Origin of the sequence: Scytonema sp. PRP1, assembly GCF_036697665.2 — a bacterium.
GTDB lineage: Bacteria > Cyanobacteriota > Cyanobacteriia > Cyanobacteriales > Nostocaceae > Kalymmatonema > Kalymmatonema gypsitolerans.
In genome coordinates this window covers 1-43,543 of sequence record NZ_JBAHYJ020000013.1, presented here as the reverse complement: position 1 = coordinate 43,543, position 43,543 = coordinate 1, and the positions used below count along the sequence as shown (strand labels likewise).

General features: G+C 43.2%; 32 protein-coding genes and 1 pseudogene. 12 read left to right on the top strand and 21 right to left on the bottom strand.

The annotated features are described in order from the left end of the window. From V5G28_RS01775 to V5G28_RS01760, 4 genes are all read left to right on the top strand, one after another. The coding region (locus V5G28_RS01775; RefSeq protein ID WP_336229464.1) for a leucine-rich repeat domain-containing protein at positions 1-1,033 on the top strand (1,033 nt) is incomplete at its 5' end. After that, a complete protein-coding gene (locus tag V5G28_RS01770) occupies positions 1,017-1,589 on the top strand; it encodes a hypothetical protein (protein WP_332990686.1) in 573 nt (190 codons plus the stop codon). The genes V5G28_RS01775 and V5G28_RS01770, both read left to right, overlap by 17 nt. Before the next feature lie 474 nt (positions 1,590-2,063). Beyond that, complete coding sequence (locus tag V5G28_RS01765; RefSeq protein WP_332990684.1) at positions 2,064-4,208, top strand: ATP-binding protein; 2,145 nt, start codon at positions 2,064-2,066, stop codon at positions 4,206-4,208. Between the two features lie 91 nt (positions 4,209-4,299). Then, positions 4,300-5,586 carry a serine hydrolase domain-containing protein gene (locus V5G28_RS01760; protein WP_332990682.1) on the top strand — a complete coding sequence of 429 codons (1,287 nt, stop codon included), beginning with the start codon at positions 4,300-4,302 and terminating at the stop codon, positions 5,584-5,586. A 437-nt stretch (positions 5,587-6,023) separates the two neighbouring features. Here V5G28_RS01760 and V5G28_RS01755 read toward each other — a convergent pair whose 3' ends face one another. Next, a complete protein-coding gene (locus V5G28_RS01755) occupies positions 6,024-6,293 on the bottom strand; it encodes a Precorrin-3B methylase (protein WP_096566550.1) in 270 nt (89 codons plus the stop codon). 199 nt (positions 6,294-6,492) lie between these two features. On the opposite strand from V5G28_RS01755, the gene V5G28_RS01750 reads away from it, so the two are divergent. Further along, on the top strand, positions 6,493-7,011 hold the full coding sequence (locus V5G28_RS01750) for a tetratricopeptide repeat protein (RefSeq protein ID WP_332990678.1): 519 nt from the start codon (positions 6,493-6,495) through the stop codon (positions 7,009-7,011). Positions 7,012-7,071: 60 nt separating this feature from the next. On the opposite strand, the gene V5G28_RS01745 is transcribed toward V5G28_RS01750, so the two are convergent. Further along, positions 7,072-7,887 carry a hypothetical protein gene (locus V5G28_RS01745; RefSeq protein WP_332990677.1) on the bottom strand — a complete coding sequence of 272 codons (816 nt, stop codon included), beginning with the start codon at positions 7,885-7,887 and terminating at the stop codon, positions 7,072-7,074. A gap of 382 nt (positions 7,888-8,269) precedes the next feature. Here V5G28_RS01745 and V5G28_RS01740 point away from each other — a divergent pair, with 382 nt between their 5' ends. Beyond that, on the top strand, positions 8,270-8,722 hold the full coding sequence (locus V5G28_RS01740; RefSeq protein WP_332990675.1) for a response regulator: 453 nt from the start codon (positions 8,270-8,272) through the stop codon (positions 8,720-8,722). A 34-nt stretch (positions 8,723-8,756) separates the two neighbouring features. On the opposite strand, the gene pcrA is transcribed toward V5G28_RS01740, so the two are convergent. Then, a complete protein-coding gene (pcrA, locus tag V5G28_RS01735; protein ID WP_336229463.1) occupies positions 8,757-11,096 on the bottom strand; it encodes a DNA helicase PcrA in 2,340 nt (779 codons plus the stop codon). A gap of 903 nt (positions 11,097-11,999) precedes the next feature. Between pcrA and V5G28_RS01730 the strand changes: the two genes are divergently transcribed. Further along, positions 12,000-12,734, top strand: a complete 735-nt coding sequence (locus V5G28_RS01730; protein ID WP_332990673.1) for a carbonic anhydrase — start codon at positions 12,000-12,002, stop codon at positions 12,732-12,734. A gap of 110 nt (positions 12,735-12,844) precedes the next feature. Here the strand turns inward: V5G28_RS01730 and V5G28_RS01725 are convergent. The 9 genes and pseudogenes from V5G28_RS01725 to V5G28_RS01685 form a co-directional block, all read right to left on the bottom strand. Then, positions 12,845-12,991: pseudogene (locus tag V5G28_RS01725) on the bottom strand (reverse transcriptase N-terminal domain-containing protein); the annotation flags it as partial. A gap of 32 nt (positions 12,992-13,023) precedes the next feature. Continuing rightward, the gene (locus V5G28_RS01720) at positions 13,024-15,663 is read right to left on the bottom strand and encodes a CHAT domain-containing protein (RefSeq protein ID WP_332990694.1); all 2,640 of its coding nucleotides are present in this window, start codon (positions 15,661-15,663) and stop codon (positions 13,024-13,026) included. Beyond that, entirely contained in the window at positions 15,606-15,962 is a 357-nt protein-coding gene (locus V5G28_RS01715; protein WP_332990670.1) for a hypothetical protein, read from the bottom strand. The genes V5G28_RS01720 and V5G28_RS01715 overlap by 58 nt, the downstream gene beginning before the upstream one ends. A gap of 157 nt (positions 15,963-16,119) precedes the next feature. Beyond that, positions 16,120-16,437: a hypothetical protein gene (locus V5G28_RS01710; protein WP_332990668.1), complete on the bottom strand. Its 318-nt coding sequence runs from the start codon at positions 16,435-16,437 to the stop codon at positions 16,120-16,122. A gap of 212 nt (positions 16,438-16,649) precedes the next feature. Next, on the bottom strand, positions 16,650-17,594 hold the full coding sequence (locus tag V5G28_RS01705) for a tetratricopeptide repeat protein (protein ID WP_332990666.1): 945 nt from the start codon (positions 17,592-17,594) through the stop codon (positions 16,650-16,652). 299 nt (positions 17,595-17,893) lie between these two features. Then, positions 17,894-19,564, bottom strand: coding sequence for a serine/threonine-protein kinase (locus tag V5G28_RS01700; RefSeq protein WP_332990664.1), 1,671 nt, complete (start codon positions 19,562-19,564; stop codon positions 17,894-17,896). 64 nt (positions 19,565-19,628) lie between these two features. Beyond that, entirely contained in the window at positions 19,629-21,350 is a 1,722-nt protein-coding gene (locus tag V5G28_RS01695; RefSeq protein ID WP_332990662.1) for a sensor histidine kinase, read from the bottom strand. 981 nt (positions 21,351-22,331) lie between these two features. Further along, entirely contained in the window at positions 22,332-23,594 is a 1,263-nt protein-coding gene (gene metK / locus V5G28_RS01690; RefSeq protein ID WP_332990692.1) for a methionine adenosyltransferase, read from the bottom strand. A 306-nt stretch (positions 23,595-23,900) separates the two neighbouring features. Continuing rightward, positions 23,901-24,902 (bottom strand): phosphoribulokinase, encoded by a 1,002-nt coding sequence (locus V5G28_RS01685; RefSeq protein WP_332990659.1) that lies wholly within the window; start codon positions 24,900-24,902, stop codon positions 23,901-23,903. 1,131 nt (positions 24,903-26,033) lie between these two features. Between V5G28_RS01685 and petH the strand changes: the two genes are divergently transcribed. Beyond that, entirely contained in the window at positions 26,034-27,317 is a 1,284-nt protein-coding gene (gene petH, locus V5G28_RS01680; RefSeq protein ID WP_332990690.1) for a ferredoxin--NADP reductase, read from the top strand. Between the two features lie 158 nt (positions 27,318-27,475). Here petH and V5G28_RS01675 read toward each other — a convergent pair whose 3' ends face one another. Next, complete coding sequence (locus V5G28_RS01675; protein ID WP_332990657.1) at positions 27,476-27,610, bottom strand: hypothetical protein; 135 nt, start codon at positions 27,608-27,610, stop codon at positions 27,476-27,478. 531 nt (positions 27,611-28,141) lie between these two features. Here V5G28_RS01675 and V5G28_RS01670 point away from each other — a divergent pair. Together V5G28_RS01670 and V5G28_RS01665 are read left to right on the top strand one after the other, a co-directional pair. Then, complete coding sequence (locus V5G28_RS01670) at positions 28,142-29,461, top strand: homoserine dehydrogenase (RefSeq protein WP_332990653.1); 1,320 nt, start codon at positions 28,142-28,144, stop codon at positions 29,459-29,461. Between the two features lie 102 nt (positions 29,462-29,563). Further along, entirely contained in the window at positions 29,564-30,586 is a 1,023-nt protein-coding gene (locus tag V5G28_RS01665) for an S-layer homology domain-containing protein (RefSeq protein WP_332990652.1), read from the top strand. Positions 30,587-31,122: 536 nt separating this feature from the next. Here V5G28_RS01665 and V5G28_RS01660 read toward each other — a convergent pair. The 8 genes from V5G28_RS01660 to V5G28_RS01625 all read right to left on the bottom strand — a co-directional run bounded on the left by V5G28_RS01660 (position 31,123) and on the right by V5G28_RS01625 (position 40,839). Next, on the bottom strand, positions 31,123-31,560 hold the full coding sequence (locus V5G28_RS01660; protein ID WP_096566580.1) for a CAAD domain-containing protein: 438 nt from the start codon (positions 31,558-31,560) through the stop codon (positions 31,123-31,125). A gap of 875 nt (positions 31,561-32,435) precedes the next feature. Then, positions 32,436-32,891, bottom strand: a complete 456-nt coding sequence (locus V5G28_RS01655; protein ID WP_096566582.1) for a pentapeptide repeat-containing protein — start codon at positions 32,889-32,891, stop codon at positions 32,436-32,438. A gap of 410 nt (positions 32,892-33,301) precedes the next feature. Then, positions 33,302-34,174 carry an S-methyl-5'-thioadenosine phosphorylase gene (locus tag V5G28_RS01650; protein ID WP_332990649.1) on the bottom strand — a complete coding sequence of 291 codons (873 nt, stop codon included), beginning with the start codon at positions 34,172-34,174 and terminating at the stop codon, positions 33,302-33,304. A 92-nt stretch (positions 34,175-34,266) separates the two neighbouring features. Next, a complete protein-coding gene (locus tag V5G28_RS01645) occupies positions 34,267-35,739 on the bottom strand; it encodes a peptidoglycan-binding domain-containing protein (RefSeq protein WP_332990647.1) in 1,473 nt (490 codons plus the stop codon). Between the two features lie 438 nt (positions 35,740-36,177). Then, a complete protein-coding gene (locus tag V5G28_RS01640) occupies positions 36,178-36,906 on the bottom strand; it encodes a hypothetical protein (RefSeq protein WP_332990645.1) in 729 nt (242 codons plus the stop codon). 160 nt (positions 36,907-37,066) lie between these two features. Further along, on the bottom strand, positions 37,067-38,065 hold the full coding sequence (locus V5G28_RS01635; protein ID WP_332990643.1) for an FAD-dependent oxidoreductase: 999 nt from the start codon (positions 38,063-38,065) through the stop codon (positions 37,067-37,069). 539 nt (positions 38,066-38,604) lie between these two features. Continuing rightward, on the bottom strand, positions 38,605-39,108 hold the full coding sequence (locus V5G28_RS01630; protein WP_332990641.1) for an SH3 domain-containing protein: 504 nt from the start codon (positions 39,106-39,108) through the stop codon (positions 38,605-38,607). Between the two features lie 192 nt (positions 39,109-39,300). Next, entirely contained in the window at positions 39,301-40,839 is a 1,539-nt protein-coding gene (locus V5G28_RS01625) for an AAA family ATPase (protein ID WP_336229461.1), read from the bottom strand. A gap of 395 nt (positions 40,840-41,234) precedes the next feature. On the opposite strand from V5G28_RS01625, the gene V5G28_RS01620 reads away from it, so the two are divergent. Together V5G28_RS01620 and V5G28_RS01615 are read left to right on the top strand one after the other, a co-directional pair. Beyond that, complete coding sequence (locus V5G28_RS01620) at positions 41,235-42,527, top strand: ATP-binding protein (RefSeq protein ID WP_332990638.1); 1,293 nt, start codon at positions 41,235-41,237, stop codon at positions 42,525-42,527. Beyond that, positions 42,524-43,543: tetratricopeptide repeat protein (locus V5G28_RS01615; protein ID WP_332990635.1), on the top strand; the 1,020-nt coding region annotated here is incomplete at its 3' end. The genes V5G28_RS01620 and V5G28_RS01615, both read left to right, overlap by 4 nt.

The following is a 43,543-nucleotide window of genomic DNA, read 5'->3' as shown; positions in this document are numbered from 1 at the left end:
GGGCAATAAATTGACGCAACTGCCAGAGGCGATCGCATCGCTGAGCCAGTTACAACAGCTTAACCTCTCGGGCAACCAATTGACGGAACTGCCAGAAGCGATCGCATCGCTGAGCCAGTTACAACAGCTTAACCTCTCAAGCAACCAATTGACGGAACTGCCAGAAGCGATCGCATCGCTGAGCCAGTTACAACAGCTTTACCTCTCGGGCAACCAATTGACGGAACTGCCAGAAGCGATCGCATCGCTGAGCCAGTTACAACAGCTTAACCTCTCAAACAACCAATTGACGGAACTGCCAGAGGCGATCGCATCGCTGAGCCAGTTACAACAGCTTAACCTCTCAAACAACCAATTGACGGAACTGCCAGAAGCGATCGCATCGCTGAGCCAGTTACAACAGTTAGGTTTAGGTTTTAGCTCTGGAAGGAACCCGCTGTTAAAACTTCCAATATGTCTCAGGCAACTTAAGCAACTCCACAGATTATGGGCTTACCAATGTGAATTACAATTTTTGCCCAATTGGATTGGTGAATTGACAGAGCTTCAAGAACTCGAATTAAATGCCAATAATCTGACCGACTTGCCACCATCTTTAGGACAACTTTCTCACTTAAAGAATCTCGTACTCGAAGACAATCCCCTCAACCCTGACCTTGCTGCTGCTTACGAACAAGGCACGGAAGCAGTATTGCAATACTTACGGGCAAAAGCAGAAGACCAGGTGACGCTGAACGAAGCTAAGCTGATCCTGATTGGTGAAGGTGAGGTGGGTAAGAGTTGTCTATTAGGAGCATTGCGGGGTGATGAATGGGTAGATGGTCGCCCCACAACTCACGGAATTGAGATTAAGCCTGTAATTGTCACCAATCCGGACAGTGGCACAGAGATCGCACTCAATGGTTGGGATTTTGGCGGTCAAAGGGTTTATCGACCGACGCACCAGTTGTTTTTCAGCGCACCAGCCGTGTATTTGGTGGTGTGGAAGCCAGGTCGATCAGGAGTTTGCAGCACTGATGCAGATGCTCATTGATGAAGCAAAAGATGGTCCGCGCCTGTTCAGCTTTAAGCCCATTGAACCAGGGTTTTTAGATCGCCCGAAATGGATCAATGCCAAGTTTCAACTCACTCTCTGGTGCGAACACGCTCGTCAGCCACTTCCAGCGTTAAATCCCAAAGGCAGCAAGCAGGGGGTCTATGAATTGAACTTGCCGCGTGAGTGGTTTGCCAGGGCAGTCCCCTATCTTAGAATTTTGACAGGAACCCTGAGCCTGGTTTTACCTGTCGCAGCTTCAGCAACCAAGTTAATGCTAGATGACACTACCTACAAAGGCATTGAAGAAGAACTCGAACTGGGGCAAAAAAGCATCGAGTCTACCTTGAAGGGAACCGATATCGCTTTGGCTGGGCAGTCAAAGAGCGATACTTCCTGGTTGGAAAGCGAAGTGATCCGTGCCCAAGGCTCCATTTTACGAGAATTACACGCGCTTTTAAAAGAAAAAGATCCTGGTTTTGGTGGTCTAGTGCGAGTGCAGAACAAACGCCGCGAATTTCTGTGGGTTCATCCTCAGTTTGTCAATGAGTATTAACCTTCTTGAAACTATAAAAAAGCTTAGTTTTGTCGTCTCTACAGTAACGGGCACAACCAACAACTTGGGGGAGGAGTAGCGTAGATGTCAGTCAAACTCTGAACTTTTTAATTACCAAGATTGTGAATATACTTCAACCAACGACTGACTTCGGCAATTTCTCGAAGTGGCTCTTTGGCTATCTATCACAAGGCGCTCCTACCACAAAAAGATTGGTAAACCAGCAATCACAAAAGCAATACTTGTCCAGAAGGAATACGCTAAGACGATTTTAAAACGTGGAAAATCAGCTACTGAGTCTCTATCTGAACTACTAACTATTATCTATGCCTCTCGGGTCAAGTCAGAAGAATTGAAAGTTGAGTAGCTTTGTCCACACACTTGCAACCAGTGAGGTCTCGAAAGCTTGCTACGATCCCTAACATCATGAGAAATTGGCATATGGATTAAATAATCTAGTTTCAAAAATTACTCATGGCATCGCGGGTGTGGGATAGACTATGCGAGATACGTCGTCGTCGCTTTGTGGGACGCACCCAAGAGACTTTGCTGTTTGAGTCGGTGTTGGCTTCAAAACAGCTACCTTGGCAGGTGTTATATATCTTTGGTGTTGGTGGTGTGGGCAAAACAACTTTACTACGGGAGTTTGCTTACATTTGCCAGGAAGCTGGAACACCAGTTGTTCACGTTGATGCCCGTAATATTGAGCCATATCCTGAGTCGTTTTATAAGGCGTTAGAAGTTGCTGCGGGAGTGGAATTTCAGATTAATGAACCGCAGAGGCGCAGAGAACGCAGAGAAGAAAGAGGTTTTGCTCAAGATGGTTTGTGGGATGCGATCGCTTGCCATAGCGGTCATTATGTGGTTTTGATTGATACCTATGAGATCTTGATAAGCCTGGAAGATTGGCTGTTGCAGGTGTTTTTGCCTCAATTGCCAGAAAATGCTTTGGTGGTTCTGGCGGGACGTCAACCTCCCTCGAAAGCTTGGCGAAGTGATCCGGGATGGGAAGCTTTGACTTATACGTTGGAGTTATGCAACTTCAGTTTAGAAGAAAGCTGCGCCTATTTGAGTAAACGACAAATTCCTAAACAACAATATGAGTGTATCTTAAACTTTACTCACGGTCATCCTTTGGCGCTGTCGTTGGTTGCTGATGTCTTTGCCCAGCAAGGTGAGTTTAACTTTCGCCCAGAAGCTGCGCCTGATGTGGTTAAGACTTTATTAGAACAGTTTGTGCAAGAGGTTAAGAGTCCATTGCATCGTGCAGCGTTGGAGGTGTGTGCTTTGGTACGTCTAACAACGGAAGCACTGCTAGCTGACACTTTGGGCTTGGATGATGTTTATGATTTGTTCCAATGGTTGCGGGAGTTATCATTTATTGAATCTGGTTTGCATGGAGTTTTCCCTCATGATTTGGTGCGAGAAGCAATATCCACAGATTTGCGCTGGCGAAACCCAGAGCGATATGCTGAACTATTCAGCCGCGCCCGTACGTATTACATCAAACGTATTCAGCAGACTGAAGGTGCAGAATTAGAACGCGCCCTATTTGATTACGTTTTCAAAAGCCCTCAAGTACGACAATTTTTCGTCTGGCAAGACAACAGTAATCTACTGAGTGATACCCTACGCGAAACTGACATTTCAGCGTTGGTGGCGATGGTGGCAAAGCACGAAGGCGAAGTATCGGCAAAGCTAGCTGCACAGTGGTTGGCAAAGCAGCCACAGGGGGTGTTGGTGTTTCGTTCGTGTGAGGGAGGAACGCCTCTGGGGTTTATGATGATGCTGGCTTTACATGAGGTAAACACTGAAGATTTACAACTAGACCCGGCTACGCAAGCTGTGTGGAATTATATCCAGCAGCAGGGGTCATTGCAACCTGGTGAGAAGGCAAGTTTTTGCCGTTTTTGGATGGCTGCTGATACCTATCAAGCCGTTTCTCAGATTCAAAGCCTCATTAATATTAAAATCTTTCGCCACTGTGTCACCATTCCCAATTTAGCTTTCATGTTTACAGCTTTCGCTGAACCAGATTTTTGGGAATTTTTCTGTACGAGGGCGAATACGCCGTTACTGCCAGAAGCGTATTTTACAGTAGATGGACGGCAGTATGGTGTGTGCGGACACAATTATCGAGTTGAGCCGGTGATGGAATTCTTGCGATCGCTCCCAGATTGGGTGCTGGCTATGTCTCCTGGTTTAAGCAGCGTTAATCACAGTTTAGAACAGATTGAATCAGTGGAAGTCTTCAGGCAATCTGAGTTTACAACAGCCGTAAGGCAAGCTTTGCGTGATGTTCTACGTCCAGAGGCACTGCAGCAAAATCCGCTTTTAAATTCGCCAATTGTGACTAAATGCATAGGTAGCAATACTTCTACACCGGAACGTATCGCCACTTTACAACTCATATTAGAACAAGCAATTGAGTCTTTAAAGCGTTCTCCCCGCGAAACCAAATTTTACTGTGCTTTGTATCATACCTATTTGCAACCTGCGCGTTCCCAGGAACACGCCGCAGAGATTTTAGATATTTCTATCGGGAGTTTTCGCCGTCATTTGAAAGCTGGTATTGCAAGAGTCACAGAAATTTTATGGCATCAGCAAAGCGAAAATTGATCGCTTTTTGATCGGGTTTTGATCTGGAATTGGATAGCTGGTTTTCGTCAAAGTAAAGATGTTACGTCTCTACAATTCTTGACAAAACCTGATGAATATGTATTCGTTTTATAAGAAGACTGTATCAGTTGCTGTTGCGGCAACAGTCATTTTTGGTACGGCAGAAAGCACTCATGCTGCTTCCTTTTCTGGAAATACTGACACGACACTTGCGACAGTAAGTACCACATCTACAAACGCTATCCCAAAGGATTTAGCCCAGAAACTGCAATCGAGGCTGGATAAGACTATCAAGGATAAAGGCATCCCTGGTGCAGCTGTAGGTATAACCAGCCCTCAAGGGACATGGTTTGGTGCTAGCGGTGTGTCTAATTTGGCAACGGGAACTCTAGTGCGTCCAGAGGATAAATTCCCCATTGGCAGCACGACTAAACCATTTACAGCAGCAACGGTGTTATTGCTGGCAGAAGAAGGAAAGCTTTCTTTGGAAGATACTTTAGACAAATGGCTTCCAGCTTCGATTGTTAATAACATTACCGATGGAAAAAATATCACGATTCGCCAACTGTTGAATGGTACCAGCGGCATCTACGATTTTCTTAACCGGGACGAAGCTTTAATTCAGGCGGAGATTCTTAAAAATCCAACCAAACAGTGGAGTCCAGAGGAGCTTGTTGCCTATGCATACGGCAAGGAGCGTCAATCTTGGGAATACCCTTCCACAGGCATAATCTTAGCCGGGATGATTGTAGAAAAAGCAACAGGCTCTACCTTTGCTGAAGTCCTCCGCAGTCGAATTCTCGATCCCTTGGGGATGAATAATACCTTTTTTGCTCCTCAAGAGCAAATTCCCGGTGGATATGTCAACGGCTACTTGGATTATGACAACAATGGCACTCTTGATGATGTCACTGGTGTTAATCTGTCATTTGGGTGGACTGCTGGTGCTATTGTTTCCAACACGCAAGACTTAACAAAATTTGCTCAAGCCCTGTTCGGCGGCGAGTTGCTTTCACCCGATAGCCTGAATCAAATGCTCAACTTTGTTGATATAGGGGTTGGAGATAGCTTCAAATACGGGCTAGGCTTGACTAGCCGTGAATTTGAGGGCATTGGTAGGGCGTGGGGACACAGGGGCGATGCTATTGGGCATGGTTCCCAATGGTGGTACTTCCCCGAACTAGGTGTGACTTATGTGAATTTGCAAAATAGCCAGCCTCAAAGTGATGATATCCTCTCCTCGATGCTCAAAACTTTGTTAGCAAAAGAACCTAAGCGAGTACCAGAATCAAGTTTCAGTGGCGGATTGATCATGCTAGGTGCAGCAGGGTTCTTTTTCAAGCGCAAGCGTCCACTGCATAATATGAAAAGCTGTTGAATGCGTAATCCCTAGCTGGTTACAACCTTGTTTTTACCGAAAATTTAGGTTTAAAGCCCCGCACTTCACTTCGACAAGCTCAGTGACCACTAGAGCGGCTTTCTCAGGGTTGACAGCGCATCGCTCATCATAAGATGATACTATTGCTCATAGTCTAAAAGACTATAAACCCTCAACTCCGATTAGGCGGCATACAGATTCTACCCAGGATCGGGCGAAGGTGGAATGGGTTGTGCGCTCGCCTCAGGGTGGTACAGTTAAACTGTCAGCCCGTCATGAGCGTGCGGGAGTTGTACAGACTGAGGTGACTTTGCAGTGATGTCCATTTTTGAATATTGCCGCAAGTCATATCTTTTTAGTACAACATCGATGAACTGACGAGCAACAATACAGGCACCTTTTAGCATATAAAGGGCGAGGTATTGCCCTGGTAGGAGCTATTTTGATTTTCGTCGTGCCGACTTGGGCGGTGTTCGGTGTGCGCCAAAGTATTTCTCACTACGATAGCGCAACCACACCCGTAATACTTGCGGAATCTGCTGTTTTTGTTCCTTAGTCAGTGTGTTGTAAAGGGCTAAGGCGCGCTCACGCTCACCCCGACAAGCAGCGTTGTTGTGAGCATCCCAATAAGTACGGGCGACTCGAATCCGCCGACAAACTTCCTTAACCAGTTCTTCTCCAGCGAGTGGAGCATCTTGGTTTGCCATACTTAGATACTATAAATTCCTAATGCCATCGTAGCGAGTCAGACTTATCCTTACAATTGCAACTGAAACGCCACCAAAATTTTTCCATGAAATAATTTATCGCTCAACAGCAGTTGAGGCTAGTACTGCGTTATCGTGGGTGATAGCAGCTTTAAGCAGTTAGACCGAAGCAGAGCGTTAAAAGCAAACGCAAAAGCAAATGCAATTGTGTACTACAACTTTGACAAGAGTTGTTGCTCCCGTAGCGATTATAATTCTTAGTCTGTCTGCACTTAGTAGTGGACTAATACGATCTGTTCATGCACAAAGTACTCGTATTCATACCACAAGTAGTAATTTTAAAGGCTCGGTTAACTTGCTCAACCGAGGACGTGACAGATTTCAGCACGGAGATTATAGGGGAGCAATTTCGGACTTCAACCAGGCAATAATCCTCGATCCCAACAATGCTAACGCCTACTATAGTCGGGGTCTTTTTCTACATAAATTGGGAGACGCTTTGGGCGCGGTATCGGATTTTGATCGGGCATTACAACTCAATCCCCGCTTAGCTGAGGCTTACTTTCATAGAGCTGGTGCTCGCTATGGTATTGGAGACGAAACTGGAACAATGCTGGACTTACAGCTAGCAGCTAAGCTCTTTCTATCGCAAGGAAATACAAAAGGCTATCAACAAGCACAGAATCTAATTAAACAGCTTCAGCACTTGATACAATAACTTCTAACCCCTCTTTGCTTAAAAAGAGGGGTTCTACTTTTATCAATGCACCCGAAGAGTTCACTCCAAAGACTTGCCAACTTTACTGAGGACTTTGCCCAGTTTTTGAATTCGCCCTTTGAGTCCTCTTCCAGCAGAATTAGCAGCTTCTTGAGTCTGTTCGCCAAGTTGGGTGAGTACTTCACCTATGTCAGCACCTTTGGGGTTGCTGCGCTTGAGAAGTTGCTTGAGTTGCTTGAGTCCATTGGCGATCGCTTTGAGATTCTCGTCTTCAGACTTGTGTAGCAATGTGTACCACGTATCGATACCCTTAAGAGCTACCTCTGTATCAATTTTCGTCAGGTCTCCTTCAAGGTTCTCTACCAGGGAGTCAATTTGTTCAATATGCTCCTTGTCTTCTGCTTTACCTAGTGAAGTGCCTGCTTTAGTAAGTTGCTTACCTAATTTATGCAGTGGAGTTTTTAGCTCTTTGGAAGCATCAGAACCAAAGTTAGTTGTTTGTTCGCCAATTTCAATCAGGACTTCACCAATTTCATGACCTGTGGCTTTGCCACCCTTAACAAGTTGCTTTAGCTCCTTGATAGTATTTGCAATCTCTTTAAGTTCTGGTTCTTTAGCTTTATGCAGAGAACCATGCCACTGGTCAATTAAGCCCAAAGCAGCGTCTGCATCCAGGGCAGTGATATCTCCATCAAGCGCAGAAACAAGTGAATCTAGCTCCTCGTGATTATCAGCACTGTGCTTGTTAGCATCTGCTTCATTCTTAGTAGCACTGTGCTTATTAGCATCTGCTTCATTCTTATCAGCCGCTTTCTTGCCTGCAGTTTCGTCATGAGCAGCAGTGTGCTTACCTTTACTTTCTGCTTGACTAGCCATAGTGTCAACTCCGTTACTACATCAACATAGCGTATAGGTATCACTTTATAAAGCCACCACTGTAGTTTCCTCATTCTCAGGAGGCAATGTAGAGGGATTGCCTACATAGGTCGTATGGCAGAGGCTTCTTTTGGTTTTCCAAGCTAATAATTTTCTTAGAATGTTGCGGAGTTCGCTTGTCTTATAAATTACTTTCTAAATTTTGAAGAAGTCAATTGTTTCCTTTACAAAAGTAATACTTAATACCAGTAATCAAACAAAGCTAAAGATAAGTTTTGTACCAATATATACATAAAAATTTAATATTGATTAATTCCTTTAGCAGATGGTGAAGAGAAACAAAGGTAGCTAACTTGTTAAAAGACTAACCCGTAAGTAAGCTATGTCAACAAAGCGCATTTTGGTAATTGACGACGAGAAAAATTTGTGTACCATTATTAAAACTTGCTTGGAATACTTGGGGAGCTGGCAAGTGCTGACATCTACTGAAGCCAGCAATGGACTGTTATTGGCTTCTACTCAACTCCCGGATGCGATTTTACTGGATGTAATCATGCCGAATATGAACGGACTAACGGTGCTGACTGCGCTGCAAAGTGATCCGCGTACCCGCACAATTCCAGTTATTTTGCTGACTGCTAAGGTGCAGATGCAAGATTTAAAACAATATGCACAGTTAAGCATTGCGGGAGTCATTACCAAACCTTTTGACCCGTTAAAACTAGCGGTACAAATGGCAGAGGTATTGGAATGGGAGAGAATTGAAAAACCATCTGCCGCCCATTCTTCGTCCATGCTTTGCATGGCTGAAGAATGCGCGGCAGCCAAAGTCTAGGGAACTGACGGAGAATCTTGATTTTGGGTGCCTATCAATCTACCCGTTGCAACTGTGCAACCCTTGGATCAATAATTTTTTGTCCCATACTGTCAAATTTAATCGCTAGTGAAATTTTATTTCCTGATCCAAAAATGTGAGTAATTTCTCCAACGCCAAAGATTTTGTGCAGAACTTTTTCGCCGACTTGCCAACTCTGTGCCGTTCCTTGCTTTCTTTGAGTTGTACGCTGGGATGAACTCCCACCAGCACCTTTGGTATAAGCAACGCTTCTATGCCGAGTCATTAGTAATTCTTCGGGTAATTCGTCGAGAAACTGCGATCGCATGGCTGGTTCCCGAGAACCATAAAGGCGGCGTTCACGGGCATGGCTTATGTACAACCGTTCTTGGGCGCGAGTAATCCCCACGTAACACAGGCGGCGTTCTTCTTCCAAAGACGCTGGATCGTTCATCGAACGGTAGTTGGGAAACAATCCCTGTTCCATCCCCACCAAAAACACCACAGGAAACTCCAGCCCCTTGGAAGCGTGTAAGGTTAACAGTGAAACTGCTGTTTCTCCTTCTTTTAAATTATCCAAATCGGAACTGAGGGCGGTACTGCTAAGGAAGGCTTGCAGGGTGACATCGTCGCTTTCTTCTTCAAATTGCAGCACGGCGTTGAATAATTCTTGGACGTTTTGCACCCTGTCTTCTGCTTCTTCCGTTCCCTGTGTTTGCAAGTCTTTAAGGTATCCAGAGTCTTCCAGCACTCCTTGCACAAGTTCAGAAACTGGAACTGTCTCCATTTGTTCTTGCAAGTTACGAATCATCTGGGCAAAGTTATTGACAGCTTTCGCAGAACGCCCAGCTAATGTATTTACTGATGTCTCATCACTTATGATTTCCCACAGAGTTGTGCCTAATTCTCTAGCGGCGTTATTTAGTGCCTCGATGGTCGCTTTGCCAATACCGCGCCGGGGAGTATTAATCACTCGCGATAAACTGAGTGTATCAGCAGGGTTGGCGATCGCCCGCAAGTAAGCCAAGACATCTTTAATTTCTTTGCGATCGTAAAACTTTATTCCTCCCACAACTGTGTAGGGAATTCCCAATCGCACCAATAACTCCTCAAACGGTCGAGATTGGGCGTTGGTACGATAAAGTATGGCAAAACTCCCCCAATTCAACTCAGGATTTTGGTTTTCTAAAGAGCGAATTTGATTGATGACAAAATCTGCTTCCGCAATTTCATCATCTGCTTTATGACAAAAAATTTCCTCACCTGCGCCTCTTGTTGCTTTGAGGATTTTATCAATGCGTTGGGTGTTGTTTTCAATCAGATGGTTTGCTGCTTGCAAAATATTTTCGCAAGAGCGATAATTCTCCTCCAGCTTCACCATTGTGCGGGTGTCTTCGTCTGGTAAACCATCACCAAAATCTTGCTGAAAGTCCAACAAGATGGTGAAGTCAGCCATTCGAAACGAATAAATCGACTGATCTGCATCACCAACCACCAAAACAGAACGGTCTGTCCAATCCCATTCACTCTTTTTGGTTTCGCCATTTGTCGTCAACAGGCGGATGAGTTCGTATTGAGTGCGGTTAGTATCCTGATATTCATCTACCAGAATATGGCGAAACTTGTTGTGCCAATAACCCAAGACTTGTTCGTTTTGCTGAAACAATCTTACAGGAACGAGGATAAGGTCATCAAAGTCCAAGGCGTTGTTTTCTGCAAGTCGGCTTTGATAATGATTGTAAACTTCTGCAATCACCCTGCCGCGATAATTCGGCTGTTCTCTCTCAAATTCTTTAGGTGATAAGCCTTGGTTTTTGGCGTTACTAATGGCGTAGCGCACAGAACGGGGTTCAAACTTCTTGTCGTCTAAGTTGAGCTGTTTAGTAACAATTTCTTTAACAAGGCTTTGGGCGTCGGACTCGTCAAAGATAGAAAAATTCCGCGTCCACTGGCGTCCTTTTTCGTCTTGGTATTTATCGATATCAAAGCGGAGAACGCGAGAGAACAGACTGTGGAATGTACCGCACCACATATCTTTGATGAAGCTTTTCCAGACTTTCGACTTCAGCTTGGTTTGGTCGTATTCTGGTAACAAATCAAACCGCTCATTGTATTCTGTCATTGCCAGGCGATCGGCAAATAACTTCTGAATACGCTCTTTCATTTCGCGTGCGGCTTTGTTGGTGAACGTCACCGCCAAGATATTTTCTGGATCGACGCGGTGTTGCAAAATAAGGTTAGCAATGCGATAAATCAGCGCTCGTGTTTTGCCGGAACCCGCACCAGCAACAACTAGTAAGGGACCGCAGTGATGTTCAACAGCACGGCGTTGACTGGGGTTGAGGTGACTGAGGAAGTCTGTGGTTGTTGTCATGGGTGTGAGGAGTACGTAGAACTGAGCAGCAGGTATCGCTTAGGTTGAAATAGAGAGAAAAGGTAACTATTGCTAAGGCTACACCATCCTAGCGAAAGTGATGTACTCCCACACCGGATCAAAGATTACGGTGTGGGCTTTTCTTACGGGTCGCCCCACTTGAGCGTTTTTGATTGAGGAAGACGCGCAGCCCCACTTTCTTGATGTTATTTTGCATGTTAAAGGGTAAAGGTTTTTCCTTTTCCCCTTTCCCTTTACCCTTCTTAATATAGTTATGTTTATTTCCGCCGACCTACTTACTAATGGTCTTGATTTGAAAACCATCTGGAATAGGACGGTGAACAATTATTTTCACCTGATATTTTGCAGCAATAAAAATTAATATTATTTTAAAACTCAGTACGGAGCCTAAAGCCCTTATTTTACCTACAAAAGCTAAGAAATTGATGTAACTTTATTGCGCTGCTTTTGACAAAGCCCAAACTTATACGGATAGGTGCAAGATTTAAGATCATCCACTTAGGCAAACCGGACAGCTACAAAGTGCAAAACTGATTTACCACTCTGTTAAGCAAAAGTATGTCTTTTTTTGATTTATGCAACAAAGGCGTAATACGAAACGAAACACTCAGAGTTACAAAGTAAGAGTTGAGATCAATCATAGATAAAAAGCTTTTGTATACATAGTTTTATCAAATGATATATTGATTCAATTGTTATCCATGATTTTGGTATATTCCAAAGAATCACAAAGTTTAATATTTTTTGGGTTGCAATAATTCTTAAATAATTTATTGCTCTAAAGGTGTTATTTGCCTCAAGGTAATAACGCTTTAGAGTATAAAATTATGATTTTTTTAATAGCAACTTAATTAAATTTTCCTGTTTTGAATGAGGTGCATAATGAGCAAGATTAATGGATTTGTTGGGCGACGGAATTTTTTAAAATTAGCAGGTGTAGGTAGTGTTACTGTTGGTGCTAGTGCTGTTGGTAGTGTACTTTGGCAACGAGAACCAGCTATTGCCCAAAAACCTGCCACTACAGAAACAAAACCCCAACCAGTTAACCCTCAGGCGGCTTTAGCTAGGTTAATTGAAGGTAATAAAAGGTTTGTTGAAGGTAAGCGTCTTAATCCCAATCAATCAAGACTACGATTGCAAGAAACTGCTGTAGCTCAATATCCTTTTGTTGCAATACTTGGGTGTGCAGATTCCAGAGTACCTGCGGAAATTGTTTTTGATCAGGGATTAGGTGATTTATTTGTTGTACGGGTTGCTGGCAATGTTGCCAGTCAAACTGCAATAGGTAGTTTAGAATTTGCTACAGCCGTATTAGGCGCACAACTAATTATGGTTTTGGGTCATGCCAGATGTGGTGCGGTTGTAGCAGCTACCAAAGGTGAGCCACTACCTGGAAGAATTGGTGTTTTTGTGGAAGAAATCAAGCCGGCTGTAGAAAGAGTAAGGAATAAAACTGGCGATTTAGAAGAAAATTCTATTATTGCTAATGTCCAATATCAGGCGGAAAAATTGGGAGAAAGTTCCACAATTCTAAGGGGCTTAATTAAAGAAGGTAAACTAAAAATCGCTGGAGGTCGTTATGATTTAGCTAGTGGTAAAGTTAGTTTTTTGACCTAATTTTTAATTTAGGGACTTCCAAAAAATAAAATATCCACAGTCGATAATGAGAGTCACTATAAGAGGAGTGGAAAAAGAGCAGCCGTCCGCAACCCCTTTTTCACTCTTCCTTCCTTGGAGATCAGGCTGGCTTTAGAGTCAATCCCTACCGTCTTTTTGCCTGCATTGAGCTGGGTTACTTGACGGATGGCGAGGAACCTTGCATTTTGGGATTTTAGAATTAGCTTTTGGAGATTACGAGCTTTTCTCATATCTCCTTTCGCGTTGACAGAGTACTAACCGTGAACACTTACAAACCATTACCAATTAAAATAAAAGGTGCCCAATAAAAGGGATGACTCAGACGATTAGAAACTTTTGCTGGTAACTTCTGGCGTGTAGATTTGAGAATTCCTCTGTCTTGATCTTGACTTATCCCTGAATAGTCGCCTGTAATCATTGCGGCTTGCGCCTGACGTAAAGCTTCAGCTTTGGTCATTTTGCCTTGACTTAAAAACGCGTAAAAAGCATTCATCAAAGCTTGTGTACCACCATCGTTTACAGACCATAAAGAAGCGATCGCGGCTCTTGCTCCTGTACGCTGTATTTGATAGCCAAAACCTAAAATTTCTTCTCCCTTGCCTATTTGGTCACCAACTGCTGTTTCGCAAGCACTCAACACAACCAAATCTACATTTGGCAAAGATAACTTTTGAATATCTGGTAGGGTAATGAAATTACCATCGCCCATTAAAATAAAAGAGTATTCCGGCTTACCGTTGACAAATTTAGCATGAGTCGCCATATGGATAATTGAGTAGACATTTAAATAAGAAATCATCGCTTCGCGGTTGAAATCATTATCTAAAAGTGTCTTGGTTCCTGGCATCATCGTAGCAAGGTTGTTAACTTCCGCCCCTGCATATTCCAACGCTTTAAATGGTAATGAGATAGACTCAAGTTTTACGATGTGACGCTGTGTCGTCGCCCCTGCTAAGACTTTTATCTGAGGTAAAGGTTGAGTATCGAGTTCGGTTAAGCTCAAAGCAGTAATATTGTTAGTACGGAAGCGCTGCGCTAACCATTTTTTACCGTCGTATAAAGCGGCTAGGGGAATGTAACGTAACGGTCCATCTGGCGCATAAATGATTGTTTTAGCATCTGCGTTTGCCAAGTCTTTTTCTATCGGCTTAATTAAATATTCATACAACTTTTGCGCGGGGACTGTAGCATCAGATTCGGGATTTTCTAATGCGCGACGAAAATCTACAATTGCCCGATTGAGTTCTTCTTTTTTGATAGAAACACTACGATGAATTGGTGGTGTATTTGGGCTTGTTAATACCAGTTCCAAACTGTTGTCTAAAATTAATGGATACAGCAAAACAGCGCTTTGGTTGAGACGCTTCAAGTTGTCTCGCAAGCTGTTCAGATTCTCCAGTGGTATAATCTGTTGTGCCGCTTTTGGGCTAAGCTGTTCTAACCAAGCATTCACTTCTGGACTGTCGATAAATTGGTTAAATTCTGTGATTAGATTTGCCTCTAATTCGACAATCTTTGCGATTTGGTCAGGTTTTCTGTTGGTTGATGGAATTTTTTGCAGTTCGCCGAGTTGTCTGCTGATTTTAATTTGTCTATCAGCTACGACTTTCAAGCCTTGATTGATTGACTGTTCTGGAGACAGTGACTCAACTCCTTTGGCGGTTCTTTCGTTACCCCGAACATCACCCAGGTAATCGTCTAGTTCTTGAATCTTGAGTAAATCTAAAACTTGCTGTGCTTCCAGGACTCTGTCTTGTTGCAGCAGTAAGTCAGCCAAGCGGCGATAGGTATCAGCAACGGTTGCAGTGTAAGATTGCTGTTGTTCCCGTGGAAGCGATCGCAATTCGGCGCGTATGCTTTCCGTTATGTTGACAGATTGCTTGTAGAAAATAATTGCTAATTGTCGCTTGTTTTGTCGCGCCAGTAAATCGCCGATGTTGCTGAGGGTTATTCTTTGGGTAGGGCGATCGCCAACTTCTCGACTCAAGAATAATGCTTGCTGATATGACGCCAATGCTTGAGAATACTTGCCTATACCTTTGTAAGCGCTTCCGATACTATCAAAGGTACGCCCAGCAACGGCGCGATCGCCTACTTGTTGAAGAATTCTTAACCCTTCTTGAAGAGACTCTAGTGCTTGCGAATACTCTCCCAATTGTTGGTAAGCAAATCCTATATTGTTGAGACTGCTACCCATCTTTGGCTGATTACCAATCTTTTTAAAAGCTGCTAGAGCTTGTTGATAATAATCAAGGGCTTGGGAATATTTTTTCATTTGGTTGTAGGTGAACCCAATATTATTAAGGATCGTGCCTTCGCCATCTTGATCACCGATTTTTTCCCGAATTGCTAAAGCTTGCTGATAAAATTTTAGTGCTTTGGAATATTCACCCAGATCGCTGTAAACAAGTCCGATATTATTAAGGATATTTGCTTTCTCTGTAGGTTCTTTGGCATTTTGGACATTTGCTAAAGCTTGTTGAAAAAACTTGAGTGCTTGGAAATACTGTCCTGTTTCGTAATAAACTCCCCCTATACTATTAAGAGAATGTCCAACGCCTAGTTTATCTTCTACTTTTTGCTTGACGGTAAGGCTTTGCTGATAGTATTCCAGTGCTTGAGAATACTGCCCCATAGACTGATAAACTAAACCAATATTATTAAGGATGAGTGCAGCCGTTTCCTGTGTCTCTTTACTAGGAATCCCAACATCTACTTTTCGACTTATCGCCAATGCTTGCTGATAAAAATTTAGTGCTTGTGGATACTGACCTAGATTTTTAGAAACCGCCCCTAAGCTATTAAACGTCTCACCAATACCTTCCTTGTCACCTATCTCTTGATAAATAACTAATGCTTGTTTGAGGACATCTCTTGCTTTATAATATTGAGATGTTTGATTGGAAATAACGCCAATTGCGTAGAAAGTTTTAGCAATATCATCTCTCCCCCAATTTGCTGATAAATTGCCAAAACTTTTTGGTACGTTTCTAAGGATTTTTGAAACTGACCACTTTCATATTGATCAACCCCCTGATCATACAATCGGTCTGCTTCTGTCTTCCGGCTTTCAGGTTTTTGTGCTTGTAATGTCCCAAAAAAATATCTCACGAAGTTAGAATGACTGCTTGCTCCGTAAGCTGGATTCAATAAACATAAAAGAGTGAGCGCGATTGCACCAAAGCGAGTCAGATGAGACAAGTGCATGAATGAAGTTTCAATATTATTAAATTAAAGAGTTGCTTATTTGTTCAAGAAGCAACTTAAACACTTAGTGAGAAAAAATTGTTTTTGAGTAATATTATATGTTGAGTAATATTGTGATGCACCTATACTAAACTTGATTTAAATCACCTTCAATCATTCAAATACTGACCTTCTTAGTTTTCTTTCTCTTAGGACCGTTTACCTGTGAAGAATTAGCTATTATACCACTAGCAGCAGTTAACTTGATTTTAGAATCACCAGACTCATCTATGCTGGTAACAGTCACAATTTTGCTCTGAGAGATAACATAAGAGATGAGAGTAGCAACAGTATCTTCGCCAATGTCCTCATAGACATCTAGCGCTTGTTGGTAAGCTTTTAAAGCTTCCCCTAACTGTTTATTAGCTTCTTCTAGTAACTTTTCGGCTTCGGCTTTACGGGGATTTTGATTTTGAGGTAAAGTTTGGTTAGTCATTTGATGCTCCTTTTTCAGGGTAATTTCCTAGATACATTGACTTTGACTAAAGACAAATATGTATACCCACTGAAATCACATCATTCCGGATATCCGTATCACAATTAACTAGCTGAATTTACTCATAGTTGTAGAACTCTCGGATGCAACGTCTTTACAGCGTAGTAGCCAATTGCCAATACCACAGCACCAGAGGAAGTTTTTAGGATTCCTTAAGATTCAAGAGCATCAGACGTAGATTTGAATTGTTTAAGCTCCGTATCCAGTTCCTCTACTCTTTGCTTGTTACCTAAAGTTTTGTAACTATTTCGTGCTTGAGTCAGCCAGTTTATGGCAGCTTTTTGGTCATCTAGCGCGACATACAAATCTCCCAAAGCTTCAGCAATTTGTGCTTGCTGTACCATATCCTTATTCGCGATCGCCTGTGTATGTGCATTTAAATAATGAGTTTCCGCTAGCACATCGACTCCTGCTTCCCAATAGAGATCGCCAAGCTTTCGAGAGACGGAAGCCTCTTTACTACCACCACTTATCAAAGCTTCTAGCGTTTCAATCGCCTCTGATTTTAGTTCAGAACCGATATAAAAAAAAGCACTTTGTAAAGTCTTGACTTTGTCGGGAACTTGTTGATTATTCAGTTGAGCGATCGCTGTTTTCACAACTTGCGCTTCTTGCTTTGACAATAGGCTAAAACCCCTTGCATTTGGTTTTTCATCTGTTGAAAACTTACCGTTGTCAGCTTTAACAATCAGCAAATATTCCCCGCCAGGTTCCAGTTCTGGTTTGCCAGGATATACAATTTCATTGGTATTCACCTTTGTTTGCCAAACAACTGAATCACCTTTTTGTAAACTGACATCATAGCTTTTGACACCCAAAACTTGGTTCCAGCGTAGCCTCGGCTTGTCAGTTAGTAGCAATGTGCGGCGGGGACTAATAACATAGGGAATATCCGGGTTGCTAGGGCTGCGAGGATCGCCACTTTCGGCGCGTCTGCACTGGGCAATCGGTATTTGACTAACTTGAGTGCTAAGTGCTGCTAGAATTTTTGGTGGAACTGCCAATATCAAAAGCAACAAGCAAACAGCAAAAAACCAAAGGAAAATTTTGGCTTTTTTACTCTTTGCTTTCCAGCTTTTTAGTAGTGCACTACACATATAGAATGATATTTATAACCACAGATGCACACAGATTAACATAGATAAATTATCTGTGTGTATCTGTGTGCATCTGTGGTTCAATTTCATTCTTCTTAACGTTTTGCAAGAAGTTACTGAATCTTCTAGATTTATTTATAGCAGTCCTATCTGCGAAGTGAAAATTACCTTTAAACAAACCGCCAAGACGCCAAGTACGCCAAGAAAAGAGACAACAGAGAGTTAAGTACAAGCGCTGCCACTTTCACACAAATAATTTAGGATTACTATATGCAGTCGTTCTGAATTCTGATTTTTCCTCAATTAATATTTCTCGCAGCCTCATTGATCCACTGTTTTTCCTCTGGAGTTCCAGAATTGCCATATTTCAGGCAATTTCTCCAAGCCAAAAAAGCCCCTTGCTTATTTTGTTGTTTTTCTAAAACTTTGGCTTGCAAGCAATATGCAGCAGCGCGATCGCTCTTAATATGAATTGCCTTTTCAAGAGAGTTTTTTGCTTCTGGGTAATTCCCGAGTTCTAAATACGCCCAACCCAAGTTTTTCAACATTGCATATTTAGCTTTGTCATCGTAAGCAAATGGTAGCCCCTCTCGCAGTAGCCCTACTGCTGTTGTATATTCTTTATCTAAAATCTGTAAACGCGCCAAGTTATTGTAAGCTCTATCATAACCCTTTTGCACAGCTATTTTGTAAGCAGCACGAGCTTGGTCAAACTTATTTTTGTCTTCATAAAGCAATCCCAAATTGTAATCAGGTTCTGGCATCTTTGGGTCAAAAAACCCAGCCAATTGATAATATATCTTGGCAACCTCAAAACTTTTCTGCTGATAGTTGGCAAATCCCCAATCGTTGAGGTTAAAAGCTATATGTGGTGAAGATTTCCACAAATTAATGCCGCCACCGCTTAAAACCAAGAAGCCAGCTAGCAAAAACTGAAAACTACGTTTTTTGGATAATTTATTCTGTGTTGTTTTCTGTTTATCAGCTAGTGATTTGTCAAGCTTAGATACAAGGGTAAATGTATTTTGTAGTAAGCGCTTCAGCGCTAAATGACTAACTAAAAACCCTGTCCCTGGTATAGTATCTCCTCTATCTTGCGATAGTTGAGAATTTTGTTGATTGCCTTTGAGGCGATTTAATATTTCCTGGCAATTTTGAGGTCGCTGTCCGGGGAAAGGCGCTATGAGGCGGTCAATTAAGTTTGCTAATTCCGGCGAAACATCAGTAAGATGGTCACGCCAAATTAATTCCCCAGTTTCTGAGTTTTTAGGAAAATCGAGAGGAGATTTTCCAGTCACCAAACAGACAAAAGTTCGTCCTAGAGCAAAAAAGTCTGATTGTGGAACAGCATAACCCTCAGCTTGCTCTGGAGGGGTGAAACCAGGAGAAACAAGTACAGTACCGGTTTGTTTACCTTGTTGTTTTTCCAGGTAAGTGGTTGTCACTTCCCTAACAGCACCAAAGTCAATCAGCACCAGCTGTCCATCAGGTTTCAGCATGATGTTAGAGAGTTTGATATCGCGGTGCAGATACTGGTGCTGATGCAGTTCGTTAAGTATCTCTACCAGTTGGATTAACCATTCGCGTGCTTGTTCTGTGGTGAGTGGTTGATTTCCTCTAGCTTGCAACCACTGTTGCAAGTTAGAACCTGGTATTTTCTCCATAACGATGCAGTGTAACGCTTCACCATTGCCATCACACCAAGTAAAAGAGCTATCTGGCTCTACACGTGGAATACCAGGGTGCTTTAGGCGAGCTAATAATTCGGCTTCTCGTTGAAATAGGGCGATCGCCTTGAGTTTGATTGTCGGGTTATGGAAACGCTCTAAACTGAGAACTTTTAATACTTTTATGGTGCCATTATCATCTACTTCAAACACTTTACCAAAACCACCGCCACCAATTTGACGGATAACTTTGTAGCGTCCTTGAAGTAACATTCCTGGACGAATCATGGCGACAACCATCATGGCGAGTGTGTTTGCTCCAGCAGGTTGATTCTTCTACAAAAGAAAATCGGCTGATTCCAGAAAACTAATCTTTAGCTATCAGTGGAAGGCGAACAGTGAAAATAGACCCAACTCCGGGTTCACTTCTGACAAAAATTTCACCACCCATCATATGGCAAAAGTGACGGCTAATTGCTAACCCCAATCCAGTACCACCATATTTTTTTGTTGTCGAAGCGTCCCCTTGGCTAAAAGGCTGAAACAGCTGTTGCTGTTGTTCTGAGGACATACCAATGCCTGTATCTTGAACAGTAAACGTGATCATTCCAGGAGCATCCCCGTGGAAGTCTAGCTGCTTGTTGACTATCAGTGTCACCTTACCGTTGGTGGTAAACTTGGCAGCATTGCTCAGGAGATTGTACAGAACCTGTCGTAGCTTAGTTTGGTCAGTGTACATAATGCCAAGTTCCCCATGAAAATTCACTTCTAAAACATTGGCATTTTTCTCCACCAAAGGCTTGACTGTTAGGACAACGTTATTGATGAGCGTGGCGAGTTCAAATGTCTCTGGGTAGAAAGTCATTTTCCCCGCTTCAATTCGTGATAAGTCGAGGATATCGTTGATTAATGTCAGTAAATGCCTACCCGCACCATTGATAGATTCAAGATCCTCAATAAAATCTTCTGTCATTTCATAATCAGCAGCATCATCTTTAAGCAGTTGGCTCAAGCCAATGATGGCATTCAACGGCGTGCGTAATTCATGGCTAATATTGGCGAGAAACTGGCTTTTTGCTTTGCTGGCTGCTTCTGCGAGTTCTTTTGCTTGTTGTAGTTCTTTTGTACGCTGTGATACCCGTTCAATCAAACGATTGAGAGATTTGGCGAGTAATCCAATTTCATCTTCAGTGCTGACAGGGGCGCGCAAATTAAAGTTAGATTTTTTCGCTACTTGTTCCGCGACTTGAGTGACTAGGATGACTGGTTCGGCGATCGCCCGAGAAGTACGCCATGCTACAATTGCGGCAATAGCTACCGACAGCAGCATACTCACTACAGCAATCATTTGCTCGATTCCTTTTGCTACGCCCACATTTGTTCCAATTGCCTTCTCTTGCTGTTGAGCAATTTGCAAAGTGTCAGTTAACCGTTGACGTATCTCATCTAGCCGCGTGGTTGTTCCACCGCTCATAATTTCCAGCAACTTGTTTCGTGCTGAGGAAATCTCCTGTTGATTTTGTGGCTGCTGCTCAAGCTGCTGCAACACTGACTCTATTTGAATAACGTAAAATTTTAGGTTAGTGGAGTAGTCATTCAATATAGTTCGTAGAGTGTCTTCTGTTGCTGCTAGCTTTCCTGGCTTGCTCTCTATAAAATTCGTAATGTCTTTCTCAATCTTCTTGGCTTTGTCAACACTGTTTAAAAATTCGGCTCTTTTGCTATAAAGGCGTTTCGGATCGTCCACAACAGCAACCAAGTTTGAGCTATGCAATTGTGCATCTACTAAAGCATCTTTGTAACTACCAAGCATTTTTGTTTGAAACTGGGCATGGCTTAATTGCCCCGTTTCTATACCTCGGTAGTAATTAGCGATGACAAACCCAGTCAGTGAACCCAAAAAGCCAATTCCGATTGCCAGAAAGTACCCATAGCCAATCTTCTGATGAATGCGCCAAGAACTTGCTTTGAGTTTCCCTCGGGAGGGAAATTCTATAGTTGGGAGTTCATCATCGGTAGAGGGCTGTTCGGCTGACACTTGTGTTATTTCCCAATTGCTGTCAACAGCGGTTGGCTTTTGAGTTTGCATTCCTCAAATCTCCTTGCCCTCCCGCAAAAATTACCGGATTTGTATCAAAGCTAAAATTTGAGCTAAAACTTGGTTCAATTTGTGATTACCACCTACTACATTATCATTATCTTCTTTTTTAACAGAAGCAAAGCGTTTCTTACTTAAGGATGAAGTTTAAACTATCAAAGAAAAGCTAATTTTTAAAGTAGAATTTATGAAATTTTTATAAAGCACCTTGATTCTAGCCTAGACAAAGCTGCCTAAAAGGCATCTACATCTTTCATCCTTTTTCAGGGCTTGTACTCGCTTGTTCCTTTGTGCTTATTTTCTGCTTTCAGCAACCCTTCCTGCCCTTCTGGGAAACTATACTTTCTCTTGACGATACACACATTTTATTTTTCTCGCTGTCTTCAGTTATTAGTATAGTTTGCACGATTTCTATTATATCTAAGCAATTTTTATAGGAACATTTAACGATATTTTTTCCTGCCAACAAAAGTCACCTTAATTAGGCTATTAACAGCGTCATGCAGCCAGAGTCCATATAGGGGTTTTTAATTCAACAGAATACTACAGTTGTAGATTCTTGTGGCATGAACCGGACAGCCCGTGCTAAATTCGGGCGACTAAGATGCTCATCCTACAATATTTGTATGATACAAAAGGTAGAACTGGTATTTTGTGGATAAGCTACAGCTAATCTACTATTTTGTCACAAATCTCTGGCGATTGGGGACCCTTGGATTGGGGATTGGGTAAGGGAGCCTCAAAATTATGTCTGGGGAAATATTGACCATTACCAAGTCTGGTGAATTTCCACTCTTGAGCCAGTCCCGGGGCGGCATTCCCTTTCAAGGGTAGGTTTTTTGGCAGTTTGTTAATGCGTGAATTTTGAATGAGCGAATTTTGAATTGGTATAACCCCCCAAGGAAAGGGGGGTTGCAGGAATTTGATGAGTTAGGAGTTAAACTGATTCAAGCTCCTAACTCCTTACTGTATCTATACAACTGCTGCCGACAGTAAATTGTTGACTGCTTCCTTCAACAATTCCGCCTTATCGGTACGCTCCCAAGGCAAATCTAAATCGCTCCGCCCCAAATGACCGTAAGCCGCGACGTCCTGATAAAAACGTCCGCCTCGTTCACTCGGCAGGTTGCGTAAATTGAAAGCATGGATAATGCCCGCAGGGCGCAGTTCAAAATGCTGTTGGATGACTTCCAGCAAGATTTGGTCATCGACTTTGCCTGTGCCAAAAGTCTCCACCAGAACGCTTACCGGTCGCGCTACACCAATGGCATAACTAAGCTGAACTTCACATTTTTCTGCCAACCCTGCGGCGACAATATTTTTCGCCACATAGCGAGAGGCATAAGCTGCAGAGCGGTCTACCTTTGTGGGGTCTTTGCCAGAAAAGGCTCCACCGCCGTGTCGCGAGTAGCCACCGTAGGTATCAACAATGATTTTACGCCCGGTCAGACCAGAATCTCCCTGAGGACCCCCGATGACAAACTTACCTGTGGGGTTAACCAAAAAGCGAGTTTGCTCATCTGGCTTAACATCAATGTCTCCAAAGACAGGTTCTACCACCGCTGACCAGAGGTCTTCTTTAATCTTGGCTTGCACTTCTGCTTCATCAGTGATGTCACCGATGGTAGCTGTATGCTGGGTGGAAACCAGGATCGTATCAATTCCTACAGGTCGTCCGTCTTCATATACTATGGTAACTTGCGTTTTCCCATCAGGACGCAGGTACGGCAAATCACCTGTTTTACGAACCGCAGCCAGTCGGCGAGCAATACGGTGAGCAAGACAGATAGGCAACGGCATCAGTTCTGGTGTTTCGTTGCAAGCGAAGCCAAACATGATACCTTGGTCGCCAGCACCAATTGTGTCAAATAGTTCGTCACTCTGCTCTTCGCGGGTTTCTTGAGCAGTGTTAACACCTTGGGCAATATCAGGCGATTGTTCGTCTAATGCGACAATCACTGAACAGCTGTTGGCACAGAACCCGTTATCAGCGTTGGTGTAACCAATCTCGGCAATTTTCTTGCGAGCTAGATTGACATAATTCACATTTGCTTTGGTGGTAATTTCACCAGTGATTAAGACCAAACCAGTGTTAACCACAACCTCAGCAGCAACACGACTACTGGGGTCTTGTGAAAGAAGGGTATCTAAAATTGTATCAGAAATCTGATCGCAGATTTTATCTGGATGCCCTTCAGTCACAGACTCGGACGTAAATAGATAACGACGAGACAAGTGGAGTTCCTCCATAGAAGGTTTTTCCAACTGGCTAAACCAAAGCATTTAGTTTACCCAGTTCAATCTGCAATCATAACAAGATTTTTACAATCACACCTCGTACTTATGCTACTTTCATAAAAATTATTACCTAAGACTGATTATTTTAAAGATAGATAAAAGTTACCCTACTCGTTTATAGTTGTTTAAAGTTAACTCAGTAATTTAAGCTCTGAAACCTCTGACTTGTTTCCTACACCATAAAAAAATCGGGGGTACCCGTAAGCACCCCCAAAAGCTTCCACACAAATACAGCGACTGTCACTAAACGTTAACAGCTAGCTTTGCTTCCTTGGATGTCAACCGTTCGTAAGCAGTACGCATTTTCAAACCTGTTAGAACTTGGAACAAACCAGTTCCATTATTGGAACCTGGATACTCGCGGTGCTGGAGTAACAACTGAGTCATCTCACCTTTGTACTTGGTGGATGTGTTGCTCAAATGGGTTTCGATGTAAATCACTTCTTCGAGATTGTCAAATTGACCATCTACCTCTAACACAGAGACATAGCGACCGTAATACACATCTGAGCCATAATACAGTTGCATACCAGGGTAAGAACAGCTCAGTTTACGTCCGCAGGGAGTCCACTGAATTGTTGACCCTTCATCAAAGAGGTAGACTGGGGCAAAGCCTTCTTTGCCTTCTCGCTGGAGCATACGTACCCGCAAAACTTTGCGCTCTTTGTCGTCTTTAATTAAGTTTGTGGGCAATACCTGGAGAACCACATCAGCAAACTCTCTTTGTGGTTCAATGTACTTTGTAAAATCAGGTTTACGGGAATTGATTTGAGCTAAGACATCTTCATAGCGGTGACCACGCTCTGCCATGTCTCGCTGAATTTTCCAGGCAATTTTGACTTCATCGCTGATGTCAAAATACACGCTGAAGTCGATCAGTTCGCGCACCCGCTCATCATATAAAGGATGTAACCCCTCAACCACTACAATGTGATTCGGCTCCACCCGCTCTGGTGGATCGATATTGCCGGTTTCGTGGTTGTAAATTGGCTTATCAATCGCTTGACCTTCCTTGAGCGCTTTTATTTGCTCATACATCAAGTCAAAATTGTTTGCCCTTGGATCAAGTGCAGTTATTCCTGTTTCTTTGCGCTGCTTGCGGTCTAATGAGTGATAGTCATCTAAGCAAATGACTGTCATTAACTCTTCACCGAATAAATCTATCAGGCGACGCAAAAAAGTAGATTTACCGCACCCGGAGTCTCCAGCGACTCCAATCAATACCACGCGTTCCGGCTTACTCATAAATCTCCTCTAGATACTAAAGATGAATCAATAATTTTTCTCACAACAATTTTCCAGCTAGGAGCATCCTTCAACGGTTTATCCTGCTTTGTCGCCTCCAGCAGCGCTATCACACATCAAACGGGTATACAACACAGTGGCAGCAGACACCCGTCTGAATTTGTCTGAGAACGTTACTGGTAAGTATTTAATCCTAGTGTTATATTGGATTGTAACAGAATGGAGTACTCTATACAAGGCTTGCTGTATTTCCTTTCAATCAGTTTTCCAGCAAGTAGGGACCGAACAAAATTTTTACAACCACCTATAACAGGCGTGGTCTTGTGAAGTCTTTGCTTGTGACTCCATATAGATAAGTTTATACGGTATCTTTTTTCTTTTCAATTTTTTTGTCAAAGAAAATTGACTCCTTTGAATTCTAATTTGTGAACAATGCTCGCTTAGATGAAATCAGGAATTTCAAGAGAGAATTGAGCAAGTGACGAAAAAAGTCATTTTTGCAGTAATTTTGCGTATATGCTCACATATGAAGTAGAAAAATCTAGCATGATCCGCTCATAGTGGTTGACAGATTTTTAACATCAAGTCAAACTTATTTTAGTTGCTTATGTAAGCTTTCTCTCTATCAGAATTTAGTAGCTGGAGTATGGCTCAATTGTGGAAATACCCATAATGGTGGATGAAAATTCAGCAAAGAATATTTTGTCTAAAATTCTCAGACTCATTTGCTGGGGAAAGAGGGAAAATTGCAAAATTGGAGAAGTAAAACAAATCGCAAACAACCGTGATTAGTATTCTCCAATTCTTACGCTGTTTCAGGTTATCTACCTAACAAGCGGTAAGAAGTTATCTCCCTCTTTAGAGGTAGTACTTCAGGAAAAAAAATTAAATTGACTCATTATTAACATTCTCCAAAAGACTTATCGTCTAATTTAGAAGGTGAACAGGTGTGTTTTTTTGCAATTCTTGCTTGTCTTTGGTGAGTAGATGTAGCAACGCATTGGCTAGAGATGCCGCTTTCGGTAAAAGCGCCAGTTTTGTCAAACCAAAATCAGGTAAACTAAAGCTGGCGCATTGTGCTGGAAAGGGTTTTCCACCAAAAGTTAAGTAGACATCGGAGTGGTAGAAGAAATGTACATTAAAGGTGCTGTTGAAGGTGCTGCCAACACAGAATCAGGTAGCCGCGTTTTCGTGTACGAAGTGGTGGGTCTACGTCAGAGCGAAGAAACTGATAAAACGAGCTACCAAATTCGTAACAGTGGCAGTGTATTCATCAGAGTGCCTTACAACCGTATGAATCAGGAGATGCGGCGTATCACTCGCCTAGGTGGCAAGATTGTTAGCATTCAGCCTTTGAGTGCTGTGGACCAACTTAACGGTAAAGCTTCCACGAGCAACGCCACATCTGGTGAGACTGCTAACATTGCAAATGGTAAAGCCACACCTGTAGCTGAGCAACAGGCCAACAAAAAGGATAAAGAAGGCAACACCATGACTCAAGCGAAAGCTAAAAAAGACGCCCACGCTGACGTTCCTGTCAATATTTACCGTCCAAACGCTCCATTTGTAGGAAAATGCATATCTAATGAAGCGTTAGTGCAAGAAGGCGGAATTGGTATTGTTCAGCACCTAAAATTCGACATTTCCGGCGGTGATTTGCGGTATATAGAAGGTCAAAGTATCGGCATTATCCCACCCGGTGTTGACAAGAACGGCAAGCCAGAAAAACTCAGACTGTACTCCATCGCCTCAACTCGTCATGGCGATGATGTGGATGACAAAACAGTATCTCTTTGCGTCCGTCAATTGGAGTACAAGCACCCAGAAACTGGCGAAACAGTGTACGGTGTTTGCTCGACTCACCTGTGTTTCCTCAAACCAGGAGACGACGTAAAAATCACAGGACCTGTGGGTAAAGAAATGTTGTTACCCGCTGATCCTGATGCTAAAGTGATCATGATGGCAACAGGAACAGGTATCGCGCCTATGCGGGCTTACCTGTGGCGGATGTTCAAAGACAACGAAAGAGCCGCTAACCCAGAATACCAGTTTAATGGATTTGCTTGGTTGATTTTTGGTATCCCCACAACTCCCAACATTATTTACAAGCAAGAACTAGAAGAAATCCAACAAAAGTATCCCGATAATTTCCGCCTAACTTATGCCATCAGCCGCGAACAGAAAAACGCACAAGGTGGCAGAATGTATATCCAAGACCGCGTAGCAGAACACGCAGATGAACTGTGGCAGTTGATTAAAGAAGAGAAAACCCACACCTATATCTGTGGTCTGCGGGGTATGGAAGATGGTATCGATGCAGCGCTGACAGCTGCTGCTGCAAAAGAAGGCGTAACTTGGAGTGATTACCAGAAAAACCTCAAGAAAGCTGGTCGTTGGCACGTAGAAACCTACTAATTTAGTCATGAGTCATGAGTCGTGAGTCATAAGACTTTTGACAAAAGGCTATAGACTAAATTAACTAATTCGGCGGAATTCCCCATCTGCGTGTGCGGTGGGGTGCATCACGCCGAACAATTACGAGGCGCACCCCTTGTGGGTGTCCGAGGAATTGTTTATCTCTGGGTTGGTAGTTGGTCAATCCAGTCTTCAATGAGTTGAGTCATGGATTTTTCTCGTTGTTCTGCTAATAACTTCAGCTTATTTAGACGACGCTCAGATATCCGAATATGCAATCCTTTAGCTTTCATAGTGTCTACACAAAATCTAGACATTATGCTAACATAAAGATGGTTGATGACCCGTCTGACTGTATGGAACATAAAGGCTAACTTCAAAGTAGCGGTACGACGCTTGCCGTTCGCGTTCGCGGAGCGTGGCGTCAGCCATAGCGTGGCGTAAGCCAAGAAACATCAGAGTTCAGAGAAAGAACACGACCGCTGGTTCGCACGATTACGCTCTGCGGTAAAAGATAAGCCAAGCCGTGTTGTACGTAAAGTTATACACCTGCGGGAGGCGGGTGTCTGCCTGTGGACGCGGAGTAAGACCAAATCATGCTTGCATGAAGAGGCATCGGCGGTTGAGACGGGAAACTCCGCGCGACGAATAAGACCGTCCTTGTACTAGCTGGATAAGGGATACGCCCCATCTTCAGCCGAAGGCAAGATGGGGTACTTCACATAAAGATAATCTGTAGGTAGGGCATATGCCCTACCTACAATTGTTGTTGTGTATTTGACAACATTATCTAAAATCCAAAATATAAAATTGGTATAAATCTTGTGGGTGTAAAGCTGGGAATACTGGGATTAGGCACCGTAGGAACGGGTACGGTGCAATTGTTACAAGATAAAAGTTTTCGTCACCCGTTGTTGCAGGAAGTAGAAATTTATCGCGTGGGAGTGCGATCGCTCGATAAACCCCGCGCAGTCACATTGCCAGAGTCCGTATTGACGACAGATTTAGAAGCAATTGTCATTGACCCTGCGGTAGATATTGTAGTTGAGGTCATGGGTGGACTCGAACCAGCGCGATCGCTCATCCTCAAGGCAATTCAAAATGGCAAACACGTGGTGACTGCCAACAAAGCAGTGATTTCCCGTTTTGGTGATGAAATCTTTACAGCAGCGAATCAAGCTGGGGTATACGTCATGCTGGAAGCCGCCGTTGGTGGTGGTATTCCAGTCATTCAACCTTTGAAGCAATCTTTAAGTGTCAACCACATTCACACCGTCACTGGCATCATTAACGGCACGACGAACTACATCCTGACGCGGATGCAAACAGAGGGCAGTAACTTTAGCGATGTTTTAGCGGATGCCCAACGCTTAGGTTATGCTGAAGCTGACCCCACTGCTGATGTCGATGGCTTAGACGCCGCAGATAAAATCGCCATCCTCGCATCATTAGCCTTTGGCGGACGCATCAAGTTAAAAGATGTCTACAGTGAGGGGATTCGGCAAGTCAGCAAAACAGATATTGCTTATGCCGAGAAATTAGGATTTGTGATCAAACTCCTGGCGATTGCGCAAAGCGCAGCGCCGCTTGCGGCGATCGCCAACAGAACGACCCCCTCATCTCCTCTCATCTCAGTCAGAGTCCATCCCACCTTAGTCCCTAAAGCACACCCCTTAGCCAGCATTAACGGCGTAAATAACGCCATTCTTGTTGAAGGCGAACCTATAGGACAGGTGATGTTTTTTGGTCCTGGTGCTGGTGCTGGGGCAACTGCTAGTGCTGTATCATCGGATATTTTGAACTTAGTAGCAGCCCTCAAAAAAAGCAAAACAGCACTAAATCAGCTGCTTGCTTGCGCACATCAAGACTACTGCCAAATTGTGCCAATGGCAGAACTCGTCACCCGATTTTATGCTCGTTTCCTGACTAAAGACCAACCCGGAGTGATTGGCAAATTGGGAACTTGCTTTGGCAATCATGGAGTCAGCTTGGAGTCAGTCGTTCAAACAGGCTTTCAGGGAGAACTAGCAGAAATTGTTGTTGTCACTCACGATGTCCAAGAAGGTGATTTTCGGCAAGCATTAACAGAAATTCAGACCCTCACAGCAGTAGACAGTATCCCTAGCTTGCTGCGAGTGCTTTGAAAATAAAGGTTATAGGGGACAGGGGGAATTTAATGAATTCGTAACCGCAAAGCTGTAACCTATTACCTAAGACCCTCAAACCTATTCCCTATCCCCAAAAAGATGACAGATATCCCTCCTTCAGATCCAAAGTCATCTCAAAGAAATACCCTTGGCTTTGATGAATTTCTCGGTATTCTTGTTGCTTTTTCTACCATTGGGTTGATTTTATTTTGGTCCTTTTCCCGTAAGGATTCTAGTTGGAACATAAATGGTTTGCTATTGCCCTCCCCTACTTCCTCTGCTCCTCCTGTTACCCCTGCTACCCCTCGTCAACCAGTCGTTCCATTTATTGTTCCTGGTGTAAAGCCAACAGTCACTCCATCCCCAACTGACCAAAATACCTTTGAAGATGAGTTACCTCCGGTTTCTAACTTTGCCCCAGATCAGTCACAAGCAGAAGACGAACCAACCTCTTCTGCGACCATAACTAGACAACAATATTCTGTAGTTGCTCCTGGTGAAAAATTGCCAACAATTCCCCCGCCACTCGCTTTTACGGATGTACCTAGTGAGTTTTGGGGACGGCGTTTTATTGATGTTCTTTCTTCTCGTGGGATTACCAAAGGCTTTCCTGATTACTCTTTTAGACCGAATCAGCCTGTCACCCGTGCGGAATTTGCTGCCATTTTGCAACAAGCTTTTGGTAAAAGAGTTGATAGTAGTTCAACAACAAATTTCAAGGATGTGTCAGCCCAATTCTGGGCAATTCCAGCGATTAACCAATCCATCAGTACTGGATTTTTAAAAGGCTATCCAGACAAAACCTTCCAACCAGAGCAAAAGATTCCACGAGTACAAGTTTTAGTTGCTCTTGCCAGTGGCTTGAATCTAAAAGTACCCTCTTCCCCAGATAAACTTTTAAGCGTCTATAAAGATGCCAAAGAAATTCCTAAATATGCTCTTGACAAGGTAGCAGCAGCTACAGAAAGTAGTCTTGTGGTAAACCATCCCGATCCACAAACCTTTGCTCCAAATCAAGAAGCTACCCGTGCTGAGGTAGCTGCTATGGTTCATCAAGCTTTGGTGCGAATGGGAAAGTTGCAACCGATTAAATCTCAAAGCATAGTGACAGTGCCTCGTTAAGCTTTGCTGTGCAACTGGTCAAGCAAAATGAACCGAGTAGACGGACTCACACAGCGGTGATTGTTATGATTAGAGCACAAATCTTCGGGTGGGCATTGCTTCTTAAAGCTCATGTGGTAAACATTTGAGATATTAAACCTCTTGCAAAAGTCAATTTTGTGAAAAAAAACCACAGATGGACAATAAATAAAAGTCTTTCCTCTGTCTTCCCACGCCACTTCTCAAGGGCGGGGGGAACCCCCGCACTCTTTGTGGCTCCCCTTTTGTAGGGGGGGAATGGGGGTGGACACAGATAATTTATCTGCGTCCATCTGCGGTTATAAGTATCCATGCATACTTTTGCAAGAAGTTTATTGGTGAGCAATGCCCACTTTAGCTGAAAACCGCTGTAAACTAAAAGCCTGCGTAGGCGCAGGCTTTGTTTTGGTAGCCCTGAACTCCCAGTCTAAAGGCGTAAAATGAGGGAGCCAGGGCTTTAGAAGAAATTGATAGCGCATAAGCCCGAACGGCTTTAGCACTGCATCAATAGCAGCTATTTAGCTTTCTGGAATTTGTTTGCCAACAACTTGTGATTTGAGCGCTGCAATTTCACTGGTTAACTCTTGCCGATTTGAAGCTTTGAGTAAATAGCGGTAAACAAACCATGCAGAGTAACCAATACCAATTAGCTCAAAGGTAGGTGCGACTAAGGGAATGTCATTCAAAGCATCCAAGATCGCCAAGACTACCCTAACAGTGACAATTGCTGCCACAATCAAACCAAGGGTAATCAGGGGCTGTTTGTATCTATTAAAGAAGGTTCCCACATAGTCGGGCAGTGTCGCTAAAAAACCAGAAACTTGTTCTCCGTATTTTAGCCATTGATCTTGAGACTGCACGCTTGGCTGGAGTTTAGTTATGGTTCCTGTTTGGTTGTTGATATTTGGCACTGTTGCCTCTGGAGACTTAGTTTCCACAATTTCCGGTTCTTGCATTTGGGCTTCCTTAATTTTCACACTTCAGTTACTTTAAATCCGGACAGTTACATCCAAAAGGCTGTTGACTAGGCGATGCACCAGTGCATCAGCACAACTGACTTTGAGGTACAACGAGGTTTTAGTTGCCTATAACCATAATTGTCCCTGAACCATTACTTCATCAACTACAAGGTAGAAAACCACTCAGAGGGTAGTAGTCATAACGTAGTACGATGACTGCGAAATAGCATTCTAAGCTCATTTTTGGATGAACTAGAATCTTGAATCTAGGGCTATTCCACACCCTGTTAGTTGCGAACAATGGTACTCGTCTAAGTACAAATCAGGCAAAAATCAGTCCACCTTTCATTTATACAAGTCTAAATGCCGATTTTACCCGATATTTAAGCTATTTTAAGGTGTCGTCCTCAATTAATACATTTAATTGATAGTTCTAAGGGAGAGAAGTTATCACTTATACTAAATTCACACTATAAATAAGTTTGATAATTTAAAAATATTTATATCTACCAACAATTAACATAAGCATTTTCAAGCATAGTCAATATGTTGTAGGTTTACACCTAAATAATTTATGCGTTAGGGGGGAAGCTAAATTAGCCATGATAGTTAACTGAGTAAAGGAGCGATCGCTAAATCCCTATTGCTATTGCCAAGGAATTTTTAGCTTCCCACACAGGTCATGCAAAATCAAAACAAAAATCTTTTCAAAAGAAGTAGGTTTATGGGACTATCTCCATCGTTAGCCTGTTTGTCAAGCTGTGCTACCTAACGACAGAGATAAGCAAAACTAATCAATATCACTAAATCCTTGTGCAAGGAATTTACCAATCTCTAGTCCCTACTTCCCACAATCGAAGCTATGGTAGCTTCTATTTCCAATCGGGAATTTCTCCATCTTCACCACCAACACCGATCGCAGTGTTAAATATCTCAGCATTGGTAATGGTGAGGTCATTCATCGATGCCCCATAGACATTAGAGTCATAAATCGTCGCACTACTAAAATTCACGCCGTTGAGATTGGCTTTTTTGAAGTCAACGTTTGTTGCGAAAGCTGACGTTAAATTAGCTCCTGCTAAGTTCGCACCCGTTAAGTCAGCGCCTTCAAGATTCGCGTTTGTCAAATTGGCTCCTTTGAGATTCGCATTTCTCAAGTCAGCACCAATTAAATGCGCACCACTGAGGTTAGCTTTCGATAGATCGCACCCGCTACATTCCCCAGTTGAAATTAGTTTTTTTACGTGCTGCGGATTAGCAGCGTTAACTGAAGTTGCTAAGAGCAGGGGAGTAAATACGGTTAGAGCAGCTAAAATGTTGAATTTCATGATATTTCCCCTTTCTAATACAAGTCGCTTCCGTTTTCTCCTCACAGTTCCATTATCGCCTGTATAGCTTCTTTGGTATAGATTGACGACATAAGTAGGTTGTGAGTTACGTCAGCTTTTTTTTGTGATGGTAGACAGTCCTCTTGGTTTTGAGGAACCGCTGATGTATGAATATATGAACCTTATCCATCCACCACTGAAACAAATAATAACACCTGGTTTCAGCCGTAAGTTCTGCCATAGGGCGTTAATCAATATCTGCTATGAGGCGTAAATGGCAGAACAGGTACCTGAGGAAAGCTTTCTTACTTTATAGGTATTTACTGGCAAAGCAACACCCTGATAGTACTACTACCAGGGTGGTATGAATTTTTGCTAAAAGACTACAATAAACAATCGTAAAAAGGTTTCTACATATACTTTTTCAGCAACAACCCCAACTTCTCTTTGGTGACTGCTGGAGCCTTTTCTAGGTTCGTCAAAATCGCATACTTTAAAGCTGAATGTGCATCACTTGGGGGTGGGTTTTCGCTTAGACGCCGCACTGTTTCTTGAATCACTTTCTGAGCATTAACTGCATTTCGCTGCAAATTAGCAATCACCATGTCCACCGTCACGTTATCGTGATCTGGATGCCAACAATCGTAATCTGTCGCTAGCGCTAAAGTCGCATAAGCAATTTCTGCTTCTCGTGCTAACTTCGCTTCTGGCAAATTCGTCATCCCAATCACCGTTGCACCCCAACTGCGGTAAAGATTTGACTCTGCTTTTGTCGAAAATGCTGGTCCTTCCATACACACATAGGTACCGCCACGATGCAGCGTGACATCCGGTAAGTTGAGAGATGCGATCGCCGAAGCGACAACTCCAGCCAAATTTTTGCAAATTGGATCGCCAAAAGCGATATGAGCAACAATTCCCTCACCGAAAAACGTTGAAACCCGATTTTTAGTTCGATCAATAAATTGATCGGGAACCACCAAATCGAGTGGTTTGACTTCTTCCTTCAATGAACCGACAGCTGAAGCAGAAATTAAATACTCTACACCCAGTTGCTTCATTGCATAGATATTGGCACGAAATGGCAACTCGGAAGGTAACAACGTGTGATTACGACCATGACGCGCTAAAAAAGCGACTCGCGTACCCTCTAAAGTTCCTACTATCAAAGCATCAGATGGTGAACCAAAGGGCGTCTGGACTTGCACCTCTTCGATATCTTTAAGGGCATCCATTTTGTATAAACCGCTGCCACCAATAATTCCAATACGAGTTTCTGCCATTATCTTTAAATTTCGTTAGGGGTAGGGAATAAAATTAAGAGTTACGAGTTATAAATAATAACTCATAACTCATAACTCTTAACTGTTAACTCTTAGAAGTAATCTACCCGTGCATCTAACCCACGCGAGCGTAACCATTTAGACAGCTCTTCCGCTTGTGAGCGTTCTCTAAATTGTCCAGCATTTACAAAAGGACCAAGTCTAGATTCAGCTTGGAAAGCCTCGGGAATGTACTGACGCACTTGATTCAAAGTGTCATTTCTAGAAATCGGTACGACCACGACAAAGCGATTCTCCTGGTTAGGACCCGATCCTGTAGAATTGTCTGGATTATTGCTTATCCCTAATGCTTGCCAGGTTTGATAATTGACGAACCCAGTCGTTTCCAGTCCATAATATCGCTGGAATTGAGCTACAGCATCTCTAGTTGCTGGACCATAATAACCAGTGATATCACCGTTAAAGAATCGCAAATTCTGCAAACGCTGTTGCACAACTCTAACTCGTTGACTCCTCTCACCCTGACAAATATCTCCGGTTGTCGAACAACCATAATTTTGCTCAGGATTTTGCCCATAATTTTGCTCAGGATATTGCCCAGGATTTTGCCCTCCAAGAGCTGTCGTTATGGCTCCTAAAGTTTGTGAGTCGGCGACACCGCTGGGTCTTATTCGATAATCTTGCTGAAAACGTGCCACAGCTTCTTGGGTTGTTGGACCAAAGTAGCCAGTGGGATTCACTCTAAAGTAGCCCAACTGCTGCAAATCCTGTTGTAATTCTCTCACTTGGGCACCTGAGTCACCCAAATTTAAAGCATTGGGCAAGTTAACTCCACCAATACCGTTTGAGGAGTAAGTTGAGGTGTAAGTTGAGGTGTAATTTGAGGAATTATTTGAGGAATTGTAATTTGAGGTGTAACTTGAGGAATTATTTCTGTTAAGACTGATACGTATTGCTTGTTTTGTTGTCCCACCAACAACACCATCAGCACGTATTCCATATGATTGCTGGAATCTCACGACTGCTCGTTGAGTCTCTGGACCAAAGTTGCCTGTTATCGAACCATTAAAGTAACCTAAACGCCGCAAATCCTGTTGTAACCTAGTAACGGCTTGACCTGTGCTACCTGGTTGCAAACTCCCGCTCACATTACTACCAGGTCTTCTACTTTGACATTGAGATTGCAAGGCTTGTTGAGTTCTAGGACCCACAGATCCAACAGCTGGTAGTCCATTGGTTCGCTGGAACCGAATCACAGCATTCTGGGTTAAGGAAGCAAACTTACCTGTTACCGGACCATTATAATAGCCCAGCCTGCTCAAACATCTTTGGATTTGTGAGACTTGAGAACCGCTGCTTCCTACTTCAAGTGCTACCGCACGCTGAGCTATACTCAGAACTGCTAAAGTCAGTGCTACAGATAAAAGATGTATTGCTGCACTGCTAGAGAGTGTTTTCCAATTTAAGTGTGCAAAAAGATTAGAATTAACTCGGGCAGGAACATCCTCATTTCTTATTGATGCCTCGTTTGCTGAAGCAAGCTGAAGATAACCAATTTTTTCCATAGTTGTTTCAAGTTGTTATTTTAGATAATTTCCCTGTTGTAGATTTGACCTCATACAGAGCGTTAGTTAATTGTTTGTATATACCATTATTGATACACCTGTGTAACAGATAATTCCTTACAACTCGTTTTGTAATGATTAAAATTTTATTTATTCCGTAAATTCACCGTAGTCGTGCCAAATCTTTACTGCTTGATACCGTACATTAAGAAAACCTTGAAAATACTGTTTACAAAGGTTTCATACAGCAAGCAACTAACCCCCCAATTTGACTTAATTGCACAAATCAACTTATACAAAAAATATACCAGTTTCTTAGGCTATAGTAGCAGTCCCACCCCACTACACATTACAAGATTGTTCTGTCTGTGGGGAAACTCCTCCAGACAAGTTGACTGGATGAAGGGAGAATCCCACGGCGTGTCTGCTGTGGGAGCGTCAATTGACATGAGCCATCATCAAATGCTCAGCCAAAATTCGATTTACTGTATCCCGATATGCTAAAGAAATCGGCAAGCTCCAGAATCTTCTGAATAAAGGAAGGCGTGATGACTTGAAGCGAATCGTCACGATGTTAGGTTTTACTTCGTTCCATTTATAGGATGCTAGCTTCTCCCACTTCACCACTGAAAACATATAGCAGATACCATTCTCTCTCAACTCCAGGCTGCTCAATCCTACACAGAGAAAATAGATGGCAAGCGACCAGTAGAAAACCAATTGTGATATGACTTGTACCAGATTAGTGTTACTTTCAAGCCCTGTTGAAATTTGATTGATCGCCGACCAAGTGAAGAGGATTGTCAAGAGGACTTCCAATGCACCAAACCAAAAAATTATTTTGTTTACTGAAAGCCGTCCTGCATTAAGTAATAAAGCACCAGCCTTTGTCTTTCGCCAGTTCCAGCTAAGTAGCCATAAAGCCACAAATGCTGCAAAAAGAAAATTAAAGCTTATCAATCCATATTTGGCTAGTGAAGGAAATTTGCCTAGTGAATGAAACCCTAAGCTAAAGAGGAAACCCAGTGCGAGCAACAAAGCAGTGCGAAGCAAACGTCTTTGAGCGACTTCGTGCCCGAGCGTACGGCTGGAAATTGCGTATACAATTGCCATAAACAGCAGAATAACAATTAATGGTGCCAATGTTGCAGAAAAGAACTCAACCATTGCTATGTCCTTACATCTAACGTTCTTTATAGATATCAAGCCCCAATTATCAAGGCATATTTTAGTCATAAGTGTTGAACTATAGAACTTATGCACTATATGAATCACCCACATATGCATTGACAATAGGTCGTTTTTACAAGCTTTATATATAAAGCTGTTAGCTAAACTTTAGGTAGCAATTGTCAAGAAGTGAGAAATTTTTAAACACTTCGGTGGCACGATAACTGTAAATTTGGGAGAGCGGTTCTGCATCTTTAATGGCGTCATAAATTGCAGGGCAAGGCAGACTACGAACAAATTCCAGGAAGCCTGCTTCATCAGTTGGTGGATAGTCGCGATTGGGCGAAGCCCAGTGCCGTTCGCGGAGCGTCTCCGTCAGGAGAAGGCAATCGCCTCCATACGCTGTGAGTATCCAACGATTTTCTTCCAATGGCAAAAGCCCAGCACCACGAGTTCGTGAGGGGGGTGCTACTTGCAAATACACTCCTTTCCAATCAGCCTGAAAATCGGAAGGGAGTCGGTAAAGGCGGCTGGCATAGCCTAAAAATGCATTGACCACTGTTTCCTGCGGGGGTTGATAACCTATTGCTTTGAGCCATTGAGGAGCTTTGGAGGTGCGTCCAGTGGCATCAACGACTAAATCGGCGTGTATTTGCTCTTGCCAGACTCCTTGATGGGATTGTTGATGATGGCGAACGGATACACCCGCTACGCAAGTGCTGTCAGTATTAGATAGAACTCCGGTGACCTCACACCCTTGCAGAAAGCGGACTTTGTTCATGGCAGCTAAGCGACAACGCACCTTCCAATCTAATAGATGGCGACTGAATGACAAAATGAAAAGGTCGGAGGGAAAGCGAACCCCCCATCCAGCAGGATTAAGCCAAATCCAATCTGCTGCCACGTCCATCAGTTGAGCACCAGCAGCAATCATTTCTTCGCGCAGTCCAGGGAAAAGTTTTTTGAGGATGAGCTGACCTTGCAGCAAAAGTACATGTATGTGGCGAGACTGAGGAGTTCCCTTGCGCGGAATAGCTTTCTCAGGAAATTGATCTCGTTCAATAAGCGTGACTTGCTTGAAGCGATCGCTCAAAATCCGAGCTACTACCAACCCAGCCATACTACCGCCGATGACAATCGCATGATTGTTTGTCATTTTTATTGTATAAATTTCCTTTTTCTTAAGCTTAAGCTAACCTGTTGTTGTGAAAGATTAGCTCAAAGCCACCCAAAAATTGCCAAAGGTGCTGATTGTGTAGAATCGTGTTTTTTCAACTTCTCAAATGATTGCAATCAAGCTTTAAATTTGACTAAATTTCTTAATAAAAAAAAGGCTGCTATAGCGTTTCTCGTTTCAATGAAAGACAAATTAGGCGATGGAAAAACCTAAACCCGTGCTAACTCCCTATGAAAGTTTGATTTTTGAAAGCAAAGCGATTGTATCTTCATCCCGATCAGGCAATGAAAAGAATAGTAAGCTGTTCCACAGAAAAGTTGCATTGCTTTATGTGTAGACCGTTCACTGTTAAATGTTGACTGTCAGCAGTTAGCGGGCAACGATTCTAATAAATGATTGTGCAATTTAAATGTGTTTTAACTTATGAGTCTTGGGAGCTTGGTGGTTTTACTGTTGTTGTCTAGTTCTTGTCTGGTTCTTGTCTGACTGTATTGGTCTGTTTGCTGTGTCTGTTCTGTCTACTGCGAATCTTCTTCGCCCACTTTCTGGGTATTACCTGCTTTCACCCAACCTTCTTGTTCGCCATCTTCCAAGCGAATCTTTTGCCAGACATTATCTTCGCTTTGTTGGACAACGATCACTCTTGAATTATAACCAACCCCACCAACACGTTCAGCATCCTGCTTTGCTGCTGCTCGCAAAATCAAGCCTTGCTTCCAAGTGACACGCGCTTGATAAGCTCCTGGTGGTAATGGCTTGGGCGATTCGCTAGCCTTTGGAGTCGGGGTTGGCTTAGGAGAAGCTTCACCCTTCGCTTCAGGCTTAGAGGCTGCTTTTGCTACTTTAGGTACAGTCGCTTTTGGCTTTTCCCCTCTTACAGCCGGGCTATCATTGGCAAAAATGGGTTTGGTGGGAGGTGCTGAGGTTCGATTCATAAAATACAAAGCAGCAGCGACTCCACCGCCAGCTAAGATAGCAAGCGCCAAGAAAATCCCAAGTGTATACTTCAGTATGTTAATCATAGTGACAACTTCACCTTACAAATTTATGAATTATAAATTATGAATTATGAAAAATTTTAGCCTTCATAATTCATAATTTTTGACTGATTATTGCAACTGGCGTTGAATGCCATCGCGAAGCGGGCACTCCGTGCCATCGCGTAGCGCGCCCTATGCGCCAAGATGCCGGAGGCATCTTGCCCTGAGTGAAGCTCAGGCAGAGGGTTTTCCTCCAGAAAACCCTCTGCGCATATACGGGCTATCGCTCAAAGGATTGTGTTTGGAAGCTAGACGCGCTCTACCCGCCGCCGCCCATTCTTGCAGTTGCTGAATTTGCTCGACAGCGGTTCGTGCTAGGGGTATAATCTGACTGGCAGATTCTAAAATGTCATCGGTATTGAAGTCCCTGTTTTGGCTAAACCCAATGTGCATTGCTTCAATCAAAGTTTGCTCAATTTCTGCTCCAGAAAAATCAGGTGTTTCGTAAGCTAACCTGTCGATATCGTAATTTTTTAAATTATGGGCACGCAGTCGAGATAAATGCACGGTAAAAATTGCTTTTCTCTCTTCTTGACTTGGCAAACCAACAAAGAAAATTTCATCAAACCGCCCTTTTCGCAGCATTTCTGGTGGTAGCGCTTGGATATCGTTAGCGGTGGAGACAACAAAGACAGGTGAGGTTTTTTCGGCTAACCAAGTAATAAATGTACCAAAAACACGGCTCGTAGTTCCCGCATCACCTTTGCTACCAAGCCCGGAAAAGGCTTTATCTATCTCATCTATCCACAAGATACAGGGAGCAAGGGCTTCGGCTACTTGTATCATTTGTCGAGTGCGGGATTCCGACTCACCCACCAAACCCCCAAACAATCGTCCCACATCGAGACGCAGCAAAGGTAAGTGCCAATGATGGGCGATCGCCTTTGCGGTTAACGATTTCCCAGTTCCTTGAATTCCCACCAACATCAAACCACGGGGGTGCGGTAATCCGTACTGTCGCGCTTTTTCGGTAAATGCTCCACCTCGGCGGAGAAGCCAGTCTTTGAGGTTATCCAGTCCGCCGATATCGGAAATTTGCTCTGTGGCTGGGTAAAAGTCGAGGATTTGAGTTTGGCGAATCGTTTGGCGCTTTTCTTCCAAAACGAGATCCACGTCTTCTGGTTGTAGTTCACCGTGCGTCGCGATCGCCCGTGATAAAACCCGACGAATGCGTTCCATTGATAGCCCTTGACAAGAGCGCACCAAGTCATCTAAAACTCTACCAGGAAGAGAGTGACCAGTCGCGGCTATCAAACGTTCCACTTCCGCTTTAATTTCCGTGGCGGCTGGTAAGGGAAATTCAAGGACAGTAAGAACTTCGCTTAAGTCGTCAGGAATCGCAACTCTCGGCGACAGCAACACGATATTTTTTGGTTGGGACTTGAAGAGTCGGGCGAGGTTGCGGAGTTTGCGAGCGATCGCCACATCTTCTAAAAAGCGATGGTAATCTCGGAGAATAAACACCGCAGGCGCAGTAGCTGGGAGTTTTTCTACAAATTCCAACGCTTGTAAGGGATTACGCCGACCAAACCCTGCATCATTCGGATTGCCTTGATAACCATCCACAAAATCCCAAGTATACACTGGACGATTACCCTGGTTCGCGGCTTCTTCGCGGATAGCCGCTTCAACCCGTTCCTCTTCATAGGTGGGAATGTAAGATAAGGGGTAGCGGGCGCGTAATAGGAGTTTAAACTCGTCACGGAAGCTCATAAGTAGATGTTAGGAGTGAGTTGTTAGTTCTTTCTCTCATTGTTCAGGTTTGTTATGGTTCTAACAACTCATTCACCCTGACTTTTCACGCCATGTGGAAAAATCCACACTAAACCTAACCCCCAACCCCTTCCCTACGAGGGAAGGGGAGTAAGACTCAAAGCCTCTCTCCTTGTAGGAGAGAGGTTTGGAGAGAGGTTTTCCATATAGCGAGATATTCCTCAAAGGTGAGCAAATGTTGGGTAGTAGTGGATGTCATCAGACAACCTCTGTCATACTTTCTCCAATTTTTGCATTTATCAGGTTCAGATTCCCGACTTCTTTAAGAAGTCGGGAATCTTGTTGTTGTAGGCGACAAGGTATGATCATCGAAGCATCGCACCGAAGCACGGAATATGGACAAATCTTTGCTGGAAAGGTTTCGCAAAGCGTATCAGGATCTGGAATTGTTTCCGCTGATCAATGCCAGACAGATTGAAGCGTTTCGAGTTGATTTTGCCAATGATACAGTCGCCCGTTTAGAGCAAGCCGTCGAAGATGCACCTCCCAACGGTAAGCTTATTTTTGCAGGACACCGGGGTTGTGGCAAGTCTACTCTGCTCGCGAAATTTGCTAAGCAAATGACTCAGCAGGAATATTTTGTTACTTTCTTTTCTGTGGCTGATTTGATTGAAATGTCTGACGTTAACCACGTCAACATTTTGTATGCTATTGCCCTGACTCTGCTCAGTAAAGCTACTGAAAACGGAGTAGCAATATCTGAAAATACCAGAAAATCTCTCTTAGAATGGTTTACTACCACGCAGACAGAGACAGTCACCAAAGACTTGAAATCTGAGGTGGGACTAGGTGGTGACTTCCTCAAAATCATCACCGCTAAACTTAAAAACGAAGCCACATTTCGGGAAGAAATTAAAAAAACTTACGAACGCAAAGTTTCTGAACTTGCCAGGAAAGCTGATGAAATTGCCTCTATAATTCAAGCCGAAACTAGAAAGCAAGTCCTAGTAATTATTGATGACTTGGACAAACTTGATTTGGGCTTGGTGGAAGATATTTACAGAAACAACATTAATTCTTTATTTTTACCCAAGTTTAAAATTGTCTATACAATTCCAATCGCGGCAATTCGCAACAGTGAATTGCTTCCTATTTTACAATCGGCGGCAGCACCGCGCATTCGGATGGCTGTGTGTAAGTTCTTCAAGCCAGGAGATAGCCACAAACCACACGGAATCCCCAATCAACAAGCGATAAACTTATTTCTGGAAATTCTTCAAAAGCGCATCCCAGAGGAATTAATTGAACCGGAAACGGCAAGGCAAATTGTCCTGAAAAGTGGCGGTGTGGTGCGGGAGTTGGTGCGAATAGCCAGGAGTTGTTGTTCTCAATGTTTGCTATTAATTCGCTCGGAACCAGAACGAAATGATATCAAAATTAATGAGGAAATTCTCCAATTAGCAATCAAAGATTTGCGGAATGAGTTTGCCCTTACCTTGGGTGAGAATCGGTATAGCATATTAGTAACGACCTACCAAAACCTCACACCCAAAGATGCCATGAGTGAGGAATTTCTCTCGCTGCTGCACGGACTGCACGTACTAGAATATGAAAACGATGATTTGTGGTATGACGTGCATCCGATTGTGGTGGATCTACTCAAGCGCAAGAAGTTGATCGCAGAATGACAACAGTTGATGATGTAACTGAAAATCAACGGAATTATCTGAAGTTAATCGTAGCCTTGGAAGCCAGCCAAGGTATTCTTAACTTGCTAATTGCAGTTTGTGATGACCGCAATTTGCGCGAAAAACTCATTCGCCAATACGAAACGGAACTCAGACAGCAGGACTTTCTCACGTATCGGGTGCGGGTACGCAATCAAGACCCCAGTTTACGCTATGCGCTGGCGCAGTTGGTAGAAAAAGAGCCAGGTTTGCAGCAGGGTACATCCGCCGTTATTACAGTGTTGGGAGTGGACGAGTTATTATCGGTGAAGTTAGACGCACCAAAATCAGAACAAGACAGGTTTTTTGGCTACTTACAATGGACAAGGGAAGCACTGCGACAGTTTCGCTTTCCTATTGTGCTGTGGTTAACTGAACCAATCTTGGTTCGCTTGGCAGAACGCGCACCAGATTTTTGGAGTTGGCGCGGTGGAGTGTTTTGGTTTACCCGCGAGTCTACAACCGTGGAACGAGAGAATATTTCCGTATCAAGAACTCTCTCGCCAACTGCACCAAAGCAAACTGGCGGTTTACCACTAGAAGAAATATTACGACTGATTGAACAAATTGAAGCTCAAGGCAAAGAATCTCCCATATTAGCAACATTGTACGACAGTTTGGCACAAGCTTATCAACAACGTTATGACAGTCCCCAAGAGCGTGAAATGGCAATTGAGGCGTATGAAAAGGCAATTGCGCTGCAAACAAAGTTTGGGTTAAAGGCTGATTTAGCTGATAGCTTGAACAAGTTGGGGAATCTGTATTTTGAACTGAGAAATGAGGTCAAAAAAGCTAACGATTGTTATCAGCAAGCACTAGAAATTTATCAAGAAATTGGCGCTCGCTTGGGTGAAGCAAACACCTTAAGAGCGATTGGCGATGTTTTGCAGTTCCTCGACCGTCGCAGCGAAGCTTTAGAACGTTACGAACAAGCATTGGCATTCTACCGCGATATTGGCGCTCGCTTGGGTGAAGCA

What these genes read in the sequence shown, in the direction of transcription:
- V5G28_RS01665 (WP_332990652.1), top strand. Translation starts at nt 29,564, where the DNA reads ATGACAGATATCCCTCCTTCAGATCCAAAGTCATCTCAAAGAAATACC.
- V5G28_RS01770 (WP_332990686.1), top strand. Translation starts at nt 1,017, where the DNA reads ATGCAGATGCTCATTGATGAAGCAAAAGATGGTCCGCGCCTGTTCAGC.
- V5G28_RS01675 (WP_332990657.1), bottom strand. Translation starts at nt 27,610, where the DNA reads ATGAAAGCTAAAGGATTGCATATTCGGATATCTGAGCGTCGTCTAAAT.
- V5G28_RS01745 (WP_332990677.1), bottom strand. Translation starts at nt 7,887, where the DNA reads ATGGCTAGTCAAGCAGAAAGTAAAGGTAAGCACACTGCTGCTCATGAC.
- petH (WP_332990690.1), top strand. Translation starts at nt 26,034, where the DNA reads ATGTACATTAAAGGTGCTGTTGAAGGTGCTGCCAACACAGAATCAGGT.
- V5G28_RS01695 (WP_332990662.1), bottom strand. Translation starts at nt 21,350, where the DNA reads ATGCAAACTCAAAAGCCAACCGCTGTTGACAGCAATTGGGAAATAACA.
- V5G28_RS01755 (WP_096566550.1), bottom strand. Translation starts at nt 6,293, where the DNA reads ATGGCAAACCAAGATGCTCCACTCGCTGGAGAAGAACTGGTTAAGGAA.
- V5G28_RS01620 (WP_332990638.1), top strand. Translation starts at nt 41,235, where the DNA reads ATGGACAAATCTTTGCTGGAAAGGTTTCGCAAAGCGTATCAGGATCTG.
- V5G28_RS01640 (WP_332990645.1), bottom strand. Translation starts at nt 36,906, where the DNA reads ATGGTTGAGTTCTTTTCTGCAACATTGGCACCATTAATTGTTATTCTG.
- V5G28_RS01645 (WP_332990647.1), bottom strand. Translation starts at nt 35,739, where the DNA reads ATGGAAAAAATTGGTTATCTTCAGCTTGCTTCAGCAAACGAGGCATCA.
- V5G28_RS01710 (WP_332990668.1), bottom strand. Translation starts at nt 16,437, where the DNA reads ATGACTAACCAAACTTTACCTCAAAATCAAAATCCCCGTAAAGCCGAA.
- V5G28_RS01625 (WP_336229461.1), bottom strand. Translation starts at nt 40,839, where the DNA reads ATGAGCTTCCGTGACGAGTTTAAACTCCTATTACGCGCCCGCTACCCC.
- V5G28_RS01650 (WP_332990649.1), bottom strand. Translation starts at nt 34,174, where the DNA reads ATGGCAGAAACTCGTATTGGAATTATTGGTGGCAGCGGTTTATACAAA.
- V5G28_RS01730 (WP_332990673.1), top strand. Translation starts at nt 12,000, where the DNA reads ATGAGCAAGATTAATGGATTTGTTGGGCGACGGAATTTTTTAAAATTA.
- V5G28_RS01635 (WP_332990643.1), bottom strand. Translation starts at nt 38,065, where the DNA reads ATGACAAACAATCATGCGATTGTCATCGGCGGTAGTATGGCTGGGTTG.
- V5G28_RS01715 (WP_332990670.1), bottom strand. Translation starts at nt 15,962, where the DNA reads ATGCACTTGTCTCATCTGACTCGCTTTGGTGCAATCGCGCTCACTCTT.
- V5G28_RS01760 (WP_332990682.1), top strand. Translation starts at nt 4,300, where the DNA reads ATGAATATGTATTCGTTTTATAAGAAGACTGTATCAGTTGCTGTTGCG.
- V5G28_RS01705 (WP_332990666.1), bottom strand. Translation starts at nt 17,594, where the DNA reads ATGTGTAGTGCACTACTAAAAAGCTGGAAAGCAAAGAGTAAAAAAGCC.
- V5G28_RS01630 (WP_332990641.1), bottom strand. Translation starts at nt 39,108, where the DNA reads ATGATTAACATACTGAAGTATACACTTGGGATTTTCTTGGCGCTTGCT.
- V5G28_RS01700 (WP_332990664.1), bottom strand. Translation starts at nt 19,564, where the DNA reads ATGATGGTTGTCGCCATGATTCGTCCAGGAATGTTACTTCAAGGACGC.
- V5G28_RS01740 (WP_332990675.1), top strand. Translation starts at nt 8,270, where the DNA reads ATGTCAACAAAGCGCATTTTGGTAATTGACGACGAGAAAAATTTGTGT.
- V5G28_RS01655 (WP_096566582.1), bottom strand. Translation starts at nt 32,891, where the DNA reads ATGAAATTCAACATTTTAGCTGCTCTAACCGTATTTACTCCCCTGCTC.
- pcrA (WP_336229463.1), bottom strand. Translation starts at nt 11,096, where the DNA reads ATGACAACAACCACAGACTTCCTCAGTCACCTCAACCCCAGTCAACGC.
- V5G28_RS01750 (WP_332990678.1), top strand. Translation starts at nt 6,493, where the DNA reads ATGCAATTGTGTACTACAACTTTGACAAGAGTTGTTGCTCCCGTAGCG.
- V5G28_RS01660 (WP_096566580.1), bottom strand. Translation starts at nt 31,560, where the DNA reads ATGCAAGAACCGGAAATTGTGGAAACTAAGTCTCCAGAGGCAACAGTG.
- V5G28_RS01685 (WP_332990659.1), bottom strand. Translation starts at nt 24,902, where the DNA reads ATGAGTAAGCCGGAACGCGTGGTATTGATTGGAGTCGCTGGAGACTCC.
- V5G28_RS01765 (WP_332990684.1), top strand. Translation starts at nt 2,064, where the DNA reads ATGGCATCGCGGGTGTGGGATAGACTATGCGAGATACGTCGTCGTCGC.